Raw genomic sequence first — 55,845 nt, 5'->3', positions numbered from 1 at the left:
GCTCATCAGCCAGGCGCAGGTCGAGACCGTCACCAAGCACGTCGACGACGCCGTCGCCAACGGCGCCACCGTCCTCACCGGCGGTCGCGCCCGACCCGACCTCGGCCCGTTCTTCTACGAGCCGACGGTGCTGGAGGGGGTCACCGAGGCCGCCGAGTGCTTCGCCGAGGAGACCTTCGGCCCCCTCGTCTCCCTGTACCGCTACGGCACCGTCGAGGAGGCCGTCGCCCTCGCCAACGGCGGCGACTACGGCCTGAACGCCTCGATCTTCGGTCCGGTCGCCGAGGCCCGTCGCATCGCCCCGCGCATCAAGGCCGGCACGGTCAACATCAACGAGGGCTTCTCGGCCACGTTCGGCAGCGTCGACGCCCCCATGGGCGGCATGCGCTCCTCCGGCGTCGGCCGCCGCCAGGGCCACGAGGGCCTGCTGCGCTACACCGAGCCGCAGTCGGTCGCCGTGCAGCGGGCGCTGCCCGTCGGTGGCCCGTCGTTCGTCAGCGCCAAGCTGTACTCCCGTCTCATGACCGTCGGCCTCAAGGCCCTGCGACGCACCCCCCGTGCCTGAGGAGATCACGATGACCCAGTTCGACCACGACGTCATCATCATCGGCTCCGGCTTCGGCGGGAGCGTCTCCGCACTGCGCCTGGTGGAGAAGGGCTACGACGTCGCCGTCCTCGAGGCAGGCAAGCGCTTCCGCGACGAGGACTTCGCCAAGACCTCCTGGCGCCTGCGCACGTTCCTGTGGCTGCCGCAGCTCGGCTGCTACGGCATCCAGCGCATCGACAAGCTCAAGGACGTCCTCATCCTGTCCGGCGCGGGCGTCGGCGGTGGCTCCCTGGTGTACGCCAACACCCTCTACGAGCCCCTCGACCCGTTCTACAAGGACCCCTCCTGGGGTCACATCACGGACTGGAAGTCCGAGCTCGCGCCCTACTACGACCAGGCCAAGCGGATGCTCGGGGTCACCACCTACCCGATGGAGACGCCCGCGGACCGCATCATGAAGCAGGTGGCCACGGACATGGGCGTCGAGGGGACGTTCCACCACACGCCGGTCGGTGTGCTGTTCGGCGACCCGGGCGAGAAGGTCGCCGACCCGTTCTTCGGCGGCGCCGGCCCCGACCGCAACGCCTGCCTCAACTGCGGCGAGTGCATGACTGGGTGCCGCCACAACGCCAAGAACACCCTCGTCAAGAACTACCTCTACCTCGCCGAGAACAACGGTGCCGTGGTGCACCCGCTCACCACCGCCACGGCGGTGCGACCGCTGCCGGGCGGAGGCTACGAGGTCGAGTACCGCCGCACCAACAAGCGGTTCCGTCGTCGACGCACCCTCACCGCCGAGCAGGTCGTCTTCTCTGCCAGCACGATGGGCACGCAGAAGCTGCTGCACAAGATGAAGGACGCCGGCGTGCTGCCGGAGGTCTCCGACCGCCTCGGCGTCCTCACCCGCACCAACTCCGAGGCCCTGCTCGGGGCGATCGCCGACGGCAAGGACGTCGACTACTCCGAGGGCGTCGCGATCACGTCGAGCTTCCACCCTGACGAGCACACGCACATCGAGCCGTGCCGCTACGGCAGGGGCTCCAACGCGATGTCGCTGCTGCAGACCGTCCTCACCGACGGCAGCCAGCCGACGCCGCGGTGGCGGCTGTGGCTCCAGGAGATCTGGAAGCAGAAGCTCAACGTCTTCAAGTTGTACGACCTGCGGCACTGGTCCGAGCGCACCATCATAGCGCTCGTCATGCAGACGCACGACAACTCGATCACCACCTACACCAAGCGCGGTCTGTTCGGTCGTCGCCTGACGTCCAAGCAGGGCCACGGGGCACCCAACCCGGCGTTCATCGAGCCCGGGCACCGTGCCGTCCAGCACATGGCCGAGCACATGGGGGGCACACCGGGCGGTTCCATCGGCGAGCCGTTCAACGTCCCGCTGACCGCGCACTTCATGGGCGGCGCGGCCATCGGCGACTCGCCCCAGACCGGCGTGATCGACCCGTACCAGCGCCTCTACGGCTACGAGGGGCTGCACGTCGTCGACGGCTCGTCCATCAGCGCGAACCTCGGCGTGAACCCGTCGCTGACCATCACGGCGCAGGCCGAGCGTGCGATGGCGCTGTGGCCCAACAAGGGCGAGACCGACGTGCGGCCGTCCCTCGGGCAGGAGTACCGCCGACTCGAGCCGATCGCGCCGAAGAACCCGGTCGTCCCCGACGACGCCCCTGGTGCGCTGAGACTGCCGATCGTCGGGATCAGCTGACGGACGTCGTCCAGTCGACGGGGTGCACGGCGTGCTCCCCGGGGATGCCCTTCAGGGCGACCGTCCGAGGTTCGAGGAGGGTGAACTCGTCGTCGTCGAGCCGTTCGGCGACCGCTGAGCTGACGAGGATCTCCCCGCCGTCGGCCTGCGCGGCCACTCGTGCGGCCATGGCGACGTTGCGACCGAAGAGGTCGTTGTCGCGGTGGACGGCCGAGCCACGGTGGGCACCGATGCGCACCCGGACGTCGGACAGGCGCGAGCGCGGCCCGACACCCGCCACCTGCTCCTGGACCTCCACCGCGGCCCGCACCGCCTCGGCCGGACTGCCGAAGGCGACCATGAAGCCGTCACCCTGCGTCTTGACGACGTGACCTCCGTGCCGCTCGACCGCCCGCGTCACGATGCGGTCGTGCTTGGCGAGCAGCTGCACCCAGGCGCGGTCGCCGAGGTCGTGGTTGAGCTGGGTGGAGTCCGCGATGTCGGAGAACATGATGGTCACCGACCCGTCGGCGGCGGCGATGCGCACCAGGTCGGGTCGCTCGACGTCGGCCCAGTTGGCCAGCTCGGCCACCGAGCCTCGCAGCACCTCGCCGAGGCCGTGGTCCTTGACCATGATCGCCGCGCCGACAGCTCCACGGACGGCCTGCGTCGGGGTCGGGACGAGACGCCGCCGCCGGTGCGAACCCTGCAGCTGCCCGATGCGTCTCTGGAGGGCCCGGACCCGCCGCCGGGCCACCAGCCACAGGACGGTCACCGTGACCAGGCCGGCACCGAGCGTGCCGGTGGCGACGATCAGGGCGATCTCGAGGACGGTCATCAGGGGAAACCTAGCGGACAGCACAGGACCCGGCCGGGAGGGAGTTCACGGGCCGGGTCCTGTTGTGTGCCACTGGGAGCGGGCACAGGATCTAACGGGAGGGAGTGGGTTAGATCTGACTGGTTCAACGACGCCGTTCTGAGGGGGTTACGCGCGTCCTGGAAGAATTTTCTCGCCGATACGATGAGTTCCGTGACGCCTGACCATGACCTCGTCCTCGTCGTCGACTTCGGAGCCCAGTACGCCCAGCTGATCGCGCGGCGCGTGCGCGAGGCGAGCGTCTACTCCGAGATCGTCCCGCACTCCATGCCCGTGGAGGAGATGCTCGCCCGCGACCCCAAGGCGATCATCCTCTCCGGTGGTCCGGCGTCGGTCTACACGCCCGACGCGCCGCGTCTCGACCCCTCGCTCGTCGACGGGACCGTGCCGGTCTTCGGCATCTGCTACGGCTTCATGGCGATGGCAGCGGCGCTCGGCGGGGACGTGGCGCGCACGGGCCAGCGCGAGTACGGCCGCACCGGCGTCGAGGTGGTCGAGCCCGGGACGCTGCTGGACGGGCTGCCCGGCTCGCTCGTGTCGTGGATGTCCCACGGCGACGAGGTCGTCGGCGCGCCCGAGGGCTTCACCGTCAACGCCCGCTCGCCCCGCGCCACCGTCGCCGCGTTCGAGGACGTCGAGCGCCGTCTTGCCGGCGTCCAGTGGCACCCCGAGGTGATGCACTCGGAGCACGGACAGGACGTGCTCGAGCGGTTCCTCGTCGACATCGCCGGCTGCCGCCGCACCTGGACGAGCGTGAACATCGTCGAGGAGCAGGTCGAGCGGATCCGCGAGCAGGTCGGCGACGCGCGCGTCATCTCCGCCCTGTCCGGAGGCGTCGACTCCGCGGTGTCCACGGCGCTCGTGCAGCGTGCCGTGGGCGACCGGCTCACCGCCGTGTTCGTCGACCACGGGCTGCTGCGCGAGGGCGAGGCCGAGCAGGTCGAGCGCGACTACGTCGAGGCCACCGGCGTCGACCTGAAGGTCGTCGACGCCGTCGACCAGTTCCTCGGGCACCTCGCCGGGGTCACGGACCCCGAGACCAAGCGCAAGATCATCGGGCGCGAGTTCATCCGAGTCTTCGAGGCCGCCGAGCGCGAGGTGCTCGCCACCCCCGGTCCGCCGGTGAAGTTCCTCGTGCAGGGCACGCTGTACCCCGACGTCGTCGAGTCCGGCGGGGGAGAGGGCGCAGCCAACATCAAGAGCCATCACAACGTCGGCGGACTCCCGGAGGACCTGGAGTTCTCCCTCGTCGAGCCGCTGCGCACCCTGTTCAAGGACGAGGTGCGCGAGGTGGGTCGACAGCTCGCGATCCCCGAGGCGATCGTCGGCCGGCACCCGTTCCCGGGGCCCGGCCTGGCCATCCGGATCATCGGCGAGGTCACGCCGGAACGGCTGGCGATCCTGCGCCGCGCCGACGCCATCGTGCGCGAGGAGACCACCCGCGCCGGCCTCGACACCGAGATCTGGCAGTTCCCCGTCGTGCTGCTCGCCGACGTGCACTCCGTCGGCGTCCAGGGCGACGGCCGCACCTACGGCCACCCGATCGTGCTGCGTCCGGTCTCCAGCGAGGACGCGATGACCGCCGACTGGAGCCGCCTGCCCTACGACGTCCTCGAGCGGATCTCCACCCGCATCACCAACGAGGTCGAGGAGGTCAACCGGGTCGTCCTGGACATCACCAGCAAGCCCCCGGGGACCATCGAGTGGGAGTGAGCCGGCAGCGTGCGGTGCCTCTCGATAGACTCCCACCCGGTGAGCCGGGAAGCCTGGTCGGCGCCGGTCCGTCGACCCCTCGCACTTACCCGTCCGTGAACACTCCTCACCGAGAGGCAGCATGAGTCTCATCGCCCTGGTCGCCGTTGCCGGTGCGCTGGTCGCGCTCACGCCGATCATCGTGCGACTCGCCGGCACCCGCACCGGGTGGGTCATGGCCGTGGCCCTCGCCGGCCTCACCGGCTGGCTGGTCGCGGTCTGGGCGCGGACGCCGAACCTGGAGCAGAGCGTCCCCTGGATCTCGGCGATCGACGTGTCCCTGCGCCTGCGCCTCGACGGCCTGGGCCTGCTGTTCGGCGTCATCGTCCTCGGTATCGGCGCCCTCGTCATGCTCTACAGCGCCGCCTACGTCACCGAGAAGCGCCCCACCAGCTTCTACACGCTGATGATCCTGTTCGCGGCGTCGATGCTCGTGCTCGTGCTCGCCGACGACCTCGTCGTCATGTTCGTGGCGTGGGAGTTCACCACCCTCTGCTCCTACCTGCTCATCCTGCGCTCCGGCCCGAACGCCCGGCCCCCGGCCACGCGCACGCTGCTCGTCACCGCCGGCGGCGGGCTCAGCCTGCTGGCCGCGGTCTCGCTCGTCATCGTCACCACGGGCACCACCCAGCTGTCGGTGGCGCTCACCGACGACGCATGGACCGACCAGCCGGCGTTCGCCACCGCAGTCGCCGTCCTCGTCGCGGTCGCCGCGTTCACGAAGTCGGCGCAGTTCCCCTTCCACGCCTGGCTGCCCGACGCGATGGTCGCCCCGGCGCCGGTCAGCGCGTACCTGCACGCCGCCGCGATGGTCAAGGCCGGCATCTACCTGCTGCTGCGCTTCGCCGACGCCGCCTCCCACGCCGACGTCTGGCCGGTCCTGCTGGTCACCGTGGGCGTCATCACGACGATCATGGGCGGCGTCTTCGCCCTGCAGCGCACCGACGTCAAGGAGCTGATGGCCTACTCGACGGTCAGCCAGCTCGGCCTGCTCGTCGCGATCATCGGCGTCGGCGGCGAGTACGCGATGCTCGCCGCCTGCCTGCACGTCGCGGCGCACGCGCTGTTCAAGTCCGCCGGGTTCATGTACGTCGGCCTCGTCGAGCGGCGGTCCGGGACCCGCGACATCCGCGAGCTCCACGGGCTGGGCAAGGCGATGCCGTGGACCACGGCCGTCGTCGCCGCGGCGATGCTCAGCATGGCCGGCATCCCACCGCTCTTGGGCTTCGTGAGCAAGGAGCTCGTCCTCTCCTCCTCCTTCGACGCGGTCGAGGCCGGCGTCGGCATCGCGCTCCTCGCCATCGTCGGCATCTCGCTCGCCGCCGTGTTCACGGTGGCCTACAGCGCCCGGGTCGTCGTCGACAGCATCGGTGGGGAGCCGATGGAGCTGCGCCCGGTGCGCGGCACCGTCTCGATGGCTGTCGCGATGGGCGCGAGTGCCGCAGCCGGCATCGTCCTCGGTGCCGGCGTCCCGGTGATCGACGCCCTCATCCGGCCCGCCGCGGCCGCCGCCGGCGCGGTGCCGGAGTCGGAGATCAACGACCTCGCGCTCTGGCATGGCGTCAACGTCCCGCTGGTGATCTCCCTCGCGATCATCGCGGTCGGCGTCGTGCTCGTGGTCCAGCGCCGACGCCTGGACCGCGCCCTCGACCGGCCCCTGTTCCCCGGCACCGGCGTCGGCGCCGTGGAGTGGCTCCGCACCTCGGTCATCACCGGCGGCCGCCGCGTCGGCGACCTCACCCGCTACGACGCCCCCGCGGCCCACCTGGCCGTCCCCATCGGGCTCGTCGCCCTGGTCGGTCTGGCGTCGCTCGCCGTGGTGGCGCCGGACTCGCTGCGGCCCGACGTCGACCGTCCGGTCGACAAGGCGCTCCTGCTCGTGATCATCGTGGGCACCATCGTCGCGGTCGCCTCGGCCACGCGCCTCGGTGCGGTGATCGCCGTCGGCATCACAGGCTTCGCCGTCGCGCTCTGGTACTACGTGCTCGGCGCTGCGGACGTGGCCCTCACCCAGCTTCTCGTGGAGATCCTCACCGTCGTCATCATCGTCATGGTCCTGCGCCGACTCCCACGCACCTTCGCCGCGCGACGGACGGGCCACCGCATCGCCTCCGGTGTCGCCGCCATCACCGCAGGCGTGGCCGCCACCATCGCCACCCTCGTGCTCACCGGCGCCGAGGGGATCACCCCCGCGGGCGAGTACTACCTGCGCGAGGCCGAGAACGAGACCGGCGGCAGCAACGTGGTCAACACGATCCTCGTCGACTTCCGTGCGCTCGACACCTTCGGCGAGCTGGTGGTGCTCGCGATCGCCGGTCTCGCCATGGCCGCGCTGCTCTCCGCACGCGGTCGGGTCGGCTCGAAGCCACCGGAGATTAAGCACACCGCCCTCGACGACCCGGTCCTCAACGCCGTCTTCCTCAAGACCCTCGCCAAGGTCGTCGTCCCGCTGATGGTCTTCGGCTCCGCGTTCGCCCTCTACCGCGGCCACGACGCGCCCGGCGGAGGGTTCATCTCCGCGCTGATCGGCGCCGCCGCGGTCTGCCTGATCTACCTCGCCGCGCCGTCGGACCGCTGGACGCAGCGGCGTCTGCCGTACCTGGTCATCGCCGGCGCCGGCGTCCTGCTCTCGGCAGCCGTCGGGCTCATCGGGTTCGTCGAGGGCTCCTACCTGCGGCCCATCGACCTGGACCCGTTCGGCATCAAGCTCTCCAGCGCCCTGATATTCGACCTCGGCGTCTACCTCGCCGTCTTCGGCGTGATCCTCGCGGCCGTCACCCTGATCGGCGGACCCGACGACGACGACCCGGCCGCCGAGGCCGACGCCCAGACCGACCCCGAGGAGGCCGTCCGATGAGCCTCGCCCTGACCATCGGCGTGCTGACCGCCGGCGGCGTCTACCTGCTGCTCGACCGCACCTTCCTGCGCCTCGTGCTCGGCTTCGTCGTGCTGAGCCACGCCGTCAACCTCGTGCTGTTCGCCGCCGGCGGCGCGGACCGCCGGGTCGAGCCACTCGGCAGCAACCTCGACCCGGGCGCCGTCTCCGACGCCCTTCCGCAGGCGTTCGTGCTCACCGCCATCGTGATCGCGTTCTCGATCACCGTCTACATGCTCGTGCTCGCCATCACCGGTGAGGAATCGGAGTCCGAGGAGGAGACGTCATGAACGACGCCGTCCTGCCCCTGCTCGCCGGGGTCCCGCTCGGGGTAGCCGGACTGGTCGCCATGGCCCCGCGCGGCGCCCGATGGGTCCTTCCGCTCACGTTCGCGACGCTGATCGCCTCGCTCGTCGTCGCCGTCGTCCTCGTGGCCGAGACCCGCGACGGCTCGAGCATCGGGCACGGAGTCGCCGGATGGCCCGCGGGCATCTCCATCCCGTTCGTGGCCGACGTGTTCTCCTCCCTGATGCTCGTCGTCACCGGGCTGCTGTCGCTGGTGTGCACGTGGTTCGCCGTGGTGTCGGGCACCGGGCGCATCCATCTCTTCGCGCCGTTCGTGCTGGTTCTGACCGCCGGCGTCAACGGCGTCCTGCTCACGGCCGACCTCTTCAACCTCTTCGTCTTCATCGAGGTCATGCTGCTGCCGTCGTACGGCCTGCTGATCCTGGCCGAGCGACGCCGGGGCACCGACCGGTCCGTGCGGGGCTCGCGCCTGTACGTCACGTTCAACCTGTTCGTCTCCACGCTTTTCCTGGCCGGCGTCGGCCTGACCTACGGCATCGCCCGGACCGTCAACCTCGGCGAGCTCGCCGGCGCGGCGCAGGAGTCCGACGCCGTCGCCGCCGCGGTCGGTGTCTGCCTCGTGGCGCTGTCGATGAAGGCCGCGAGCTTCCCCGCCTACGGCTGGCTCGCACGCGCCTACCCGTCCACCTCGCCGGCCGTCACGGCCTTGTTCTCGGGCCTGCACACGAAGGTCGCCATCTACGCCATCTACCGGATCTACGCCGTCGTCTTCGACGGCGACACCCGGTGGCTGTGGATCGGCCTGGTCGCCTTCAGCCTGACCATGGTGGTGGGCGTGCTCGGCGCGGTCGGCGAGAACACCACCCGCTCGATCCTCGCGTTCCACATGGTCAGCCAGATCGGCTACATCCTGCTCGGCGTCGCGATCTTCACCGCCGCCGGGCTCGCGGCGGGCATCTTCTACCTGCTGCACCACATGATCGTGAAGGCGTCGCTGTTCCTGTCCGCGGGAGCGGTCGAGGTGCGCCACGGCTCGGCCCGGCTCGACGCCGTGGGGGCGGTGGCCCGGCGCGAGCCGTGGCTCGCGGCGGCGTTCGCCATGGCCGCGCTGTCCCTGGCCGGCCTGCCGCCGTTCTCCGGCTTCGTGGCCAAGCTGACCATCATCCTGGCCGCCTTCGACGCCGGTCATGCGGCCGTCGCCGCCACGGCCATCGTGGTCAGCCTGCTGACGCTGCTGTCGATGCTGAAGATCTGGGACGCGGTGTTCGTCTCCGCGCCGCGCGAGGACGCGAGCGCCGAGACGGCCGGCGGAGGTGTCGTCACCGAGCAGCGGGTCGGGATGAAGCTCACGGCGCCGGGGCTGGTGCTGGCCCTCGTCACCCTCGGCCTCGGCCTCGGCGCCGAGGGACTGCTGTCGCTCACGCAGGTTGCCGCGGCCGGTCTGCTGGACACCTCCGGCTACGTGGCGGCCGTCCTGGAAGGAGGCGTCCGATGAGCCGGCTCCCGGCCCTGTGGCACGCCCCGGTCTTCCTGGCCTGGTTCGCCCTGGAGGTCGTGCGCTCCAGCGGTCGCGTGCTGTTCGACATCGTCACGCCCGGCTCGCAGGCCACGCCGCGGGTCGTCCGGATGGAGGCGAGGTCGCGCTCGGACGCCGAGCTGACCCTCATCGCCGCCCTCATCACGCTGACCCCCGGCACCCTCACGGTCGGCACCCGCACCCACGGCGACCAGCGCGTCCTGCTGGTGCACTCGATGTACCACGCGAGCACCAAGGACGCGCTGACCGACCTGCACGACATGGAGGACCGCATGCTCCACGGACTCGGTGTCCAGCGACCGGGAGCCGACCGATGATCGGCGTCGACGTCGCGATCGGTGGCGCCATCATCGCCCTGCTCATCTCGGCCTGGCGGATCCTCGCCGGACCGACACCGGCGGACCGGGTCGTCGCGGGCGACCTGCTGTCGTTCTCGGTGGTCGCGCTGATCGGCCTGCTGGGCGTGCGGGCGGCGAGCACGGCGACGCTCGACCTCGTGCTCGTGGCGACGTTGGTCGCCTTCCTCGCCGCGGTCTCCCTGGCGCGTGCGTTGACGCGAGGGTGGCGATGAGCGTGCTCGACATCATCGGCAACGTCCTCGTCGTCGTCGGGGCCCTGGTCTTCGTCATCGCCGCCATCGGACTCGTCTCGTTGTTCGACCCCTACACGCGGGCGTCGGCCGTCGCGACGGCGGCGGGCGTCGGCGTCTCACTGATCGTGATCGGCATCGTGATGATCGACCCGTCGACGGCCAACGTCGTCAAGGGGGCGGTCGCGATCGTGCTGCAGCTGGCGACGTCGGCGATCGGCGGCATGGCGATCGCCCGCGCGGCGGTCATCTCGGGGCACCGGTTCGAGAACGGCACGGACACCGAGGCGCTCGACGCCCTCGACGACCGCGGGGAGTAGCCTGCCCGCCATGCCCGACGTCGCCATCGCCGCACCCAACGAGGCCGCGGCCGATGCGGGGGAGGCGGTCGCCGGTCTCGGCGGGAACGCGGTCGACGCCGCCGTGGCCGCAGTCCTCGTGACGATGGTCAACGAGGTGGGCATCGTCTCGCTCAGCTCCGGCGGTTTCGTGACCGTGCAGCCGCCGGACGGGTCGGCGCCGGTCACGGTCGACGGGTGGATGGACATGCCGGGCAGAGCCGTCACGACACCACGGTCCGGTCCCCCCTCCACCTGGGACGTGGTGACCGACTACGGCGGCGGGGTGAGGGTGACGATCGGGCCGGGGTCGGTCGCTGCGCACGGCGCGGTGGCGGGGCTGGAGGAGGCGCACCGGCGCTGGGGCTCGGTGCCGTGGTCCGAGCTGGTGGCTCCGGCCATCGGCGTCGCGCGCGGCGGGTTCGCGCTGGGGTCGGCGTCGCGCTACTACCTGCGCTACGTCCACGAGGACATCTTCGGCTGGGACCCGGCCAGCAGCGCCGCCGTGCACGACCCGCGTCCAGGACACGAGTCGGTGGTCACCTCGGGCGTGGTGGTGGTGCCCGACCTGGCGGCGTCGCTGGAGCGCATCGCGGCGGAGGGCGCCTCGGCACTGCACACCGGTGACCTGGCCCGGCTGATCGCCGACGACGTGACGGGCCGCGGCGGCCTGCTCGGTCTCGACGACCTCGCCGCGTACCGTCCGGTGGTCCGTCCGGCGCTGCAGGCTCGGGTCGGGCCGTGGACGCTGGGCACGAACCCGCCACCGGCGGTGGGTGGGGTGTGCGTGGCGGCGATGCTGCGGCTGCTCGACGGTCACCCGCGCTCGGTGGTCGACGGTCGGTGGTCCGACGACGACGTCGAGCACCTCGTGCAGGTGCAGCGGGCGGTCCTCGGGCACCGGCTCGACGTCCTCGACCACAGCGACGACCTGGAGGCGGACGCCGCGGCGCTGCTGCGGCTGGTCTCCGACCGACCCGGAGCGCTGCTCGGGCACTCCTCGGGCTCGACGGCGCACGTGTCCACCACCGACTCCGACGGCGCGGCCTGCGCGGTGACCGTCTCCTCCGGCTACGGGTCCGGCATGATCGCCGCGGGCACCGGCATCTGGCTCAACAACTGCCTGGGTGAGCAGGAGCTCAACCCGGCGGGCCTGCACGGACTGCCGCCGGGGACGCGCCTGCTGTCGAACATGGCACCGACCGTCGGCCACCACGAGGACGGGGCGGCTCTGGCGATCGGGTCGCCCGGCGCGGACCGCATCTCGACGGCGGTGGCCCAGGTGCTCGCCGGCTTCGCTGCCGGTGGCCTGGGCCTGCAGGAGGCCGTCGACCACCCGCGAGTGCACGTGCACCGGGCGGGGCGGACCGACGAGGTGGTCAAGCGCGAGGAGGAGCCGTCGATGTACTTCGGAGGCGTCGGGGCGACGCTCCTGCGGCGGGGGCCCGACGGCTTCGACGTCGAGGCGGCAGCCGACCCCCGTCGCGACGGCGCCGTGCGCGTGGTCAGGGCGTCGTAGGACACGTCCCGGCGTCGGGCACGCCTCCCGCGGTCCGTGGGGTGCGCCTGGTTCACTCGATGCATGGTCGAGCCGGTCGTGATCGCCCATCGGGGTGTCCCTGGCGAGCGCCTGGAGCACACCCGCGACTCCTTCCTGCTCGCGATCGAGCAGGGCGCGGACGTCATCGAGCCGGACGTCGTCGCGACGCGCGACGGCGTTCTCGTGGTCCGCCACGAGAACGAGATCGGCCACACCACCGACGTCGCCCAGCACGCACGGTTCGCGGACCGCCGCACCGTCAAGGTGATCGACGGGGTGGCCTTCGCAGGGTGGTTCACCGAGGACTTCACGCTCGAGGAGCTGCGGACGTTGCGCTGCCGCGAGCGCCTGCCGCAGCTGCGCGAGCACAACCTCCGGCTCGACGGCACGGCCGGGATCCTCACCCTGGAGGAGGTGGTCGAGATCGCCCGGGCCGCGGACCGGACGGTGGGGGTCTACCCCGAGACCAAGCACCCCTCGTACTTCGCGAGCATCGGTCTGGACCTCGACGACCTCCTGCTGGCGACGCTCGAGCGCTGCGGGACCGACGGGGCGGCCGACTCCGACGTCCCGGTGACGATCCAGTCGATGGAGACGGCGAACCTGCGTCACCTGCGGTCACGGACCGCCGCGACCATCGTCCAGCTCCTCGACCGCGCCGGGTCGCCGTGGGACCTGCACGTCGCCGGCGACCCTCGCACCTACGCCGACCTCACCACCGACGCCGCTCTCGCGGACATCGCCACCTACGCCGACGGCATCGGCCCGAACAAGAGTCTCGTCATCGGCCGCGACGACGACCACCGCCTCACCGGCCCGACCGGGCTCGTCGAGCGCGCCCACGAGGCGGGCCTGCTCGTGCACGCATGGACGATCCGCGACGAGAACAACTTCCTGCCGCTGGACCACCGCGTCGGAGACGACCGCGCCGCCCACGGCGACGCCGAGGGCGAGTGTCTCGCGTTCCTCGAGGCCGGCGTGGACGGCGTGTTCGCCGACGTCACACGGACGGCGGTGGCGGCTCGTGCGCGATGGTCTGCGAACCGGGTGGCGTCGCCGTCGGCATGATGATCCACGCCAGCAGGTAGATCACGATGACGGAGCCGACACCGACGAGCGTCAGCACGACCACCGCCAGACGGACGAGGTTGGCGTCGAGACCGGTGTAGTCGGCGATCCCTCCGCAGATGCCGGCGATCCACTTGTCCTCGGTGCTGCGTGCGAGCTTCTTGGCCATGGGTCCTCCTCAGGGGTTCGTGCGGGTGTCGGGCATGACGATCCAGGCGATGACGTAGGCGAGGGCGATGCCGCCGCACACCCCCGCGATCCACCGGGCATCGGCGCTGCGTCGAAGCGTCGTCATCGCTGTCCTTCCTCCAGGTCGGTGGGACGGTCGGTCCGGGTCGGGTGGTCGTCCTCCTCGAGCCTCTCACCCGCAGGCGTCGCAGGCAGCGTGGGCCGCCGGGCGATCACCACGGTGGCGGCGATGCCGACGACGCCGAGCACGATGAGGGCCACGGCGACTGCGACTCCGGCACCGTCGACGTCGGCGAGGTCCAGCTCGAGCACCGCCCACGCAGCGGCGACGGTGAGGAACGTCAGGCCGCAGAGGGCACTGCCCCACCGGGCGGGATGGCGGCTCATCGCCGGACCACCCTGACCTGGCCCATCGACTGGTCGACCTGCAGGGTCAGCACGGGACCCGTGCGGACCGAGCGTCGGTCGACGTCGACGAAGGTGCCGTTCTCCTGCTCGCCGAGGAAGTCGACGTTGCCGGCCAGGAGGTCGGCCTCGAGCGCCACGTCCAGACCCTCGGGAACGACGACGAGCGTCTCGCCGAGTCCGTGGGTGAGCTCGACGGTGCGTCCCTCGAGGGCGGCGGGGTCCTCGACGTCGGTCAGGTCGAGGGTCAGCAGGCCCATCCCGAGCCGGTACTCGTCCTGGACGTCGGCCGCCGTGACGGGGGCCCACGTCGGGTCACCGGCGCGTAGCGACGGCACCAACGAACCGACCACGAGTGCGGCAGCGAGCAGCAGGCCGACGGGGATCAGGGGCCCGGCGTTGCCGACGACGGTACCGATCAGGAGGCCGGCGCCGGCGACCGCGAGGGCCAGGGCGACGTAGGCCGTCCACCGCAGGTCCTCGGTCGGTCCGAGGAGGGACAGCAGCGCGACGGCGATCGCCGCGATCGAGAGCGTCAGCACGGTCAGGGCCCACGAGAAGGGTCGTCGGGGACGCGGGGGAGGGGGCGCATGGGTGGGCGGCGACCACGCGTCGACAGGGGGTGCGGTGGGCATGGCGAGCTCCTGGGTCGTCTCGGGCTGGGTCGTCTCGGTCCAGGTGTTCTCGGGCCGGGTGTTCTCGGGTTGCGCGGTCTCCCGGCGTCGACGCGGTCGCACCACGAGCAGCCAGTAGGCGAGGGCGACCGGGACACCGAGCCAGAAGGCGACGAAGGCGAGCGGCCAGAAGAACCAGCCGAGGCTCGTGTCGCCGACGATCGCCAGAAGGGCGAGGACACCCGCGACGAGCAGGCCGGTGGTCCGCACCTGGCGCTCGTTCTCGCGGAGGTCGAACCAGTCGCCGACGATGCTGCGCTCGGCGTCCTCGGCCGGCAGCAGCAGCCAGGCGGCCGCGTAGAGGATCAGCCCCGCCAGCCCGGCGAGGCACAGCACCGCCAGGACGACCCGCACGATGACGGGGTCGATCCCGAGGTGCCGTCCGATGCCGGTGCCCACGCCGGCGACCAGCCGGTCCTCGCGGGGGCGTCGGACGTCGGCGAGGGTGCGGGCCCGGCCGGGTTCGAACCGGTCGCGTTCCTCGCTCGTGCCAGTGGTGTCGTTCATGGCTCCATCGTCGTCGGGCGATCGACCCCGGACCATCGGGTGTGCCCCTGAACCGACCCCGAGGGGACTCGGGGTCCGGCGAGGGTCGTCTCCGTGGCGGCGGTCGCACCCGACGTGTGACGATCGTGGCGTGAGCCAGACCCGACGTGCGTACCGACCGGCCGAGCACCGGCTCGTCGGCGGCGTCGCCACCGGCGTGGCCGAGCACCTCGGCGTGCCGGTCCTGTGGGTGCGCGCCGCGTTCGTCGTCGGGACGTGGTTCAACGGCGCGGGCGTGGTGGCCTACCTCGCCCTGTGGCGCTTCCTCCCCCTGCGCACCCCCGACCTCAACCCCGGCCTGGACGCGGCGACCCGTCGCGAGGCGCGACCCGGGTCCCGCCCCCGCGCCGTGGAGGTCGTGCAGGCCGCGGCGATGCTGGCGGTCGGGCTCGGCGTCCTGGTGCTGCTCGCCGTCACGGGCCTCGGGCCGTCCGGGACGGTGCTGCTGCCGCTGCTCGTGGGCGTCGTCGGGGTGGCGCTCGTGTGGCGTCAGATCGACGACGCCACGTGGGCGTCGTGGCTGCGCCAGACGCGCGGCTGGGGCTTCGTCGCGCGCGTCACCGGCGGCGTCGTGCTCGTCGGCGTCGCCGGGCTCTACCTGCTGACGCAGGAGCGCGGCCTCGGCGCGATTCGGGACCTCGGCGCCGCGCTGGCCGTCGCGCTAATCGGTCTGCTGCTCATCCTCGGGCCGTGGATCATCTCGCTCGTCACCGACCTCGGCGCGGAGCGGCGCGAGCGGATCCGGTCGCAGGAACGGGCCGACGTCGCCGCCCACCTGCACGACTCGGTCCTGCAGACCCTGGCGATGCTGCAGAAGAACGCCGCCGACCCCGCGGCCGTCGCCACCCTCGCCCGGCGGCAGGAGCGCGAGCTGCGGTCGTGGCTCTACGGCGACGAGACCGATCCGGGGGAGTCGCTCGGTGCCGCCCTGCGCTCGGTCGCCGACGAGGTCGAGCAGCTGCACCGCGTCGTGGTCGAGCTCGTGGTCGTCGGCGACGTCGCGCTCGACCCCGACGTGGCGGCGATCGTTCGTGCCACCCGGGAGGCCGTCGTGAACGCTGCCAACCACGCCCGGGTCGACCGGATCGACGTCTACGCCGAGACCGACGGCCGCGAGGTCGAGGTCTTCGTGCGTGACCGCGGCGTCGGGTTCGACCCCGACCGCGTCGCCGACGACAGGATGGGCCTGCGCGGGTCCATCGTCGCCCGGCTCGAACGTCACGGTGGCCGCGCACGGGTCGTGAGCGCGCCCGGCGAGGGCACTGAGGTGCGGATGTCCGTGCCGGTCCGGCGCGAGCACCCTCACCCAGCCGCCGCCCCTCCGCAGGAGACCCGATGAACGAGCCCCTCGACCGCTCCGGCGCCAGCCTGCGCGTGGTGGTCGTCGACGACCACGCCATGTTCCGCACGGGGGTGCGTGCCGAGATCGAGCGCGCCGGAATCGTCGTCGCGGCCGAGGCCGAGGACGTCGAGTCGGCGGTCTCGGCGATCACCGACGCCGAGCCCGACGTCGTCCTGCTCGACGTGCACATGCCCGGGGGAGGGGGAGCGGAGGTGATGCGTCGCATCGCCCGACGCGGGCCGGCCACCACCTTCCTCGCCCTGTCGGTCAGCGACGCCGCCGAGGACGTCATCGGGATCATCCGCGCCGGCGCTCGCGGGTACGTCACCAAGAGCATCTCCGGGCCCGAGCTCGTCGACGCCGTCGCCCGGGTCGCCGGCGGCGACGCCGTCTTCAGCCCACGGCTCGCGGGGTTCGTCCTCGACGCGTTCGCCGGGACGATCGAGGTGGCCCAGGTCGACGAGGACCTCGACCGGCTCACCGAGCGCGAGCGGGAGGTGATGCGCCTCATCGCCCGCGGCTACGCCTACAAGGAGGTCGCCAAGGAGCTGTTCATCTCGATCAAGACCGTCGAGACGCACGTCTCGAGCGTCCTGCGCAAGCTCCAGCTCTCGAGTCGTCACGAGCTGACGAAGTGGGCGAGCGACCGCCGGCTCATCTGAGGACGTCCTGCTCGGGCAGGTCCGGGTGCGCGGGAGCACGCCGCGGGCCCGCGAACCCCGAGCCGGACTCGACTGGGCCGGCATGGGTGCGCGTCGTCCGTCCGGCCGTCGGTGTGAAGGTGAAGTCGACCCAGCCCGGCGCGTCGGCGAACCATTCCTGCGTGGCGGTCAGCAACTGGCTGATCGGCGGCAGCACGAACGCGAACACGAAGTACCCCACGAGACCCGCGGCCGACTGGCGCATCACCAGGCCGAGCACGAACCCGACCGCTACGGACAGCACCTGCGCGAGGACCGTCGTGGCGAGCATGACCGGGCGTCTCGAAGGTCTGCTCCCAGCTCGGTCAGCAGGACGCCGGCACGGTGGGCGACGGTGGCGTCGAGAGCTCGGTGAAGAGGTGCGGCGTCGCTCGTGCGCGCGATCGTGCCGCTCGCGGTCAGCAGCGACTCGGTCGTGCCGCTCGCGACGACCCGACCCTGTCCGATGACGACGCGCGAGGAGCGCCGCGGCCAGCCTGAGGCGTTGACGCATCCCGAGGGAGTACTGCCGGACGCGGCGGCGGGACTCCGCGGTGCTGAGTCCGACCACCGATGGTCGCGGTGCCGGCGTCGGCGGGGGTGAGGCCGGCGAGGACGCGCAGGGTCGTGGACTTGCCGGCGCCGTTCGGTCCGAGCCCGAGGTCACCTCAGGGTTCACCAGGGCGCGACACGACGGGTCTAGCCTCGGACCATGAGCGAGCCGCATCTCATCGTCCTGTTCGGCGCGACGGGCGATCTCGCACGTCGCAAGCTCCTCCCGGGCATCCTGCACCTGCTGCGCACCAACCTGGTCGCGGACTCGCGCATCATCGGGGTCTCGATGGACGACCTCGACGACGATTCCTTCCGCACCTTCGCCCAGGAGGCCTGCCGCGAGTTCGGACGGCCGGTGCCGGAGGCCGAGTGGGAGGACTTCGCGCCGAAGCTGCACTACGTGAACGTCGGAGCCGGTCCGGACCGGCTCGCCGCGGTGGCCGCCGAGCTCGAGGCTCAGCTCGGTGGCGACGCGCGCCGGCTGCACTACCTGAGCGTCCCGCCGGCGGCCGCGCTGGACGTCGTCTCGACCCTGCGCGACGCCGACCTCGTCGACCGCTCCCGCATCATCATGGAGAAGCCGTTCGGGACCGACCTCGCGTCGTCGATCGCGCTCAACTCCGCGATCCACGAGGTCTTCGACGAGCAGCAGATCTTCCGCATCGACCACTTCCTCGGCAAGGAGGCGGCGCTCAACATCCTCGCCTTCCGCTTCGCCAACGGCTTGTTCGAACCGATCTGGAACCGCACCTTCATCGACCACGTCCAGATCGACGTGCCGGAGACGCTGTCGGTGGAGGGACGTTCGGGGTTCTACGAGGGCACGGGGGCGTTCAAGGACATGGTGGTCACGCACCTGTTCCAGATCCTCGCGTTCATGGCGATGGAGCCGCCCACGTCGCTGGACTCGGAGTCGATCAGCGAGGAGAAGAACAAGGTCTTCCGCTCCATGCTCCCACTCGACCCGGTCGACGTCGTCCGGGGCCAGTACCAGGGCTACCGGGACGAGCCCGGCGTCAGCCCCGAGTCGGAGACGGAGACCTTCGTGGCGCTCGAGGCGCACATCGACAACTGGCGGTGGGCGGGGGTGCCGTTCTACCTGCGCACCGGCAAGCAGATGGCCGAGGGCGCGCGGATCATCTCGATCGCCTTCCGCGAGCCACCGAAGTCGATGTTCCCGAGCGGCTCCGGCGTGGGCCTGTCCGGTCCGGACCACCTGACCTTCGACCTCGCGGACTCCTCGCGGATGTCGTTGTCGTTCTACGGCAAGCGTCCTGGGCCCGGGATGCGCCTGGACAAGCTGTCGATGCAGTTCGCGATGCAGGACACCGACCGGGCGGGACAGGTGCTCGAGGCCTACGAGCGGCTGATCCTCGACGCGATGAAGGGCGAGCGGACGCTGTTCACCACGGCCGAGGGCATCGAGCGGCTGTGGGAGGTCTCGCAGCCGCTGCTCGACGACCCGCCCCCGCTGCGGCCCTACCCGCCGGGCACGTGGGGACCGAACTCCGTGCACCAGCTCATCGCGCCCAAGGCGTGGCGGCTGCCGTTCGAGCGGTCCTGGCGCGCCCCGAACGAGAGCGGGGCCGAGTAGGGCTCAGGTCCGCCGTGGCTCGAGGTGCGCGAGCACGAGGTGCGTCAGCTCGGACACGAACACCTCGCGAGCGATCGACGGCGCGTCCAGCACGTAGCGGACGGTCAGCTGTTCCACGGTCCGCACGAGCAGCCACGCGGCCGTCTCGGGCTCCACGGCTCGCGTCGGACGCTGCGCGGCGAGGTAGGTGGCGACGAGCTGGGTGACCTGGTCGCGCAGTGCGACCAGTCGTTCGCGGTGGTGTGCCAACGGGAGCTGCTCGGTCACGACGCGGAGCATCTCGGCGTCGGCCTCGAGGGCGGCGAGCAAGGCGGCCACGCTGTCGTGGGCGACGGTCTCGCCGCGGGCGCCGAGGTTGGTCGTGAAGGCTGCGGCGACACGGGCTGCGAGGTCGTCGGAGTACCGGGCGACGACGGCGTCGACGATCGCCTCCTTGCCGTCGAAGTACTGGTAGAGAGAACCGGGGCTGATGCCGGCGCGGCGCGCGATCCGGTTCGTCGAGGCGGCGTCGTGCCCCTCGACGAGCAGCACCTCGTGCGCCGCCTCGAGGATCCGCTCGACCATGCGACGCGAGCGTTCCTGCTGCGGATGGCGACGCAACGGCGCGGGGGAGGGCATGACGCGAATGGTATGCGAGCGATCGCTCGTGTCACGATCGGGTCATGTCCGAGATCCCCACCCGGTACCGCGCGGCCGAGGCGCGAGGCGCACGCCTGGGCCGGCCCCTGCGCATCCTGACCGGCCTCCGCGAGGTCGACGAGGACCTGATGGAGCAGCTGGCCCGCGGGTTCATGCGCTGCGACGAGCCGGGCGCCGCGCTCGCTCGAGCGATCCGCGCCGAACCAGGCGACCCCGACCGTGTCTCGATGGCGCAGCTGCGGCGCGCGCTCGCCGACGGCATCGAGTCGGTGCCCGAAGCACCTGACCCGCTCCGGTCCTTCTTCGCCTCGGTCGAGGCGACGCCGGGGTGGGTCGACCACGACCTCGTCGACGAGGGGGCCCGTGTCGTCGGACGGCTCGGCCGCAACGCCGCCGACGTGCTGCTCCAGCTCTCCCTCATCGGGGGCTACCGCTTCGGCGGTCCTCCGGATCTGCTCGTCGCGACCGGTGGACTCGTCGGCGAGACAGCCCTTCGTCGGCTGGGGGAGACCCAGCAGTGGACGATCGCCGTGGCGGAGCCGGGTGCGTTGCGCCCCGGGGGCCCCGGCGTCGCGCTGACCCTGCACGTCCGCGCCATGCACGCACTCGTCAACGAGACGTTCCTCGACGACTCGCGTGGGGAGCGCTGGGACGTCGAGCGGTGGGGCCTGCCGATCAACCAGACCGACCAGGCCGCGACCCTCGGGCTGTTCAGCGGCGTGCTGCTCCTCGGCTGCCGTGCGCTCGGCGTGCGGGTCTCGCGCGCGGACTCGCGCGCCGTGATGCACCTGTGGCGCTACGTCGGATGGTTGCTCGGCATCGAGGACCGCTGGCTGGTCGAGACTGAGTGGGAGCAGCACCGGTTGAACCACCACGTGCTCCTCGCCCAGGACGGTCAGACGCAGGCCGGTGCCGCCCTCGCCCAGGCGATCGTCGCCGCGCAGGACCGCCTCTGGGTCCGTCCACCGGTCGGCCTGCGCCGCCGCTACGCGCGGGAGCGGCTGCTGAGCATGCTCACCATGTTGCTGGGTCGGCGCAGCATGCGCGAGCTCGGCCTCCCGACGCGTCCACCGTGGGCGGTGCCGACGGTGATAGTTCAGAACGTGCTCCGGTACTGGGTGCTCGGGCGGACACGGTGGGGACGGCGCCGCCTCGACGCGTGGGGCGCGAGGGTCCGGCGCGAGGTCATGGCACGCCACTTCGGTCCCGTCGAGGGAGACGTCGGGCAGCTCGGTCCGGACGGTCGGGACTCAGCCGCGCACGAGGTGCACGACGGGGAAGGGCCGCCCGAACGCGTCGTGGGTGTGTGAGCGCAGCCGCCAGAACCCGCGCGAGGCGTAGAAGCCGAGGCCGTGGGAGTTGCCGGCGTACACCTCCACGCTGGTCGGTCGGACGTGGTCGACGAGGGCGGTGCCGATGCCGCGACCGTGGGCGGACGGCTCGACGTACAGCAGCTCGAGGTGCGTGAGCCCGGCCCCCGGATCCGATGCCGGGCGGACGCCGGCGAACCCGAGCGGGCCGGACTCGTCCTCGACCACCCACACGTCCATCGACGGAAGCAGGGCGTCGCGGATGTACGGGGCGGCGTCGGCGAAGTCGTCGTCGGCCATGAACCCGTGGCTCGTCCGGGCGGCGCGCTCCCAGAGGTCGGTGAGGTCGTCGAGGTCGAGCTCCTCGGCCAGCCGCAGGCGCGACCCCGGTACCGGGCCGTTCACCGACCCCACTCCCGCTCGACGAGCCGGAGGGCCTCGTCGCGCGACAGCCCGGTGCGGCGCAGCGTCTCGACGAAGGCTCGCGCCGCTGCCGTCGCGTCCTCGTCATCGACGAGTCGCGACGCGACGAAGGTGCCGCGTCGGCCCTGCGTCTGGATGATCCCGGCCGCCTCGAGCTCGCGGTAGGCGCGCGCGACGGTGCCGGTCGCGAGATCGAGGTCGGCGGCGAGCTGGCGCACGGTGGGCAGCTTGTGGCCGGGCGCGAGGGCACCGCTGGCGGCTCCTGCTGCGACCTGGCGTCGGATCTGCTCGAACGGCGGGTCGCTCGCGGCGGGGTCGACCTCGACGGCAAAGGTCGTCACGCCTGGACCGCCATGAGGGCCTTGCGTCGTTCGCCGGTGGCGACGGTGACCGCGGCGAAGACGGCCACGTAGGCGGCACCCAGGGCCACCAAGCCGACGACTCCGGCCGAGGGGGCGAGCAGGATGCCCGCGTACGCGAGCAGGACGGCGCCGTTCGCGGTGAGGTTCTCGGTCAGGCGGTCGGCCGTCGCGTCGGCGAGCGTGTCCGCCACGACGGCGGACTCGGTGTCCCCGGCGGGTGTGGGGCGGGCGAGCAGCCAGCGGCGGGTGAGCAGGCAGGCGCCGATGGTGGTGAGTGCGGTGAGGGCGCAGGCGGTGGCCACCGCGCCGGAGGTCACTCCGGCGGCCCAGGAGACTCCGCAGGCTGCGGCGACGAGGGCTGCGACGGCGACCAGGGCCTGTTCGGCCCGTCCCTCGCGAACCGTCCGGTGGGGCTCGCGAACCTGCAGGGAGGCGACCCGTGGACCGTCGGGCGGCGGCGGCGTCGTGCGGACGATCTCGACGACCTCCGCGAGCGCCGAGCCGAGGACGGTGGCGGCGAGCACGAGCCCGACGAGGGCGAGGTCGGGCGAGCCGGTGGGCTCGCGGACGACCCCCCAGAGCATCGCGAGCGTGGCGACGATCGCGACGGCGCCTCCGGCGCAGGCCACGCGGGTGCGTCGGTTCAGCGCGCCGAGCAGTGCGGCGGCGCCCTCGTCGGAGAGCGTGGCGCCGCGGGCGGTGAGTCGTCGACGTGCCCAGCGGTCGCTCAGTGACGGCGCCAGGACCGCCTGCGCCCCGACGACTCCCAGCAGCAGGACTCCCACGAACGTCAGTGCGATCATCGTTCCCCCTCGAATCGGTTTGTATCACTCACTGTAGCATCTGTATTGCCACAATCAAGTCCGCTCTCAGGCCCCCGGCGAGTGGCGCAATCTGGGGAAAGTGTGACGGCGAGTCGCCCGATCTTGCGCCACTCGCGGGGCAGTTCGCGCCACTCGGTGTCGGGTGTGCGCCACTCGTCGCCGCCGAGCCCGGGTGCGGCCCGACCTGTCGGGCGCGGCGACTACGCTGGGACGACGATGACCCTGCCGTTCCCCGTCCCTGCCGGCGCCCGTCCCGACCAACCGGGCGAGGAGGCCCGAACCCCGCGTGATCGCACGACGAGCAGGCGCGTTACGCGCTCGGAGACCCTCCTCGAAGGGCTCAACGACGCCCAGCGTGCGGCGGTCTCCCACGAGCCGGGGCCCCTGCTCGTGGTCGCTGGAGCCGGCTCGGGCAAGACCCGCGTGCTGACCCGACGCATCGCCTGGCTGATCGCGGCCCGCGGCGCCCACCCGGGCTCGATCCTCGCCATCACCTTCACGAACAAGGCCGCCGCGGAGATGCGCGAGCGCGTCGCCGAGCTCGTGGGTCCGCGCGCGAGGATGATGTGGGTCAGCACCTTCCACAGCGCCTGCGTGCGGATCCTCCGCCGCGAGGGGCAGCGCTTCGGCTACACGTCGAGCTTCACGATCTACGACGCCGCCGATGCACGCCGCCTCATGACCATGGTGTGCCGCGACCTCGGGTACGACCCCAAGCGGGTCAACCCGCGCGCGGTGCTCAACTGGGTCTCGAACCTCAAGAACGAGCTCGTCGACCACGAGTCCGCCGGGGGCCGGGTCAGCAACGGCACCGAGGAGCTCTACCTGGAGGCCTACCAGCAGTACCAGCGGCGCCTCAAGGCCGCGAACGCGATGGACTTCGACGACCTCATCATGTCGACGGTCCACCTGCTGCAGGCCTTCCCCGACGTCCGCGAGACCTACCGACGCCGCTTCACCCACGTGCTCGTCGACGAGTACCAGGACACCAACCACGCCCAGTACGCGCTCATCCGCGAGCTCTGCGGAGACGAGGACGGACGTCCCCACGACCTCATGGTCGTCGGCGACTCCGACCAGTCCATCTACGCCTTCCGCGGGGCCAACATCCGCAACATCCTGGAGTTCGAGCAGGACTTCCCGGGGGCGGACACCGTGCTGCTCGAGCAGAACTACCGCTCCACCCAGACCATTCTCAACGCCGCCAACGGAGTCATCGGCCGCAACGCCGGCCGCAAGGACAAGCGCCTGTGGTCGGCCGAGGGCGAGGGTGAGCAGATCGTCGGCTACGTCGGCGACGACGAGCGCGACGAGGCGCAGTTCGTCGCCGAGGAGGTCGACCGGCTCACCGACGCCGGCGAGGCCAGGCCCTCGGACGTCGCGGTGTTCTACCGCACGAACGCCCAGTCACGTGTCTTCGAGGAGGTGTTCATGCGCGTCGGCCTGCCCTACCGGGTGGTCGGCGGCGTGCGCTTCTACGAGCGCAAGGAGATCAAGGACGCCCTCGCCTACGTCCGCGTCCTGGTCAACCCGCGCGACGCCGTCTCGCTGCGGCGGATCGTCAACGAGCCCAAGCGTGGCATCGGCGACGGCGCCCAGGCCTCCGTGGAGGCTCTCGCCTCGCGCGAGCGGATCAGCTTCTGGGAAGCGCTCCAGCGCGCCGACGAGGCCGGTCTCGCCACGCGTTCGGCCAAGGCGATCGCCTCCTTCGTGGAGGTCATGACCGGTCTCATGGAGCTCGCAGCCTCCGGTGCGGCCGCCGACGCCGTCCTGGAGGCTGCGCTCACGCGCAGCGGATACCTCGAGACGATCGAGAACAGCAAGGACCCGCAGGACGAGAGCCGTGTCGACAACCTCGCCGAGCTCGTCGCGGCCGCACGGGAGTTCGTCTCGGCCGCCGCCACGGTCGAGGACGACGTCGACGACGCCGACTCCTCCGATGGCGACGACGAGGACGCGGGCCCGGCGCCCGGGTCCCTCGGGGCGTTCCTCGAGCAGGTCGCACTCGTCGCCGACGCCGACTCCCTGCCCGACGAGGGTGACGGCGTCGTCACCCTCATGACGCTGCACACGGCCAAGGGGCTGGAGTTCCCGGTCGTCTTCCTCACCGGCCTGGAGGACGGTGTCTTCCCGCACCTGCGCTCCCTCGGGGAGAACGCCGAGCTGGAGGAGGAGCGACGCCTCGCCTATGTCGGCATCACCCGTGCACGCGAGCGCCTCTACTTCACCCGGGCCTCGAGCCGGTCGGCGTGGGGTGCACCCTCCTACAACCCCGCCTCCAGGTTCCTGGACGAGGTGCCCGAGCACCTCATCACCTGGCGGCGCGAGGCCCAGGCGCCCACCCAGTGGACGCGCGCGGCCTCTGCTCGTCCGGCTCCGTCGTTCCGGTCCTCGGCCGTGGCGGCCCGGTCGCGCAAGGCCGAGCGGACGATCCCCTCGTTGTCGCCGGGCGATCGCGTCACGCACGACTCCTTCGGTCTCGGCACCGTGGTGGCGCTCGAGGGCCAGGGCGCGAGCAGCGTCGCGAGCGTCGACTTCGGGTCGGCAGGCGTCAAGCGGCTGCTGCTGCGCTACGCCCCCGTGGAGAAGCTCTGAGTCAGGGCGTGACGCCGTGCTCGGCGAGCGCGACGAGCGGATCGATCGGGTTGCCGCCGCCGGGACGCACCTCGAGGTGCAGGTGCGGGCCGGTCACGTTGCCGGTCGAGCCGGTGTAGCCGATGACCTGGCCGGGTGCGACCTGCTCGCCGGTGGAGACCGCGATGCGGCTCTGGTGGGCGTACCAGATCTCGGTCCCGTCCTCGAGGGTGATGACGGTCTTGTTGCCGTACGCGCCCTCGTAGCCCGTGGAGGTGACCGTGCCACCGGCGACGGCGACGATCGTCGACCCCGACGGGCCGGCGAAGTCGACGCCGGTGTGCGTGCTGGACCACAGGGAGCTGGACTGGCCGAAGCGCGCGGTGAGGCGGTAGCCCGTCACCGGCAGCACCCACTGCGTGGACTGGAGCTCGTCGGCGGCCTCCTGGGCACGCTGGGTGAGGCCGGCCTGCGCCTGGAGCGTCTGCTGGGCCTGGGCCTCGGTCTGCGCCGCGAGGATCTCGTCGTCGATGGGCTCGGTGATGTCGACGTCAGCACCCTCGCCGGCGTAGCTGGCCGAGATGGTCTGGTAGCCCGCGGCCAGCGAGTCCGAGTCCGTCTGGGTGGAGACGGCGCCGGCACCGATCCCGGCCACCACGAGGACGAACGCGCCGGCCATCGCGGGCGAGGGGCGCATCGTGGAGCGGCGGCGACGAGGCTGCACCGCGGCGCGCTTGCCGGCGGTGCGGGGGGCCTGGCGGACGTCGAGTCGGCGTTTCGGCGCAGACGAAGTCACGCAGGAATACCTCCGGCTCGGTGGGTGGGACCGTCTGAGTCTAGGCGATGGGGGGTCACGGTCCAACCCGTTCCTCCCAGGTCGGTGTCCGGATCGGCCGGGGGTCCGCCGCGAGCGTGACGCCCTTCACGTGGCGTGCCCTAGGGTGGCGAGGTGGCCGGACGGCGTGTGGTGGTGGCGGCCCTGAGCCCTGCCGACCCTGCCGGCGACCCGTCGGTGAGTGCGTCGCGAGCCCTGTGGCGCGAGGGCTGGGAGGTCATCCACCTCGGATCCGGGGTGAGCCCGGCGGCGGTCGTCGCGACGGCGGTGCAGGAGGACGTCCTCGATGTCGTCGTCGTGGGTGGTGCGGCCGACGTCACGTCGGTGCGCGAGGCGTTCGACGCTGCGGGAGAGACGGACATCACGGTCCGCTCGGCGCGCTGAGCGGACCGATCCGTGGCACCGGAGGCTCCGCGGCGGTCTCAGCCGACGACGCGCAGCGGACGTTCCTGCTCCGCGACGAACCCGCGCACGAGGTCGGCGACGAGCTCCGGCTGTGTCCGGGGCGCCCAGTGACCCGCCACGAGCTCCACGCGACTCAGGTTCGGCACGTGACGCTCGAGTCCGTCGTGGAGGTGGGGGAGGACGTAGCGGTCGCGCGTCGGGACGACGAGCTGCACCGGGAGGTCGACCGACGTGGGTCGCTGCAGCACCCGGCCCAGGTTGGCCCGGTAGAGGTTGACGCCGTGGACGGCGTCGCGGACGAAGCCCTCGTCCCACGGCGAGCCTGCCTCGCTCGCGGCGAGTCCCTCGGCGTGGGCGAGGCGGTCCGCGATGACGGGCCCCCACCGGCCCAGCACCAGCTCGGGGAGGACCGGCAGCTGGAAGGCCGCGGCGTACCAGGACCGGACGAGCTGGCGGCCCACGGCGAGCACCCGGCCCCGGCGCAGGCCCGAGCGCACGAACTCCCCGTACGCCTCGAGGCTCGGACCGCTGATCGAGGTGAAGGTGGCGATGCGACCGGACAGCGACGACTCCGGCCGCATCGAGCGCTCGAGGACCGCCCACCCCTGGATCGAGCCCCAGTCGTGGCCGACGAGGTGGACGGGCCGGCCACCGGGCAGCGCGTGCGCCACCACCGCCGCGACGTCGTCCACGAGCCGCTCGATCCGGTAGCCGGAGCGACCTCGCGGCGCCTCGGAGTCGCCCGAGCCGCGGACGTCGACGGTCACGACGTGGTGGTCGTCGCCGAGCCGGTCGGCGACCGGGTCCCACACGCCGCGGTGGTCGGGGAAGCCGTGCAGGAGCAGCACGGCGGGGGCCTCGCTCGGGCCGCGGTGCTCCACCCGGAGGCGGACGTCGTCGGTCTCGATCCAGCTGGTCCTCATGCAGACGACTGTCGCAGAGGGACGGCGAGGATGCTCGCGCACCGACGACCCCGCGCGTCGGGATCGGACACTGGCGACTAGAGTCCGAAGGGATTTTCCGCCCCCGTCGCGGGGCGTCTCACCCAGACTGGACGAGCGAGAACAGGCTTCATCGTGGATCTGATGGAATACCAGGCGAAGGAGCTCTTCGCCAAGCACGACGTCGCGACCACCGTCGGCACCGTGGTCACCACGGCCGACGAGGCGCGCGCAGCCGCCGAGCAGTACGGCGGGGTCACCGTCGTCAAGGCCCAGGTCAAGGCGGGCGGCCGCGGCAAGGCCGGCGGCGTCAAGATCGCCAAGACCCCGGACGAGGCGCACGAGCACGCGTCGAACATCCTCGGCATGGAGATCAAGGGCCTCACGGTCAACCGTGTCCTGATCACCCCGGCCACCCCGCCGGAGGAGGAGTACTACTTCTCCTTCCTGCTGGACCGTTCCAACCGCAGCTACCTGTGCATCGCGAGCGTGGAGGGCGGCGTCGAGATCGAGGAGGTCGCCAAGACCAACCCCGACGCGGTCAAGAAGATCGCCATCGACCCCGGCCAGGGCGTCGACGAGGCGAAGGCCCGCGAGATCGCCACCGAGGCCGCATTCCCCGAGGCCGTCTTCGAGCAGGCCGTGGAGATGATCCAGGCGCTCTACACCGTCTTCACCGAGGAGGACGCGACCCTCGTCGAGGTCAACCCGCTCGCGCGTCTGGAGGGCGACAAGCTCGAGGCCCTCGACGGCAAGGTCTCCCTCGACGAGAACGCCTCCGAGGTCCGCCACCCGCACCACGAGGAGTTCTCGATCCGCGAGGAGGAGGACCCGCTGGAGTCCAAGGCCAAGGACAAGGGCCTCAACTACGTCAAGCTCGACGGCCAGGTCGGCATCATCGGCAACGGCGCCGGCCTCGTCATGAGCACCCTCGACGTCGTCGCGTACGCCGGCGAGGCGCACGGCGGCGTCAAGCCCGCCAACTTCCTCGACATCGGCGGCGGCGCCTCGGCGCAGGTCATGGCCGACGGTCTCGACGTCATCCTGGGCGATCCGCAGGTCAAGAGCGTGTTCGTCAACGTCTTCGGTGGCATCACCTCCTGCGACGCCGTGGCCAACGGCATCAAGGGCGCCCTGGAGCTGCTCGGCGACGACGCCACCAAGCCCCTCGTGGTCCGCCTCGACGGCAACAACGTCGAGGAGGGTCGCGCGATCCTGGACGAGCTGAACCACCCGCTCGTCACCCAGGTCGACACCATGGACGGCGCGGCCGACAAGGCCGCCGAGCTGGCGAACGCCTGAGAGGACGGGACTGACATGTCGATCTACCTGAACAAGGACAGCAAGGTCATCGTCCAGGGCATCACCGGCGGCGAGGGCTCCAAGCACACCGCCCGCATGCTCGCCGCGGGGACGAACATCGTGGGCGGCGTCAACGCCCGCAAGGCCGGCACCACCGTCACCCACACCGACGCCTCCGGCGCCGAGGTGGAGCTGCCGGTCTTCGGATCGGTCGCCGAGGCGATCTCGACGACCGGCGCCGACGTCTCCGTCGCCTTCGTGCCGCCGGCGTTCACCAAGGACGCCGTCGTCGAGGCCATCGACGCCGAGATCGGTCTGCTCGTCATCATCACCGAGGGCGTGCCCGTCCAGGACTCCGCGGAGTTCTGGGCTTATGCCCAGGGCAAGAAGACGCGCATCATCGGCCCCAACTGCCCGGGCATCATCACCCCGGGCGAGGCGCTCGCCGGCATCACGCCGGCGAACATCGCCGGCAAGGGTCCGGTCGGCCTGGTCTCCAAGTCGGGCACGCTGACCTACCAGATGATGTTCGAGCTGCGCGACTTCGGCTTCTCCACGGCCATCGGCATCGGTGGCGACCCGATCATCGGCACCACGCACATCGACGCCCTCGAGGCCTTCGAGAACGACCCGGAGACGAAGGCGATCGTGATGATCGGCGAGATCGGCGGCGACGCCGAGGAGCGTGCGGCCGAGTTCATCAAGGCCAACGTCACCAAGCCGGTCGTGGGCTACGTGGCCGGGTTCACCGCACCCGAGGGCAAGACCATGGGCCACGCGGGCGCCATCGTGTCCGGCTCCTCCGGCACGGCCGCCGCCAAGCAGGAGGCCCTCGAGGCCGCCGGCGTCAAGGTCGGCAAGACGCCGTCGGAGACGGCCAACCTCATGCGGGAGATCCTGCAGGGCCTCTGAGCCCCGAGCACCTGAGACGCCCCCGGTCCGCGAGGACCGGGGGCGTCGTGCTGTGGTTACTCGGACTGGGCGTAGACGAGCCGCTCGCCCGCCCGCTGCACCAGGCGGTCGAAGGTCTCGGCGGCGATGTCGACGTCGCCGGAGGGCGTGAAGAGCACCTGGGCGACGACGTTGCCGCGTCGGACGATCCCGGTGCGGAAGACGACGTCGTCGCCGTCCTCGACCTCGAACCGGACGGTCCACGTCGTGCCGCTCGTCTCGCGGGTGCCGATGTCGGAGCCCTCGCTGACCCTGGCGGAGAGGTTCTCGTCCTCGCAGGCCTCCAGCTTGCGGCGCGTGGAGCGGATGAGGTCGCTCGCGGCCTCCTCCGACGACATGGTGAGCACCGTCTCGGCGACCCCGAACTCCGGGGCGAGGCCCTCCTCCTGCGGGATCACGAAGATCCTCGCGTTCGCGTTCTCGACGCGCCGGCCCTCGGTCCCCGTGGCGTCGCAGAGGGTCGCCGCGGGGTTGCGGTCCGCCTCGGGGACGAACGGCTTCGTGCCCGACCACACGCGGTCGATGTCGGCGACCGGAGGGAGGTCGACGACCCCGAGGAAGGCAGGTGCCTCGCTCGTGCGCGGCGGTGCCGCGGGGGTCACCTCGAGCTCGTCGCTGCACTGGCCGCCACTGTCGCGACAGATCTTGGCCACGGACGTGTTGAGCATTCGGGCGAAGTCGTCGATCGGCGGGCCCTGGTCGCCCTCCTGCTCGTGGACGACCGTGCTGCTCACCGAACCGGACTGCGTCACGCCGACCGTGAAGACCCGCTCGGGGTCGCGGTACGAGCGCATCTGGAGGATCCGGAAGTCACCGAAGGGACGCTTCACGACGTAGGAGCCGATCAGCTGGGTCCGTGGGTGCGCGCAGTCGGCGAACCACCCCACGGTCGTGCGGTACGCGCGCTGGGCCTCCCGCTCGGACGAGGAGACCTCGATGGCCTGTGCGGCGCGGGTGTTGGCGTCGCCCTCGGCCTCGAAGGTCCGCAGGAAGACGCGGGCGGGGGACTCGTCGGCGAAGCGCCGGGGCGGACAGGTCGCGTAGGGGGTGTCGTTCTCGGGGTCCTCGTCGGTGGCCGTCGTGCGCCAGGGGGAGTCGGGGTCGAGCTCGGCCACCTGGTTGCTGCTGAGCAGGTTGTCGGCGGAGAGCTTGCTGGCCTCGAGCACGACGTCCGGGCGTTCGGCGCCGAGCTTCTCGCGGTAGGGCATCGACGCCTGGGTCGTCAGGGAGGAGCCGTCGGTCACGACGAAGCCACCGCCCAGCACGAGTGCGACGGCTGCGGCGACCAGGAGCACGGTGTTGCGACGGCCGTCGCGGCGGGCGCCGGTGCGGATCTTCTCGACCGGCGGCATCGACAGGGACTCGGTGACCGCCCCCAGCCCCAGGAGCCGCTGCTCGAGGACCGCGAGGTCGTGGCCGAGTGCCTCCTCGAGGGCGGCGAGGGCCACGCCGACGCGCTCGATGCCCTCCTCCTCGCCGATCCCGACCTCGCGGGAGGCCTCGGCGAGGTCGGAGCCCCCGAGGGTGAGGAGCACCACGAGTCGTCGGTCGTCCGCCGCGAGGTCGTGCAGCGCGGCGAGGAGGTCGGTGTCGGCGTCCTCCTCGTGGCGGCGCCGCAGCGGGTGGACGCCCCGGTGGAGCGCGACGGCCCGCCACGCCTCCGTGCGGATGTGGACGAGGGGACGCTTGTCGCGGATGCGGCTCCACTCGCGCCACCCGCGCCGGTAGGCGTCGACGGTGGCCTCGAGGGCGACCTGACGGTCCCCGCACAGGGCATAGGTGACCCGCAGCGTCTCTGCGGCGGTCGCCGCGTAGAAGCTGCTGAACTCATCCATGCGGGTCACGGGTGGCGCTCTCCTCGGGTGCTCGGCGTGGCTCGTCGCAACGGCCCGACTTTACAGGTTGGATGGATGGGTGCCGTCCCCTGTCGCGTCGTCCCCGCAGGAGGCCCCGGCCCTGCGGACCGGCGTCGTGACCGCCGTCACGACCAGCGTACTGGGCGTCGTCCTGACGTGCCTCGCCGTCCTGGTGGCGACCTCCGGCGACGTCTCCACCGCCGCGGTGCTGCGCTCCGGCGTCCGGCTCTGGGTGGTCTCGCTCGGCTCCGGACTCATGGTCGACGACGTCGCGATCGACCTCGTCCCGATCGGCGGGACCCTCCTCGCAGGTCTGCTCCTGATGGCCGTCGCGATGCGGGTCCAGCGCGGTGCACCCGTCGACGACGTCGCCCAGTTCGCTGCGACGGTCGCCGGCACGACCGGCCTCCTCGCCGCCGTCCTCTCCCAGGTCAGCGGGACCCAGACGACGCAGACCTCGGAGGTCCGCGCCGCGGTCGGGGGCTTCGTCGTGGGCGGGCTCGCGGCCGCCTGGAGTGCCGCACGGCGCCGACGCGAACCCCTGCTCGGGCCCGGGCGGGAGGAGGCGACCGCGGTGCTGCGCGCTGCGGGCACGGCGCTCGGGCTGCTCCTCGGCTCCTGCGCGGTCGTCGTCGCGATCCTCCTCGTCGGCTCGCTCGGCCAGGCGGCGGACCTCTGGGCAGCGCTCGACCCGGGCGCCGGCGAGGGCGTCGCGCTGGGACTCGCCTGCGTCCTGGCCGTGCCGACGCTGGTCGTGTGGGTCGCCGCCGTCGCGCTCGGGCCCGGGGTCAGCGTCGGCACCGACACCTCGCTCGACCTCTACGGCGCCTACCTCGGTGACGTGCCAGGACTCCCGGTCCTCGCCGTGCTCCCCGACCCCGGCGCCTTCGGGGGCGCGGTGGTCCTGCTCGCTCTCGTCCCCGTGGTCTCCGGCCTGCTCGCCGGGTGGCGCCTCGACGTCCCTGCCGAGCTCGGCCCGGGCCGACGGGCCGCACTCGGCGCCGCCGCCGGTGGACTGGCCGGAGGGGTGCTCGGTGTGCTGCTGCTCGTCTCGGGCGGTTCGGTCGGCCCCGGCCGGATGAGCGAGGTCGGTCCGCTCGGACCGGTACCGGCCCTCCTCGCCCTCGGGGTGCTGGGCGCGGCCGGTGCGATCGGGGCAGCGCTGGCGCACTATCGTGAGGCCCGTGCCCGATAGCCGACCGTCCGCGCGCGTCGTGGTCCTCGTCTCCGGGTCCGGCACCAACCTCCAGGCGCTGATCGACGCCGCCGCGGCGGACCCGCAGGGCTACGGCGCCCGGATCGTGGCCGTCGGTGCCGACCGGCCCGGCATCGAGGGACTGGCGCGGGCGGAGCGGGCGGGGATCGACACCTTCGTCGTCGGTCTCGGGGACCACCCCGACCGGGCTGCCTGGGACGCTGCTCTCACCGACGCCGTCGCCGAGCACCGCCCCGACCTCGTCGTCCTGGCGGGCTTCATGAAGCTGACCGGACCGACCTTCCTCTCCCGGTTCGGTGGACGCACCCTCAACACCCATCCCGCCCTGTCGCCGGCGTTCCCCGGGATGCACGGCCCGCGCGACGCGCTCGCCTACGGCGTGAAGGTCACCGGGTGCACCCTCTTCGTCGTCGACGAGGGCGTCGACACCGGTCCGATCGTCGCGCAGGAGGCGGTCCCGGTCCGGCCCGACGACGACGTCGAGAGCCTGCACGAACGCATCAAGACCAAGGAGCGGGCGATGCTCGTGGAGTGGGTGGGCCGGCTGGCCCGCCACGGGTTCCGCGTCCGCGGCCGCACCATCGAGCTGCAAGGAAGCCCATGAGCACCAGCCCCTCGTCCCCCCGTCCGCTGCCCCGTCCGCTACGCAGGGCGCTCGTCTCGGTCTACGACAAGACCGGGCTCGAGGACCTCGCCCGCGACCTGCACGGCGCCGGAGTCGCGATCGTCTCCACGGGTTCGACGGCGAAGGTGATCGAGTCCGCCGGGGTGCCGGTCACGCCGGTCGAGGACGTCACCGGGTTCCCCGAGTGCCTGGACGGACGGGTCAAGACCCTGCACCCGCGGGTCCACGCCGGCATCCTCGCCGACTCCCGGCTCGACGACCACGTGCGCCAGCTCGAGGAGCTCGAGGTCGAGCCGTTCGACCTCGTCGTCGTCAACCTCTACCCCTTCAGCGCCACCGTCACCTCGGGCGCGACGGACGACGAGTGCGTCGAGCAGATCGACATCGGGGGTCCGTCGATGGTGCGGGCGGCCGCCAAGAACCACCCGAGCGTGGCGGTCGTCGTCTCGCCGCAGGCCTACGACGACGTCCGCGCCGCGCTCGCCGGGGGCGGGTTCACCCTCGAGCAGCGCAAGGCGCTCGCGGCGTCGGCGTTCGCGCACACCGCGGCCTACGACGTCGCCGTGGCCCGGTGGTTCGCGGGGGAGTACACCGGCGAGCAGGAGTGGCCGCGGTTCGACGGGTCGGCGCTGGAGCGCTCCTCGGTGCTGCGCTACGGCGAGAACCCCCATCAGTCCGCTGCGCTCTACGTCGACGGCACCGGCGGGCTGGCCGGCGCCGAGCAGCTGCACGGCAAGGAGATGAGCTACAACAACTACGTCGACACCGACGCCGCCATCCGCGCTGCGCACGACCACGACGCTCCGTCGGTGGCGATCATCAAGCACGCCAACCCGTGTGGGATCGCCGTCGGCGACTCGATCGCCGAGGCGCACGCCCGCGCCCACGCCTGTGACCCCGTCTCCGCCTTCGGCGGGGTCATCGCGGCCAATCGCCCGGTCAGCCGGACGATGGCCGAGCAGGTCGCGGACGTGTTCACCGAGGTGATCGTCGCCCCGGACTACGAGTCCGGCGCCGTCGAGGTCCTGCAGGCGAAGAAGAACATCCGGATCCTGCGCTGCCCCGACCTCGCCCAGGCGCCGCTGGAGCGACGCGCCGTGTCCGGCGGTCTGCTCGTGCAGCGCCGCGACCTCGTCGACGCTCCAGGCGACGCGCCGCAGGGTTGGACCCTCGTCAGCGGCGAGCCTGCCGATGGCGACACCCTCGCCGACCTGGCGTTCGCGTGGCGCGCGGTCCGGGCCGTGAAGTCCAACGCCATCCTCCTGGCCTCCGCCGGGGCCTCGGTCGGCATCGGGATGGGACAGGTCAACCGGGTCGACTCGTGCCGCCTCGCCGTCGAGCGCGCCGGCACCGAGCGGGCCCGGGGAGCCGTGGCGGCCTCCGACGCCTTCTTCCCCTTCGCCGACGGTCCGCAGATCCTCATCGACGCCGGGGTGCGCGCCATCGTCCAGCCGGGCGGCTCGATGCGCGACGAGGAGACGATCGCTGCGGCCGAGGCCGCCGGCGTCACGATGTACACGACCGGCACCCGTCACTTCGCGCACTGAGGCCTCGGCCCGAGGCATCGACCCGTGGCGCGGACGTGCGTGGAAGACTGTGCAGCGTGACGGCGCAGATCCTCGACGGCAAGGCCACCGCGGCGACGATCAAGACCGACCTCGCGACCCGCGTGGCGCGCCTGCGTGAGCAGGGCGTGGTGCCCGGGCTCGGCACCATCCTGGTCGGCGACGACCCCGGCAGCCACTGGTACGTCGGCGCCAAGCACAAGGACTGCGCCGAGGTCGGCATGGAGTCGATCCGCATCGACCTGCCGGCCACGGCGACGCAGTCGGAGGTCGAGGCGGCGGTCGACCAGCTGAACGCCGATCCGGCCTGCACCCTGTACATCGTCCAGTTGCCCCTGCCCGACGGGCTGGACGAGAACGCGGTCATCGGCCGGATCGACCCTGCGAAGGACGCCGACGGACTCCACCCCACCAACCTGGGCTGGCTCGTCCTCGGTCGCGAGGCGCCCCTGCCCTGCACGCCGCGCGGCATCGTCGAGCTGCTGCGGCGCCACGACGTCCAGATCGCCGGGGCGAACGTCGCCGTCGTCGGCCGTGGCGTCACCGTCGGTCGACCGCTCGGCCTGCTGCTCACGCGTCGCAGCGAGAACGCCACCGTCACCCTGTGCCACACCGGCACCCGCGACCTCGCGGCCGAGGTGCGCCGCGCCGACATCGTCGTCGCTGCGGCGGGGGTGCCGGGCATCATCACCGCCGACATGGTCAAGCCCGGTGCCGCACTGCTCGACGTCGGCGTGAGCCGTGACGACGCCGGCAGGATCGTCGGTGACCTCGCTCCCGACGTCCACGAGGTGGCGGGCTGGGTCGCACCCAACCCCGGCGGCGTCGGCCCCATGACGCGGGCGATGCTGCTGAGCAACGTCGTCGACGAGGCCGAGAAGCGTCTGCCGTCGTGAGCCCGCTGGTGCCGCGCAGTCGCGGGTCGCAGATCTACCTGGCGATCCTGGTCGGCGTGGTCGTCGGACTCGGTTTCGTCGCCGTCGGGTCGTGGCGCGCGGGCATCCTGATGGTGGGGGTCTCCTTCGTGGTGGCGGCTCTCGCCCGGGTGCTGGTCCCGCAGGCGCACGTCGGCATGCTGCGCGTCCGAGGCAAGGTCTTCGACGTGGCGTGGACGGCCACGTTGGGCGGCGCGCTCGTCGTGCTGAGCTTCGTGGTGCCGCCCGGCCCCGTCTGAGACCGACGCGCCAGGGCGCCATGCCTCCGGGGCGGGCGTACGCTCCGGCCATGAGACGGACGGTGCTGGCCATCACCGTGGCGATCGCGATGTCGTCCACGGCGGTGTCGTCGGCCGTGGGCGCGGCCGGTGCGGACGAGGCACCGACACCTTCCCAGAGCGTCGCACCGGTCCCGACGGCCGAGAGGACCGACCCGTCGCCGGAGACCACGGCGCCGTCGGAGACCACCGCGCCCCCCGCCGGTCCGCGGGTCGTCAAGCGGATGATCTCCTCGGTCCCGGTCGCCAAGGGCCAGGGCGTGTGGTTCGTCCCCACGATGAATCCGGACCGCGGGCGCAGAGCGAGCGCGAGACGCGGGCGATGCTGCGCTTCCTCAAGGCCTAGAAGCCCGACTACGTCGCCTCCCTGCACCAGCCGTACGGCGTCATCGCGCGTACCGGCATCGACAGGGCATGGGAGAAGCGGCTCTCCAAGGAGCTGGCGATGCCGATCGAGACGGTGGGCGTCGGCACCCCCAGCTCGAAGGTGAGCCCGACGCTCACCGGCTGGTACAACCGCTTCTACCGCCGCCACGGCACCGCGACGACGATCGAGCTCCGACCGAGCGTCTCCTCGGCCTACGTCAAGAAGCGAGCGGCCCCGGGCATCCTGAGGGCCGCGAAGGCTCTCTGAACACCCGGGGCCGCATCGGCTCGGGGAGGTCGGCTCAGATCAGGCCGAGCTCCTTGACGGCGTCGCGCTCCTCGACGAGCTCCGCGGCCGTCGCGTCCATCTTGGCGCGGCTGAAGTCGTCGATCTCCAGGCCCTGGACGATCTCCCAGTCGCCACCGGACGTGGTGACGGGGTAGGAGTAGATGAGGCCCTCGGGGATCCCGTAGGAACCGTCGGAGGCGACGGCCATGGACGCCCAGTCGCCCTCGGGCGTGCCCTGCAGCCAGTCGCGGGCGGCGTCGATCGTGGCCGACGCGGCGGAGGCGGCCGACGAGGCGCCGCGGGCCTCGATGATGGCGGCGCCACGCTTGGCGACGGTCGGGATGAAGTCGTTCTCGATCCAGGCCTGGTCGTCGACGACCTCGGCGGCGTTGCGGCCACCGATCTCGGCGTGGAAGACGTCCGGGTACTGGGTCGCGGAGTGGTTGCCCCAGATGGTCATCTTGGTGATGTCGCCGACCTTGGCGCCGGTCTTGGCCGCCAGCTGGCTCAGCGCGCGGTTGTGGTCGAGACGGGTCAGCGCGCTGAAGCGCTCGCGCGGGATGTCGGGCGCGTTGCTCATCGCGATGAGGGCGTTGGTGTTGGCCGGGTTGCCGGTGACGCCGATGCGGACGTCGTCGGCCGCCACCTCGTTGAGGGCCTTGCCCTGGGTGGTGAAGATGGCGCCGTTGGCCTCGAGCAGGTCGCCGCGCTCCATGCCCTTGGTGCGCGGGCGCGCGCCGACGAGCAGGGCGAGGTTGGCGCCGTCGAAGATGTGAGTGGCGTCGTCACCGATCTCGACGGAGTCGAGCGTGGTGAAGGCGCAGTCGTCGAGCTCCATGACGACGCCCTCGAGCGCCTTGAGCGCCGGGGTGATCTCGAGCAGACGCAGCTGGACGGGGGTGTCGGGGCCGAGGAGGGCACCGCTGGCGATGCGGAAGAGCAGGCTGTAGCCGATCTGGCCGGCGGCGCCGGTCACGGCAACCTTGACGGGAGTGGTCACGACGAGGCTCCTTGGGGTCGGGATTGGACTCGAACGTAACGCAGACCGCCCCGGACCGTCGGTCCGGGGCGGCTGGCGTGGTCCTGCATCGATCGGGGCGTCAGCGCGCGTGCGTGCGCTCCTCGACGAGGGGGTCGGACGCGAGCCCCTTGGCCTGGCCGTCCTCGCCGCCGGGGTTGTCGCCTCCCCGGCCCGCCCGGGTGAGCTCCTCGATCTTCTTCCCGCAGTCGGTGTCGACGCGCTTCCAGTAGTCGAAGGCACGCTCGAGAACGTCGCCCTGGACGCCGCCGAGCAGGTGCCCGGCGACCGTCTCGACGAACCGTTCGCGCTGGGCGTCGTCCCAGACGTCGCGCACGAGCGTGCCGGCCTGGGAGAAGTCGTCGTCGTCGGGGCGCAGGGTGTAGGCCTCGCGCAGCATGGGCCCGTCGGTCTCCCACCCGTCCTCGACCGGACCGGTCTCGTCGCTGTAGCCGCGGCCCTCGGAGTTGGGCGCGTAGACCGGCTCGTCGCCACGGTGGTCGTAGGCCATGGGCCCGTCGAAGGTGTAGGTGTTGTGCGCCTCGACGTTCTTGGGCCGGTTGACCGGCAGCTGGTGGTAGTTCGGCCCGATGCGGTATCGCTGGGTGTCGGAGTAGGAGAAGACCCGTCCGAGGAGCATCTTGTCGGGGCTGAAGCCGATGCCGGGGACGACGGCTGACGGCTCGAAGGCCGCCTGCTCGATCTCGGCGAAGAAGTTCTCGGGGTTGCGGTCGAGCGTCATGGTGCCGACCTTCACGAGCGGGTAGTCCTCGTGCGGCCACACCTTGGTCAGGTCGAAGGGGTTGATCCGGTAGGTCTTCGCGTCCTCGTAGGGCATCAGCTGCACCGACAGCGTCCAGGACGGGAAGTCGCCCTCGGCGATGGACTCGTACAGGTCCCGGCGGTGGAAGTCGGCGTCGTGGCCGGCGATCCGGTCCGCCTCCTCGCCGGTCAGGCCCTGGACCCCCTGGTCGGTGTGGAAGTGGTACTTCACCCAGTGCATCTCGCCGGCGGCGTTGATCCAGGAGAACGTGTGCGAGCCGTAGCCGTTCATGTGCCGCCACGACCGGGGGATGCCGCGGTCACCCATGAGGTACGTGACCTGGTGCGCCGACTCGGGGTTCAGGCCCCAGAAGTCCCACTGCATGTGGTTGTCGCGCAGGCCGCTGCCGCCGCGTCGCTTCTGGCTGCGGATGAAGTGCTGGAACTTCATCGGGTCGCGCACGAAGAAGACCGGGGTGTTGTTGCCGACGAGGCTGTAGTTGCCCTCGGTCGTGTAGAACTTCAGCGCGAAGCCCCGGGGGTCGCGCCAGGTGTCGGGGGAGCCGTGCTCGCCGGCGACGGTGGAGAACCGGGCGAGCATCTCGGTCTCGACCCCGGGCTGGAACAGAGCGGCCTTGGTGTAGGCGGACACGTCCTCGGTGGTGCGGAAGGTGCCGAACGCACCGGCGCCCTTCGCGTGGACGTTGCGCTCGGGGACCCGCTCGCGGTTGAAGTGCGCCATCTGCTCGACCAGGTGGCGGTCGTGCAGCAGGATCGGCCCGTCGGTGCCGATGGTGAGGCTGTTGCGGTCGGACCCGGCCGGGGAGCCGGTCATGGTGGTCGAGCCCTGGGACGCCTCGTCGGTGGGCTTGGCGGCCACGGACGTCCGGTCGTCGTGGTCGGGGACCTGGTGGGACATGGGGCTCCTTCGAGGTGGGGTGGGTGCCTGGCCCCCACCGTCACCCCACGAGGCCGTACCCGCATCCCGGGAGCCTCGGACGGCAGTGGTTGCCACCCCCGAGGCGGGCGATATCTTGAGGTCGAGAGACTTTCCGGCCGACGACGAGGAGTGGCCGCATGGCCAAGATCATCTACACCCACACCGACGAGGCGCCGGCGCTGGCGACGTACTCCTTCCTCCCCGTGATCGAGGCCTACGCCTCGACCGCCGGGGTGGAGGTCGAGACGCGCGACATCTCCCTGGCGGGACGCATCATCGCCCAGTTCCCGGACCGGCTGACCGCCGAGCAGCGCATCGACGACGCCCTGGCCGAGCTCGGGGAGATGGCCGACCAGCCCGAGGCGAACATCATCAAGCTGCCGAACATCAGCGCCTCGGTGCCTCAGCTGAAGGCTGCGATCACGGAGCTGCAGGAGCAGGGCTACGACCTGCCGGCCTACCCCGAGAACCCGAGCACCGACGAGGAGCGCGACGCTCGCGCCCGCTACGACGCCGTCAAGGGCAGCGCGGTCAACCCTGTCCTTCGGCAGGGCAACTCCGATCGCCGCGCCCCCGCAGCGGTCAAGAACTACGCCCGCACCAACCCGCACTCCATGGGCGAGTGGAGCGCCGACTCCAGGACCAACGTCGCCACCATGGGTGCCGACGACTTCTTCAGCAACGAGCAGTCCGTCGTCATCGAGGGCGACACCGAGATCTCGATCCGTCACGTCGCCGCCGACGGCACCACCACCGAGCTCAAGAAGGCCTTCGCCGTGCTCGACGGCGAGGTCGTGGACTCCTCGGTGATGCGCGCCGCGGCGCTCGACCGCTTCCTCGCCGCGCAGGTCCAGCGCGCGAAGGACGAGGGCATCCTGTTCTCGGTGCACCTGAAGGCCACGATGATGAAGGTCTCGGACCCGATCATCTTCGGCCACGTCGTGAAGGTCTTCTTCGCCGACGTCTTCGATCGCTTCGGCGACGACCTCGCCACCGCGGGCCTGAGCCCGAGCGACGGCCTGGCCTCCATCTACACCGGTCTGGAGAGCCTCGACAACGGCGCGGAGATCAAGGCCGCCTTCGAGCAGGCCATCGCCGACGGCCCCGAGCTCGCCATGGTCGACTCCGACCGCGGCGTCACCAACCTTCACGTGCCGAGCGACGTCATCATCGACGCCTCCATGCCGGCCATGATCCGCACCTCGGGCCAGATGTGGGACACCGCCGGCGAGCAGGCCGACGCCCTCGCGGTCATCCCCGACTCCAGCTACGCCGGTGTCTACCAGGCGGTCATCGAGGACTGCCGCGCGAACGGTGCCTACGACCCCACGACGATGGGTTCGGTGCCGAACGTGGGCCTCATGGCGCAGAAGGCCGAGGAGTACGGCAGCCACGACAAGACCTTCGAGATCGAGTCCGCCGGCACCGTCCAGGTGGTCGCGGCCGACGGCACCGTGCTGATGGAGCACTCCGTCGAGCCCGGTGACGTCTGGCGCGCCTGCCAGACCAAGGACGTCCCGATCCGCGACTGGGTCAAGCTCGCCGTCATCCGCGCCCGCGCCAGCGAGACCCCCGCGGTCTTCTGGCTCGACGAGAACCGTGCGCACGACGCGAACCTCATCGCCAAGGTGAAGGAGTACCTCGCCGAGCACGACACCGACGGTCTGACGATCGAGATCATGGCTCCGGCCGAGGCGACGCAGTACTCGATCGAGCGCATCCGCAAGGGTGAGGACACGATCAGCGTCACCGGCAACGTGCTGCGTGACTACAACACCGACCTCTTCCCGATCCTCGAGCTCGGCACGAGCGCCAAGATGCTCTCGATCGTCCCGCTGATCAACGGCGGTGGACTGTTCGAGACCGGTGCCGGCGGCTCGGCGCCCAAGCACGTCCAGCAGCTCGTCAAGGAGAACTACCTGCGCTGGGACAGCCTGGGCGAGTTCTTCGCGCTGGCCGCGAGCTTCGAGCACCTGGCGGCGACGACGGACAACGCACGGGCCCAGGTCCTCGCCGACACGCTGGACCGCGCCACTGGCACGTTCCTCGCCGAGAACCGGTCACCCGGGCGCAAGCTCGGCACGACCGACAACCGCGGCAGCCACTTCTACCTCGCGCTGTACTGGGCCGAGGAGCTGGCGAAGCAGACCGAGGACGCCGAGCTGGCCTCGGCGTTCGCCGAGGTGGCCGGGTCGCTGCGCAGCGAGGAGCAGACGATCGTCGACGAGCTGCTCGCCGTCCAGGGGTCCCCGGCCGACATCGGTGGCTACTTCCACCCGTCGGACGAGAAGGCTGCCGCCGTCATGCGTCCTTCGGCGACGTTCACGCGCGTGCTGGACTCGCTCAGCGTCTGAGCACACCGACGCGGAGCCCCGTCGTGGTCGACCGTGAGGTCGGCCACGGCGGGAACACGTTCGGGGCTCAACAACTTGAGGCCTAGGTGAGCACCACGACCCGCACCCCCGCCGCCGAGGCGCGGGCGACGCACCCCGCCCTCGTCATCGTGGCCCTGGCCCTCGGCGGCTTCTCCATCGGCACGACCGAGTTCGTCACGATGGGCCTGCTGCAGGAGATCGCCGACGGCATCGGCGAGACCATCCCGCGCACGGGCCACATCATCAGCGCGTACGCCTTCGGTGTCGTGGTGGGCGCGCCGCTCATCGTCGCGGCGTGCGCCCGCCTGCCGCGCAAGGCGCTCGCCGTCGGTCTCGTCGTCGCGATCGCCGTCGGCAACGCCGCCACCGCCCTCGCCGACGGCTACCCCCAGCTCATGGGCGCGCGCTTCCTGGCCGGGCTGCCGCACGGCGCGTACTTCGGGGTCGCGTCCCTGCTCGCGGCGTCGGTGGTCGGCCCCGAGCGGCGCGGACGTGCCGTGGCGGGAGTGATGCTGGGACTGTCGGTCGCCACCGTCGCCGGGGTGCCCGCGAGCACGTGGCTCGGGCAGAACCTCGGGTGGCGTGCCGCCTACTGGCTCGTGGTCGTGCTCGCCGTCCTCACCGTCGCGCTCGTGCTCGCGGTCGTGCCCTCCCGCCCGGGCAACCCCGACGCCACTGTCCGCGCAGAGCTCGGTGCGCTCGCCCGTCCCCAGGTCCTGTTCGCGGTCGCGGCGGGGATGATCGGCTTCGGCGGCGTCTTCGCGCTGTACAGCTACGTGAGCCCGCTCGCCACGAACGTCACGGGCGTCGCCCTGTCGTCGGTGCCGTGGTTCCTGCTGGCCTTCGGCGTCGGCTCGGTGGTCGGGTCCTGGCTGGCCGGGATGCTCTCGGACTGGGACGTCGAGCGGACCGTGCTGGGCGGCTTCGCGGTGCTCGTCGCCGTCCTCGTGGCGTCGTGGTGGCTGACCCCGACGATCGTCGGTGCGCTCGTGACGGTCTTCGTGGTGGGCGTGCTCGGCTCCGTGCTTGCCATCGGGCTGCAGATCCGGCTCATGAACGAGGCCGGTGACGCCGAGATGCTCGGCGCGGCGCTCAACCACTCCTCACTCAACGTGGCCAACGGCCTCGGTGCGGCCGTCGGCTCGGTGGTCATCGCCGGTGGCCTCGGCTACCGGGCACCGGGTGTCGTCGGAGCCGGCCTCGCCGGGCTGGGGCTGGGCATCTTCGCGGTCGCCCTCGTCGTGCAGCGTCGAGGCGCCTCCCGCACGCCCGACGTCGAGGATCAGACGCTGACGGTGTCCGCCCCCACCTGAGGTCGCAGCCAGACGCGGTCGCCCTCGTGCAGGTCCAGCGCGCGGGCCTCCGCCCGGGTGACGACCACCTGGACGGGGCCGGGCGCGTGCGGCGGCTCGGGCGTGACCTCGAGGCGCACCTCGAAGCCGATGCGCGTCCAGCGCGTGATGGTGCCGACGGCCGTCGCCGCCTGCTCGTAGCGGGAGATGTCGATGTCGTGCGGTCGGACGAGCTTGGTCCCGAGCGTCGTCACGGGCCCGAGGAACCCGAGCACGAAGTCGTTCGCGGGCTTGTCGTAGAGGTCGTCGGGGGTCCCGACCTGCTCGATGCGGCCCTCGTTGATGACCACGATCGAGTTGGCGACCTCGAGGGCCTCCTCCTGGTCATGGGTGACGAAGACGGTCGTCACGTGCATCTCGTCGTGCAGGCGTCGCAGCCAGTCGCGCAGCTCCTTGCGGACCTTGGCGTCGAGGGCGCCGAACGGCTCGTCCAGCAGCAGCACGGACGGCTCGATCGCCAGCGCGCGGGCCAGCGCCATGCGCTGGCGCTGCCCGCCGGAGAGCTGCGACGGGAGCCGGTGAGCGAACTGCTTCAGGTGCACCAGCTGCAAGAGCTCATCGACCTTCGCGTCGATCTCGTCCTTCGGGCGCTTGCGGATCTCGAGGCCGAACGCGATGTTGCGTGCCACGTTCAGGTGTTTGAACGCGGCGTAGTGCTGGAACACGAACCCGACGTTGCGTCGCTGCACCGGGAGGGCGGTCGCGTCGTTGCCCTCGATCACGATCGACCCGGCATCGGCCTGCTCGAGCCCGGCGATGATGCGCAGCAGCGTGGTCTTGCCGCCGCCGGACGGGCCCAGGAGTGCGGTGAGCTGGCCGGTCGGGATGGTCAGGTCGATGTCCTGGAGGGCGACGAAGTCGCCGAAGTTCTTGGAGACGCCGGAGATCTCGATGCTCATGAGTCGGCCTTTCGGGGTCGGGCGGCGCGGGAGCGCAGGACGGAGACGACGATGATGCAGGCGACGGAGACGCTCGCCAGCAGGAAGGCGATCGCGTAGGCACCCTCGGTGTCGAAGTTGAGATACTTCTCCTCGACGGCGAGGGTCGCGGTCCTGGTCTGACCGAGGATGTTGCCCGAGACGACCTTCACGGCACCGAACTCGCCGAGGGACCGGGCCAGCGTCAGGACCACGCCGTACACGACCGCCCACCGGATGCTCGGCAAGGTGATCCGCCAGAACGTCTGCCAACCGTTCGCGCCGAGGCTGTAGGCGGCCTGCTCCTGCTCGGTGCCGATCTCCTTCAGGACGGGGACGACCTCACGGATCACGAGCGGAAGGGCGACGAAGGCAGTGGCCATGATGATGCCGGGGGTGGAGAAGATGACGCGGAAGCCGGCGCTCTCCAGCGTCGGCCCGAACCAGCCACCGCGTCCGCCGTAGACCAGCACGAGCGCGAGGCCCACGACGATGGGGGAGATCGCCAGTGGCAGGTCGAGCAGGGCGCTGAGCAGGCGCTTGCCAGGGAACTCCGTGCGGACGAGGAGCAGGGAGACGCTCACGCCGAAGACGGTGTTGATGGCCGTGGCGACCAGCGCGGCGAACGCCGTCAGCCCGAGGGCATGCCGCATGTCAGGGTCCTCGAAGATCCCGGCCAGCGCGTCGAAGCCGTTCGCGAACGTGTTGGTCGCCACGAGGGAGACCGGCCATGCGACGAGCATGAACAGGTAGACGATGACCAGGCCCCGGAGCACGTAGGTGAAGGGGGTGGCCCGCTGCCGGATGTGCACGTCAGCCACGGGCGGCCACCCGCCTCTGGATGACGTCGATCACGAGGATGACGAGCAGCGAGATCACGAGCAGCAACGCCGCGATGGACGTCGCGGCGGCCGGGTTGTCGTTCTCGATGGCGCTCAGGATGCGTACCGACGCGACCTCCGAGCGCATCGGCAGGTTGCCCGAGAGCAGGACGAGCGACCCGTACTCGCCGACGGCCCGCGCGAAGGACAGCGCCGCCCCTGCCGCGATCGCCGGGGCGAGGCTGGGCAGGACGATGCGGCGGAAGATCGTCGCGCGGCTCGCGCCGAGCGACGCGGCTGCTTCCTCGACCTCGCCGTCGAGCTCCTCGAGCACCGGTTGCACCATCCGCACGACGAAAGGCAACGTCACGAAGAGGAAGGCCAGGTAGATCGATCCCTGGGTGTTGTTGATGCTCAGTCCGAGGACGCCACCGTCGCCGTAGAGGGACAGCAGGACGAGTCCGGCGACGATCGTCGGCAGGGCGAACGGGATGTCGATGACCAGCTCCAAGAGCGCCTTGCCGCGGAACTCGTCGCGTACGAGCACCCAGGCGATGGCCGTGCCGGTCACGACGTTCGCCGCGGTGACGACGGCCGCCGCAGTCAGGGTGATCCGGATCGCTGCGAACGACTGCGGGTTGGTGACGGCTTGCCAGAAGCCCCCCCACCCGCCTTCGGCCGCGGTGATCATGACCGCGGTGAGGGGGATCAGCACCAGAAGGCTGAACCAGAGCATGGTGATGCCGAGTCCGATGCTGGACGTGGTGGTCAGGGACGACGACAGGAGCGGACGGGGTGCACCCGTCCGGCCTGTCGTGGTGACGGCCTCGCTCACGCGGGGTCTCCTCCTGGGATCACTGGGTGGCCTTGCCGGACTTCTCGATGGCCTGGGTGACGACGCCTGCTTCGCCCTCGGACCCGTCGGCGAAGAGCTGGTCGACGATGCCTCCCCAGCCGGGCCCGCCGAAGTTGTCCTCCAGCGTCAACAGGTTGGTCACCGCCGGGAACGGGTCGTCCGCGTCGGCCGCGCCCTCGATGTCGGACGCCTCGAGGCCGACCTCGGACAGATCGACGACGCCGGGGTCGTCGAGGTTGAGCGGGCGGAAGCCGTTGAGCGCGAACTGTCGCTGCCCGCCCTCGGGGCTGAGGACGAACTCCAGCCAGTCGTCCGTGATGGGAGCGGCCTCGGTCAGCACGGCGCCCGGGTTCTCGATGAGGAGCGTGGTCTCGGGGATGACGTACTCGAAGCCGTTGCCGTTCTGGGCGGCCAGGATCGCCTCGTTCTCGTAGGCGAGCAACACGTCGCCGGTCCCGCCGAGGAAGCTCTGCGTGGCGTCGCGGCCGCTGTTGGTCAGGGAGACCACGTTGGCGAAGAGGTCGTCGAGGAACTGCGCTGCCTCTTCCTCGCTGCCGCCGTTCTCGGTGACGTGACCCCAGGCCGCGAGGGCGTTCCAGCGGGCGGCGCCGGACGAGGCGGGGTTCGGCGTGACGATCTCGACGTCATCGCGGATGAGGTCGTCCCAGCCCTGGATGTTCTTCGGGTTCCCGTCGCGGACGCCCAGGACCACGATCGACGTGGAGACGATGCCCTTGTTCTCCGCGTCGTCCCACGTCTCCTCGACGAGGCCGGCGTCGACGAGACGCTCGACGTCGGTGGCGACCGACAGGTGGACGTAGTCGGCGTCGAGGCCGTCGACCACCGCGCGGCTCTGGTCGCCGGAGGCTCCGTAGGAGGTGCGGAACCCCACACCTGCCCCGGATTCGGTATCGCTGAACTCGTCGGCGATCGCTGCGTTGGCGGCCTCGGGCACGGCGAACCCGACGATGCTGATGGTGTCGTCGCCGCTGGCGCCGCCACCGCCGCAGGCAGCGAGGAGCGCGGTGGCGGCGGCGAGTGCCGCGGCTGTCCTCATGCGGCGGGTGGTCGTCGTGCTCATGGAGTCGTCCTTCGGTCGGGCACGAGCGGAACGCCGTGCGTCGAGACCGACCGTAGGTCTCCAGGAAGGTTGCGCTGACCGATCTCAAGTCATGAGATCAAGTCTCACGTGCTGAGCGGGTGCGCTAGGTACGCCCCGATTCCTCAGCCGAAGACGACGGTCCGCGGACCGTTGCGCAGGACGCGGGACTGAGCGTGCAGGCGCACGGCGCGCGAGAGCGTCTGGGCCTCGACGTCGCGGCCGACGCGGGCGAGGTCGGCGGGCAGCATCCGGTGGTCCACCCGGTGGACGCCCTGCTCGATGATCGGGCCTTCATCGAGGTCGGCGGTCACGTAGTGCGCCGTGGCGCCGATCAGCTTGACGCCCCGGTCGTGCGCCTGGTGGTACGGACGGGCGCCCTTGAAGCTCGGCAGGAAGGAGTGGTGGATGTTGATGGCGCGCCCGTCGAGGGCACGGCAGAGGTCGTCGCTCAGGATCTGCATGTAGCGGGCCAGGACCACGAGCTCGACGTCGAGCTCCTCGACGAGCCCGAGCACCCGCGCCTCGGCCTCGGCCTTGGTGTCCGCGGTGACCGGGACGTGGTGGAAGGGCACGTCGTGGTTGGCGGCGAGCCGCTCGAGGTCGCGGTGGTTGCCGACGACGGCCGGGATCTCGATGGGCAGCGAGCCGGTGCTCTGCCGGTAGAGCAGGTCGTTGAGGCAGTGACCCTCGCGGCTGACCATGACCAGCGTGCGCACGGGTCGCTCGGCGCACGTGATGGTGAAGGCCATCGCATGCTCCTGGGCGACGGGTGAGAAGTCGCTCGTCAACATCTCGACCGAACGCTCCTCGCCGAAGTCGACATGCACCCGCAGGAAGAACTCGCCGCCGGCGACGACGTCGTCGCTGGGATCGGTGTACTGCTGGCTGTCCAGGATGTTCCCGCCGGCCTCGGCGATCCAGCGCGTGACGGCGTAGACCAGCCCCGGGCGGTCGGGACAGGACAGGGTCAGGACGTAGGTCGGGCTCACGTCGCGATCCTAGGAGCCTGCGCGCTCGAGGAGAGGATCGGTGGCCAGCAGGTCGTGGACGACGAGGTCGTCGACGCTGCCGTCGCCGAGGAGCTCGGCCTCCCGCTCGACGCCCACCTCCCGGAACCCGGCGGAGGTGGCGACGCGCCTGCTGGCGGTGTTGCCGGCCGCCGCGAGCAGGCTCAGACGGTGCAGGCCGAGCGACTCGGAGTCCAGCGCATGGCGTGTGACGAGACGCACCGCGTCGGTCATCAGCCCTCGCCCGCGTGCGGCCGGGTGCATCCAGTAGCCCACCTCCGCGGTGGTGGGGTTGAGTCCGCGCAGGTCCATGAGGGCGATGTTCCCGACGAAGGAGTCGTCGGCGGGATCGGCGACCGCCCACGACGTCTTCAGACCGGCCGCGGCCCGCCAGGTGCAGTCGTGCAGGTAGTCACGGGCCGCGGCAGCGGTGTAGGGGCGGGGCAGGCCGACCAGCCAGTGCTGGGTCTCGGGGTCGCTGCACGCCTCGACGATGCGGGGGACGTCGTCCTCGCGCATCGGCCTGAGCCGCACGGTCGGCGACTCGAGGGGCACGGCTTCGGCCCATGGCGTGCTCGGAAAGGGAGTGTCGCCGAAGCGGAAGGTCCCGGTCCAGGCGTCGTGGACGCCGCGCGGTGACTCCAGCAGGCCGCGCGTCGTCCCCTCGAGGCTGAACCCGCAGCGGTGGGCGATCCGCAACGACGCCTCGTGCCCGACCATCGTGCGCCAGTGGACGACCTCGACGCCGCCCTCGGCGAGCACGTGGCCCACGGCCAGGCGCACCGCGCGGGCCATCAGGCCTCGGCCGCGGGCCCAGGGGTGCAGCGCGAACCCGATGTCGTTGACGGCACCCTCGCCGCGCACGTCGACGTTGCCGGCGAAGCGCGGCCGGCCGTCGGCGTCCTCGGCCTCGACCGCCCAGCCGCGCATCCGCCCCTCGTCCCACCCGCGCGGGATGATCTCGAGCGCGAACTCACGGATCGTCTCGGGCGTGGACGGCGACGGCACCGACGTCCACCACTGGGTGAGCGGGTCGTTGGCCATCTCGAGCATGGCGTCGAGGTCGCCCGGGGTGTGGGCGCGCAGCGTCACGACGCCGTCGGAGATCACGGGCACCGACAGCGGCCAGGGCAGGGTGGTCACGCCGACCACCCTAGGCGCGGCTCAGGACGCGTTCTCCTGCCGGAACGGGTCGGCCGGGTACACGCCCATCACCGTGACGTCAGTGGTGAAGAAGCTCAGCTCCTCCAGTGCGCGGGCCAACCCGGGCTCGTCGGGGTGGCCGTCGACCTCGGCCAGGAACTGGGTGCCCGTGAACGACCCGCCCACCATGTAGCTCTCCAGCTTCGTCATGTTGACGCCGTTGGTGGCGAAGCCGCCGAGCGCCTTGTAGAGCGCGGCCGGCAGGTTGCGGACGTTGAAGACGAACGTCGTGACGCTCGGCTGACCTGGCGCCGGCCATCGGGGCTCGCGGGCCAGCTCGACGAACCTGGTCGTGTTGTGGTCCTCGTCCTCGATGTCGCGGCGCAGGATCTCCAGACCGTAGATCTCCGCGGCCAACGGTGGGGCGATGGCGGCCTGCGTGGGGTCCTCGGCCTCCGCGATCTCCCGGGCGGCGCCGGCGGTGTCTCCGGAGATCATCGGGGTCCAGCCGTGCTCCTTGATGATCTTGCGGCACTGACCGAGGGCGTGGACGTGACTGTGCACGGTCTTCACCGTCTCGATCGACGTGCCGGGGACGGCCATGAGCATGAACTGGATGCGCAGGAAGTGCTCGCCCACCACGTGCAGCCCCGAGGTGGGGAGGAAGTGGTGGATGTCGGCGACGCGTCCGGCGATGGAGTTGTCGATGGGGATCATCGCGAGGTCCGCACTGCCGCCCGTGACCGCCGCGAACACGTCCTCGAACGACGCGCAGGCCACGGCCTCGGCGTTCGGGTGGTGCTGCTTGCACACGGTGTGGGAGTTCGCGCCGGGCTCGCCCTGGTAGGCGACGCGACGCACGGTCCCGGTGGGATCGGCGGGCTGGTTCACGCCAACAGTGTGGCACCGTCGCTAGGCCGCACCGTGAAGACGGTGGGAGGAGCCCAGCGCGCGGCGTCGAAGCGAGCGGTCACGAGCGCGGTGGCGGCCTCGACACGGTCGTTCGGCACGAGCGCGATCGCGGACCCTCCGAACCCGCCGCCGGTCATCCGGGCCCCGAGCGCGCCGGACTCGAGCGCGGCCTCGACGGCGAGGTCGAGCTCGGCGCAGCTGACCTCGAAGTCGTCGCGGAGCGAGGCGTGGGAGGCGGTGAGGACCGTGCCGAGCTGGGGCCAGTCGCCGTCGCGCAACGCCCGCACCCCGGCCTTCACGCGGGCGATCTCGGTGAAGACGTGCCGAGCCCGCGCCGCGAGCGTGGGGTCCTCCAGCCCGACGAGCTGGTCGAGGCGCACGTCCGCCAGGTGGTCGACGCCGATCGCGGCGGCGGCCGATGCGCACTCCTCGCGGCGCACGGCGTAGCCGCCCACGGCGTGGGAGTGGTCGACGCGGGTGTCGACGACGAGCAACGACAGGCCGGCCGCCCCGGGGTCGAAGCCGACGTGCTCGACCGTGGGGGGATCGGTCATGGGGTGGACGAGCAGTGCGTGCCCGGCCCGGCCGTGCGTCACCGCGAGCTGGTCCATGAGGCCCGTCGGGGTGCCCACGAAGTCGTTCTCGGCCCGCTGGGCGAGCATCGAGACGGTCACCGGGTCGAGGGCGAGCCCCCCGACGTCGGCGAGGGCGGCGACCACGCCCGTCGTGACCGCCGCCGACGACGCGAGGCCGGCGCCGGCGGGCAGTCCGTCGGGGCCTCGCTCGACGACGAGGTCGATCCCGCTCGTGGGGTGGCCCGCGGCGACGTAGGCGCCCACCGCCCCGGCCGCGTACGCCGCCCAGTCGTCCACGTCGCCGGGCCCCACCGAGGTGGGGAAGGAGGCGCGTCGTCCGTCGCTCCACACGTTGACGACGTGGTCGTCGCGGCCGCGGGCCTTGATCGAGAGGAACCGGTCGATCGCCATCGGCAGGCTGGGTCCGCCGTTGTGGTCGAGGTGCTCGCCGACGAGGTTGACCCGGCCCGGAACCCGCCACCGTCGCACGTCCGCCTGAGCCGTCATCGCGCCGAGCCTAGGGCACGGCACGAGGACGGTCACTGGCAGAATGCACAGCATGTCCAGCAGCAGTCGCCCCCGCTCGCTGTCCGGCATCCAGCCGACCGCCGAGTCGTTCCACCTCGGGAACTACTTCGGGGCGATCCGCCAGTGGGTGAGGCTGCAGGACGACCACGACGCGTTCTACTTCATCGCCGACCTGCACGCGCTGACGGTCCAGCCGGAGCCCGCCACGTTGCGCACGCGCATCCACCGCTCGGCCGCGCAGCTGCTCGCTGCGGGCGTCGACCCGGAACGCTCTGCGCTGTTCTGCCAGAGCCACGTGCCCGAGCACACTCAGCTCGCGTGGGTCTTCAACTGCCTCACGGGGTTCGGCGAGGCCGGTCGCATGACGCAGTTCAAGGACAAGAGCGCCAAGGCCGGTGCCGACAAGGCGAGCGTCGGCCTGTTCACCTACCCGATCCTGCAGGCCGCCGACATCCTGCTGTACGACCCGCACCACGTGCCGGTGGGCGAGGACCAGCGCCAGCACCTGGAGCTCTCGCGCAACCTGGCCCAGCGCTTCAACCACCACTACGGCGAGACGTTCCGCCAGCCGGAGGCGTACATCCTCGAGGGCACGGCGAAGATCGTCGACCTGCAGGAGCCGACGGCCAAGATGAGCAAGTCGGCCTCCGCGCCCAACGGCATCGTCGACCTGCTCGACGACCCGAAGCGAGCGGCCAAGAAGATCCGTTCGGCCGTCACCGACTCCGGTGACGAGATCCGCTACGACCCCGAGACCAAGCCGGGCATCTCCGGGCTGCTGAGCCTCTACGCCACGATCGAGCAGACGTCGGTCGACGCCGTCGTCGCCCAGTTCGAGGGTCAGCAGTACGGCCACCTCAAGGTGGCGCTCGCCGACCTCGTCGCCGACCTCGTCGGCAGCTTCGGGGAGCGGACGCGCAGCTACCTCGACGACCCCGCCGAGCTCGACCGCATCCTCGCCCGCGGGGCGGCCCGCGCCCGGGAGGTCGCCGGCCCGGTGGTCGCCGACGTCTACGACAAGGTCGGACTCGTCCGCGGTGCGTGACGACGTGACCCGGCCCGACGACGTCAGGTTCGGCGTCGCGATCGCCGTGCCCGACCCGCACGGCGAGCAGCTGCGTGCCCGGCGGGCGGCGTTCGGCGACCCGCTCGCCGCCCAGGTGCCCAGCCACGTGACCCTGCTGCCACCGGACGCGGTACCCGGCGATGACCTCGGGTGCCTCACCGGTCGCCTGCGCGACGTCGCGGCGAGCACGGCCCCGTTCGAGATCACGCTCCAGGGGACGGGCACGTTCCGGCCGGTGTCGCCGGTGGTGTTCGTGGCGGTGAGCCGGGGCATTGCGGAGACGGAGATCCTCGCCGCGCGACTGCGCGAGGCCGTGGACCCACCACCGGCGGACTTCCCGTTCCACCCGCACGTCACCGTCGCCCAGCACCTCGACGACGCCGCGCTCGACCGCGCGTACGACGACCTCGCCGGCTTCTCCTGCACGTTCGCCGTGCGCGAGTTCGCCCTCTACCTGCACGACGACCGTGCCGGGTGGTCGCCGCAGGACCGCTTCGCGCTCTCCGGTTGACGGCAGCGCCGCTCAGCGGGCGAGCTGCTCGAGCAGCGCGTCGCGGAAGGCGAGCGCCGCCAGCTGCAGCGAGCCGGGGCGATGGGCCAGGGCGATCTCCCGGTCCAGCGCCGGACGCCTCAGCTGCACCGACCGCAGGGCGGGCCGCGAGGCCATCACCATCTCCGGGACGACCGCGTGACCGAGCCCGGCCTCGACGAAGCGCAGGACGGCGCTCATCTCCCCGCCCTCCACCGCCAGACGTGGGGTGAAGCCGGCGCGTCGGCACGCGCGCATCGTGACCTCCCGCAGGTCGTAGCCCTCCCTGAACATGACGAGGGGGATGTCGCGCAGGTCCGCCACGTCGACGGCCTCCGGCAGCGGTGAGCCCGGAGGAGCGGCCAGCACGAGCCGCTCGTGCATGACCGGGGTGGTCTCGAGCTCACCGGCGTCGGGACGCAGCGGGACGATCACGAGGGCGAGGTCGAGCCGGCCGCGCACGAGGTCACGGGTGAGCAGGGGCGAACCCGCCTCCCGCACCTCGAGCTCGAGGTCGGGGTACGTCGCGTGGAAGCGGGTCAGGACGTCCGGCAGCACGCCGTCGCACAGGGACGGCGTGGCGCCCAGTCGGACGCGGCCGCGCCGCAGGCCCGTGACCTCGTGCACGGCACGCTGCGCCGTCTCGACGTCAATGACGATGCGCTCGGCGTGGGGCAGCAGCGCCTCCCCTGCGCTGGTCAGGGTGACGCCGGAGCGGTCGCGGACGAACAGCGAGGTGCCGAGGGAGTTCTCCAGCGCCCGGATCTGCTTGGACAACGTCGGTTGGGTCACGCCGAGTCGGTCCGCGGCCTGGGTGAAGTGTCGGGTCCGGGCGACGGTCACGAAGGACTCCAGCTGAGGGAACTGCATGGGTCGATCATGCCTCACTCGCATGAAGGTCGCCCTCAGCATGACTTAGCGCGCATGGCCGATGAGGTCTACCGTGGTGTCGTGACCACCATTCAGACCAGGCGTACGTCGGCGAAGCGCTCGACGGTCGCCCTCAAGTACTCGATGGCGGTGTCGGGCCTCGTCATGCTCGGCTACCTGCTCGTCCACATGTACGGCAACCTGAAGTTCTTCCAGGGGCAGGAGTACTTCGACGAGTACCTCGCCGGCCTCGAGGAGCTCTTCACGCCGTACCTGCCCGAGGGCGGACTGCTCTGGATCATGCGCGTCGCGCTCATCACCGCGCTCGTGGTCCACGTCTACGCCGCCATGACGCTGTGGCGGCGCAACAAGGCCGCCGCCGGCTACGTCGGCGCCACGCGCTACCACAGCAAGAAGGGCCGCACCGGCATCCAGCGCTCCTACGCCTCGTTCACGATGCGGTGGGGCGGCATCATCCTGCTGCTGTTCATCATCGGCCACGTCGCCCAGATGCTGCCGAACTGGCTCGCCCCCGGCGGTGCGTCCGACAGCACGTACGAGCGTGTCGTCAACGGCTTCGAGCTGTGGTGGGTCGTGCTGCTCTACACGATCGGCCTCGTGGCCGTCGGCTTCCACCTCTGGCACGGCTTCTGGAGCGCCCTGACGACGCTCGGCCAGAACCGCTCCGCGACGCGCAACGAGTCGACCATCACGTGGGTCTCGACGTTCATCGCGGCGCTCATCTGCTTCGGCTTCCTCATCGTCCCGTTCGCGGTCTTCTTCTTCGGAGTTGGTACGTCATGACCTCACCGACCGATCAGCACAACGTCTCCGAGCAGTTCCACGGCCTCGGCGACGACATCGCCGACACCCGCGCCCCGAGCGGCCCGATCGACCGTCGCTGGGAGCAGCGCAAGTTCGACGCCAAGCTCGTCAACGCCGCCAACCGACGCAAGATCAGCGTCATCATCGTCGGCACCGGCCTCGCCGGCGCCTCGGCGGCCGCCACCCTCGGCGAGGCCGGCTACCAGGTCACCAGCTTCTGCTACCAGGACAGCCCGCGTCGCGCGCACTCCATCGCCGCTCAGGGCGGCATCAACGCCGCCAAGAACTACCGCAACGACGGCGACTCGGTGTACCGGCTCTTCTACGACACGGTCAAGGGCGGCGACTTCCGCGCCCGGGAGTCGAACGTCTACCGGCTCGCCGAGGTCTCGGTCAACATCATCGACCAGTGCGTGGCCCAGGGCGTGCCCTTCGCCCGCGAGTACGGCGGACTGCTCGACAACCGCTCCTTCGGCGGCGTGCAGGTCTCCCGCACGTTCTACGCACGCGGCCAGACCGGGCAGCAGCTGCTCATCGGCGCCTACCAGGCCCTGGAGCGCCAGGTCGCGGCCGGAACCGTCACGATGCACACGCGTCACGAGATGCTCGAGATCGTCATGGTCCCGGACGCCGACGGCACCGAGCGCGCCCGCGGCGTGATCGTCCGTGACCTCGTCACCGGCGAGGTGGAGACGCACACCGCCGACGCCGTCGTGCTCGCCACGGGCGGCTACGGCAACGTCTTCTTCCTGTCCACGAACGCGATGGGCTCCAACGTCACGGCCACGTGGCGTGCTCACCGCAAGGGCGCGTACTTCGCCAACCCGTGCTTCACGCAGATCCACCCCACGTGCATCCCGGTCTCGGGCGACTACCAGTCCAAGCTGACGCTCATGAGCGAGTCGCTGCGCAACGACGGCCGCATCTGGGTGCCCAAGAACAAGGACGACGTCGAGAAGGACCCGCGCGACATCCCCGAGGAGGACCGCGACTACTACCTGGAGCGGATCTACCCGGCATTCGGCAACCTGGTCCCTCGTGACATCGCCTCGCGCGCCGCCAAGTACCAGTGCGACGACGGCAAGGGCGTCGGCCCCGGCGGCCTCGGCGTCTACCTCGACTTCGCGGACGCGATCGAGCGGATGGGTCGCGACACCGTCGAGGCCAAGTACGGCAACCTCTTCGACATGTACGCCCAGATCACGGGTGAGAACCCGTACGAGGTGCCCATGCGCATCTACCCGGCGGTGCACTACACGATGGGCGGCCTGTGGGTCGACTACGACCTGCAGAGCAACCTGACCGGCCTGTTCGTCGCCGGGGAGGCCAACTTCTCCGAGCACGGCGCCAACCGCTTGGGCGCCTCCGCCCTCATGCAGGGTCTGGCCGACGGCTACTTCGTACTGCCGAACACCATCGCCAACTACCTGGCGGACGGCCC

General features: G+C 71.4%; 56 protein-coding genes (2 of these 56 cut by a window edge). 31 read left to right on the top strand and 25 right to left on the bottom strand.

Annotated features, from left to right (window positions below):
• Positions 1-565: the final stretch of a succinic semialdehyde dehydrogenase gene (locus ABD213_RS08920; RefSeq protein ID WP_344327103.1), read on the top strand. It extends 986 nt beyond the left edge of the window; the window shows 565 of its 1,551 coding nt (coding positions 987-1,551); the start codon falls outside the window, past its left edge; the stop codon is at positions 563-565.
• Positions 566-575: 10 nt separating this feature from the next.
• Positions 576-2,264 carry a GMC oxidoreductase gene (locus ABD213_RS08915; protein ID WP_425546042.1) on the top strand — a complete coding sequence of 563 codons (1,689 nt, stop codon included), beginning with the start codon at positions 576-578 and terminating at the stop codon, positions 2,262-2,264.
• Here ABD213_RS08915 and ABD213_RS08910 read toward each other — a convergent pair.
• Positions 2,257-3,081 (bottom strand): adenylate/guanylate cyclase domain-containing protein, encoded by an 825-nt coding sequence (locus ABD213_RS08910; protein ID WP_344327101.1) that lies wholly within the window; start codon positions 3,079-3,081, stop codon positions 2,257-2,259. The two genes, ABD213_RS08915 and ABD213_RS08910, sit on opposite strands and share 8 nt — an antisense overlap.
• A 183-nt stretch (positions 3,082-3,264) precedes the next feature.
• On the opposite strand from ABD213_RS08910, the gene guaA reads away from it, so the two are divergent.
• From guaA to ABD213_RS08865, 9 genes are all read left to right on the top strand, one after another.
• Positions 3,265-4,833, top strand: coding sequence for a glutamine-hydrolyzing GMP synthase (guaA, locus tag ABD213_RS08905; RefSeq protein ID WP_425546041.1), 1,569 nt, complete (start codon positions 3,265-3,267; stop codon positions 4,831-4,833).
• Positions 4,834-4,954: 121 nt separating this feature from the next.
• Complete coding sequence (locus ABD213_RS08900; RefSeq protein WP_344327096.1) at positions 4,955-7,729, top strand: DUF4040 family protein; 2,775 nt, start codon at positions 4,955-4,957, stop codon at positions 7,727-7,729.
• Positions 7,726-8,037: a sodium:proton antiporter gene (locus ABD213_RS08895; protein WP_344327093.1), complete on the top strand. Its 312-nt coding sequence runs from the start codon at positions 7,726-7,728 to the stop codon at positions 8,035-8,037. The genes ABD213_RS08900 and ABD213_RS08895 overlap by 4 nt, the downstream gene beginning before the upstream one ends.
• A complete protein-coding gene (locus ABD213_RS08890; RefSeq protein ID WP_344327091.1) occupies positions 8,034-9,548 on the top strand; it encodes a monovalent cation/H+ antiporter subunit D family protein in 1,515 nt (504 codons plus the stop codon). Before ABD213_RS08895 ends, ABD213_RS08890 begins: the two co-directional genes overlap by 4 nt.
• Positions 9,545-9,907, top strand: a complete 363-nt coding sequence (locus ABD213_RS08885; RefSeq protein ID WP_344327088.1) for a Na+/H+ antiporter subunit E — start codon at positions 9,545-9,547, stop codon at positions 9,905-9,907. Before ABD213_RS08890 ends, ABD213_RS08885 begins: the two co-directional genes overlap by 4 nt.
• On the top strand, positions 9,904-10,161 hold the full coding sequence (locus tag ABD213_RS08880) for an MrpF/PhaF family protein (protein ID WP_344327086.1): 258 nt from the start codon (positions 9,904-9,906) through the stop codon (positions 10,159-10,161). The genes ABD213_RS08885 and ABD213_RS08880 overlap by 4 nt, the downstream gene beginning before the upstream one ends.
• Entirely contained in the window at positions 10,158-10,499 is a 342-nt protein-coding gene (locus ABD213_RS08875; protein ID WP_344327084.1) for a cation:proton antiporter, read from the top strand. Before ABD213_RS08880 ends, ABD213_RS08875 begins: the two co-directional genes overlap by 4 nt.
• 10 nt (positions 10,500-10,509) lie before the next feature.
• A complete protein-coding gene (locus ABD213_RS08870; protein ID WP_344327082.1) occupies positions 10,510-12,036 on the top strand; it encodes a gamma-glutamyltransferase in 1,527 nt (508 codons plus the stop codon).
• Positions 12,037-12,099: 63 nt separating this feature from the next.
• Positions 12,100-13,125: a glycerophosphodiester phosphodiesterase family protein gene (locus ABD213_RS08865; protein ID WP_344327079.1), complete on the top strand. Its 1,026-nt coding sequence runs from the start codon at positions 12,100-12,102 to the stop codon at positions 13,123-13,125.
• On the opposite strand, the gene ABD213_RS08860 is transcribed toward ABD213_RS08865, so the two are convergent.
• The 4 genes from ABD213_RS08860 to ABD213_RS08845 are packed head-to-tail and all read right to left on the bottom strand — an operon-like array spanning position 13,058 to position 14,900.
• A complete protein-coding gene (locus ABD213_RS08860; protein WP_344327077.1) occupies positions 13,058-13,294 on the bottom strand; it encodes a PspC domain-containing protein in 237 nt (78 codons plus the stop codon). The two genes, ABD213_RS08865 and ABD213_RS08860, sit on opposite strands and share 68 nt — an antisense overlap.
• A 9-nt stretch (positions 13,295-13,303) precedes the next feature.
• Positions 13,304-13,420, bottom strand: coding sequence for a PspC domain-containing protein (locus ABD213_RS08855; RefSeq protein WP_344327075.1), 117 nt, complete (start codon positions 13,418-13,420; stop codon positions 13,304-13,306).
• Positions 13,417-13,701, bottom strand: coding sequence for a hypothetical protein (locus ABD213_RS08850; RefSeq protein ID WP_344327073.1), 285 nt, complete (start codon positions 13,699-13,701; stop codon positions 13,417-13,419). Before ABD213_RS08850 ends, ABD213_RS08855 begins: the two co-directional genes overlap by 4 nt.
• Positions 13,698-14,900, bottom strand: coding sequence for a PspC domain-containing protein (locus tag ABD213_RS08845; RefSeq protein ID WP_344327071.1), 1,203 nt, complete (start codon positions 14,898-14,900; stop codon positions 13,698-13,700). The genes ABD213_RS08850 and ABD213_RS08845 overlap by 4 nt, the downstream gene beginning before the upstream one ends.
• A 130-nt stretch (positions 14,901-15,030) precedes the next feature.
• Here ABD213_RS08845 and ABD213_RS08840 point away from each other — a divergent pair, with 130 nt between their 5' ends.
• Both ABD213_RS08840 and ABD213_RS08835 read left to right on the top strand, forming a co-directional pair.
• Complete coding sequence (locus ABD213_RS08840) at positions 15,031-16,278, top strand: ATP-binding protein (protein WP_344327069.1); 1,248 nt, start codon at positions 15,031-15,033, stop codon at positions 16,276-16,278.
• Positions 16,275-16,943: a response regulator gene (locus ABD213_RS08835; RefSeq protein ID WP_344327067.1), complete on the top strand. Its 669-nt coding sequence runs from the start codon at positions 16,275-16,277 to the stop codon at positions 16,941-16,943. The genes ABD213_RS08840 and ABD213_RS08835 overlap by 4 nt, the downstream gene beginning before the upstream one ends.
• Here ABD213_RS08835 and ABD213_RS08830 read toward each other — a convergent pair.
• Complete coding sequence (locus ABD213_RS08830) at positions 16,936-17,253, bottom strand: hypothetical protein (protein ID WP_344327065.1); 318 nt, start codon at positions 17,251-17,253, stop codon at positions 16,936-16,938. The genes ABD213_RS08835 and ABD213_RS08830 overlap by 8 nt on opposite strands.
• A gap of 127 nt (positions 17,254-17,380) precedes the next feature.
• Positions 17,381-17,584 (bottom strand): hypothetical protein, encoded by a 204-nt coding sequence (locus tag ABD213_RS08825; RefSeq protein ID WP_344327311.1) that lies wholly within the window; start codon positions 17,582-17,584, stop codon positions 17,381-17,383.
• A gap of 89 nt (positions 17,585-17,673) precedes the next feature.
• Between ABD213_RS08825 and zwf the strand changes: the two genes are divergently transcribed.
• A complete protein-coding gene (zwf, locus tag ABD213_RS08820) occupies positions 17,674-19,110 on the top strand; it encodes a glucose-6-phosphate dehydrogenase (protein ID WP_344327063.1) in 1,437 nt (478 codons plus the stop codon).
• Positions 19,111-19,113: 3 nt separating this feature from the next.
• On the opposite strand, the gene ABD213_RS08815 is transcribed toward zwf, so the two are convergent.
• Entirely contained in the window at positions 19,114-19,728 is a 615-nt protein-coding gene (locus ABD213_RS08815; protein ID WP_344327061.1) for a TetR/AcrR family transcriptional regulator, read from the bottom strand.
• 44 nt (positions 19,729-19,772) lie between these two features.
• On the opposite strand from ABD213_RS08815, the gene ABD213_RS08810 reads away from it, so the two are divergent.
• A complete protein-coding gene (locus tag ABD213_RS08810) occupies positions 19,773-21,059 on the top strand; it encodes an oxygenase MpaB family protein (RefSeq protein ID WP_344327059.1) in 1,287 nt (428 codons plus the stop codon).
• On the opposite strand, the gene ABD213_RS08805 is transcribed toward ABD213_RS08810, so the two are convergent.
• Genes ABD213_RS08805 through ABD213_RS08795 form a run of 3 tightly spaced genes read right to left on the bottom strand, consistent with a single transcriptional unit; the run spans position 21,000 to position 22,647 of the window.
• Positions 21,000-21,464 (bottom strand): GNAT family N-acetyltransferase, encoded by a 465-nt coding sequence (locus ABD213_RS08805; RefSeq protein WP_344327057.1) that lies wholly within the window; start codon positions 21,462-21,464, stop codon positions 21,000-21,002. The genes ABD213_RS08810 and ABD213_RS08805 overlap by 60 nt on opposite strands.
• The gene (locus ABD213_RS08800) at positions 21,461-21,823 is read right to left on the bottom strand and encodes a GntR family transcriptional regulator (protein WP_344327055.1); all 363 of its coding nucleotides are present in this window, start codon (positions 21,821-21,823) and stop codon (positions 21,461-21,463) included. Before ABD213_RS08800 ends, ABD213_RS08805 begins: the two co-directional genes overlap by 4 nt.
• A complete protein-coding gene (locus ABD213_RS08795) occupies positions 21,820-22,647 on the bottom strand; it encodes a hypothetical protein (RefSeq protein WP_344327052.1) in 828 nt (275 codons plus the stop codon). The genes ABD213_RS08800 and ABD213_RS08795 overlap by 4 nt, the downstream gene beginning before the upstream one ends.
• 237 nt (positions 22,648-22,884) lie before the next feature.
• On the opposite strand from ABD213_RS08795, the gene pcrA reads away from it, so the two are divergent.
• Positions 22,885-25,263 carry a DNA helicase PcrA gene (pcrA, locus tag ABD213_RS08790; RefSeq protein ID WP_344327049.1) on the top strand — a complete coding sequence of 793 codons (2,379 nt, stop codon included), beginning with the start codon at positions 22,885-22,887 and terminating at the stop codon, positions 25,261-25,263.
• 1 nt (position 25,264) lies between these two features.
• Here the strand turns inward: pcrA and ABD213_RS08785 are convergent, their stop codons facing one another.
• A complete protein-coding gene (locus ABD213_RS08785) occupies positions 25,265-26,038 on the bottom strand; it encodes a M23 family metallopeptidase (protein WP_344327047.1) in 774 nt (257 codons plus the stop codon).
• A 153-nt stretch (positions 26,039-26,191) separates the two neighbouring features.
• Here ABD213_RS08785 and ABD213_RS08780 point away from each other — a divergent pair, with 153 nt between their 5' ends.
• On the top strand, positions 26,192-26,461 hold the full coding sequence (locus ABD213_RS08780) for a hypothetical protein (protein ID WP_344327045.1): 270 nt from the start codon (positions 26,192-26,194) through the stop codon (positions 26,459-26,461).
• Positions 26,462-26,499: 38 nt separating this feature from the next.
• On the opposite strand, the gene ABD213_RS08775 is transcribed toward ABD213_RS08780, so the two are convergent.
• Positions 26,500-27,405 (bottom strand): alpha/beta fold hydrolase, encoded by a 906-nt coding sequence (locus ABD213_RS08775; protein ID WP_344327043.1) that lies wholly within the window; start codon positions 27,403-27,405, stop codon positions 26,500-26,502.
• Between the two features lie 153 nt (positions 27,406-27,558).
• Between ABD213_RS08775 and sucC the strand changes: the two genes are divergently transcribed.
• Positions 27,559-28,725, top strand: a complete 1,167-nt coding sequence (gene sucC / locus ABD213_RS08770; RefSeq protein ID WP_344327041.1) for an ADP-forming succinate--CoA ligase subunit beta — start codon at positions 27,559-27,561, stop codon at positions 28,723-28,725.
• Positions 28,726-28,740: 15 nt separating this feature from the next.
• A complete protein-coding gene (gene sucD, locus ABD213_RS08765; protein WP_344327039.1) occupies positions 28,741-29,637 on the top strand; it encodes a succinate--CoA ligase subunit alpha in 897 nt (298 codons plus the stop codon).
• Between the two features lie 56 nt (positions 29,638-29,693).
• Here sucD and ABD213_RS08760 read toward each other — a convergent pair whose 3' ends face one another.
• A complete protein-coding gene (locus ABD213_RS08760) occupies positions 29,694-31,520 on the bottom strand; it encodes a hypothetical protein (RefSeq protein ID WP_344327037.1) in 1,827 nt (608 codons plus the stop codon).
• Positions 31,521-31,590: 70 nt separating this feature from the next.
• Between ABD213_RS08760 and ABD213_RS08755 the strand changes: the two genes are divergently transcribed.
• The 6 genes from ABD213_RS08755 (at position 31,591) to ABD213_RS08730 (ending at position 36,785) form a co-directional block, all read left to right on the top strand.
• Positions 31,591-32,727 carry a cell division protein PerM gene (locus ABD213_RS08755; RefSeq protein ID WP_344327035.1) on the top strand — a complete coding sequence of 379 codons (1,137 nt, stop codon included), beginning with the start codon at positions 31,591-31,593 and terminating at the stop codon, positions 32,725-32,727.
• Positions 32,708-33,352, top strand: coding sequence for a phosphoribosylglycinamide formyltransferase (purN, locus tag ABD213_RS08750; protein WP_425546040.1), 645 nt, complete (start codon positions 32,708-32,710; stop codon positions 33,350-33,352). The genes ABD213_RS08755 and purN overlap by 20 nt, the downstream gene beginning before the upstream one ends.
• Complete coding sequence (gene purH, locus ABD213_RS08745; RefSeq protein WP_344327031.1) at positions 33,349-34,920, top strand: bifunctional phosphoribosylaminoimidazolecarboxamide formyltransferase/IMP cyclohydrolase; 1,572 nt, start codon at positions 33,349-33,351, stop codon at positions 34,918-34,920. Before purN ends, purH begins: the two co-directional genes overlap by 4 nt.
• 56 nt (positions 34,921-34,976) lie before the next feature.
• Positions 34,977-35,834 (top strand): bifunctional methylenetetrahydrofolate dehydrogenase/methenyltetrahydrofolate cyclohydrolase, encoded by an 858-nt coding sequence (locus ABD213_RS08740; RefSeq protein WP_344327029.1) that lies wholly within the window; start codon positions 34,977-34,979, stop codon positions 35,832-35,834.
• On the top strand, positions 35,831-36,112 hold the full coding sequence (locus ABD213_RS08735) for a DUF3017 domain-containing protein (protein WP_344327027.1): 282 nt from the start codon (positions 35,831-35,833) through the stop codon (positions 36,110-36,112). Before ABD213_RS08740 ends, ABD213_RS08735 begins: the two co-directional genes overlap by 4 nt.
• A gap of 484 nt (positions 36,113-36,596) precedes the next feature.
• Positions 36,597-36,785 (top strand): hypothetical protein, encoded by a 189-nt coding sequence (locus tag ABD213_RS08730; protein ID WP_344327025.1) that lies wholly within the window; start codon positions 36,597-36,599, stop codon positions 36,783-36,785.
• Positions 36,786-36,819: 34 nt separating this feature from the next.
• Here ABD213_RS08730 and ABD213_RS08725 read toward each other — a convergent pair whose 3' ends face one another.
• Together ABD213_RS08725 and ABD213_RS08720 are read right to left on the bottom strand one after the other, a co-directional pair.
• The gene (locus tag ABD213_RS08725) at positions 36,820-37,806 is read right to left on the bottom strand and encodes a malate dehydrogenase (RefSeq protein ID WP_425546039.1); all 987 of its coding nucleotides are present in this window, start codon (positions 37,804-37,806) and stop codon (positions 36,820-36,822) included.
• Positions 37,807-37,906: 100 nt separating this feature from the next.
• The gene (locus ABD213_RS08720) at positions 37,907-39,505 is read right to left on the bottom strand and encodes a catalase (RefSeq protein WP_425546038.1); all 1,599 of its coding nucleotides are present in this window, start codon (positions 39,503-39,505) and stop codon (positions 37,907-37,909) included.
• A gap of 158 nt (positions 39,506-39,663) precedes the next feature.
• On the opposite strand from ABD213_RS08720, the gene ABD213_RS08715 reads away from it, so the two are divergent.
• Together ABD213_RS08715 and ABD213_RS08710 are read left to right on the top strand one after the other, a co-directional pair.
• Positions 39,664-41,880 (top strand): NADP-dependent isocitrate dehydrogenase, encoded by a 2,217-nt coding sequence (locus ABD213_RS08715; RefSeq protein WP_344327023.1) that lies wholly within the window; start codon positions 39,664-39,666, stop codon positions 41,878-41,880.
• Positions 41,881-41,966: 86 nt separating this feature from the next.
• Entirely contained in the window at positions 41,967-43,214 is a 1,248-nt protein-coding gene (locus tag ABD213_RS08710; protein WP_344327021.1) for an MFS transporter, read from the top strand.
• Here the strand turns inward: ABD213_RS08710 and ABD213_RS08705 are convergent.
• From ABD213_RS08705 to ABD213_RS08670, 8 genes are all read right to left on the bottom strand, one after another.
• Positions 43,184-44,152, bottom strand: coding sequence for a sulfate/molybdate ABC transporter ATP-binding protein (locus ABD213_RS08705; protein ID WP_344327019.1), 969 nt, complete (start codon positions 44,150-44,152; stop codon positions 43,184-43,186). The genes ABD213_RS08710 and ABD213_RS08705 overlap by 31 nt on opposite strands.
• Positions 44,149-44,991, bottom strand: coding sequence for a sulfate ABC transporter permease (locus ABD213_RS08700; RefSeq protein WP_344327017.1), 843 nt, complete (start codon positions 44,989-44,991; stop codon positions 44,149-44,151). The genes ABD213_RS08705 and ABD213_RS08700 overlap by 4 nt, the downstream gene beginning before the upstream one ends.
• Entirely contained in the window at positions 44,984-45,826 is an 843-nt protein-coding gene (gene cysT / locus ABD213_RS08695) for a sulfate ABC transporter permease subunit CysT (protein ID WP_344327014.1), read from the bottom strand. Before cysT ends, ABD213_RS08700 begins: the two co-directional genes overlap by 8 nt.
• 19 nt (positions 45,827-45,845) lie before the next feature.
• Positions 45,846-46,928, bottom strand: a complete 1,083-nt coding sequence (locus ABD213_RS08690; protein WP_344327012.1) for a sulfate ABC transporter substrate-binding protein — start codon at positions 46,926-46,928, stop codon at positions 45,846-45,848.
• Positions 46,929-47,071: 143 nt separating this feature from the next.
• A complete protein-coding gene (purU, locus tag ABD213_RS08685; protein WP_344327010.1) occupies positions 47,072-47,938 on the bottom strand; it encodes a formyltetrahydrofolate deformylase in 867 nt (288 codons plus the stop codon).
• Positions 47,939-47,947: 9 nt separating this feature from the next.
• Positions 47,948-49,099, bottom strand: a complete 1,152-nt coding sequence (locus tag ABD213_RS08680; RefSeq protein WP_344327008.1) for a GNAT family N-acetyltransferase — start codon at positions 49,097-49,099, stop codon at positions 47,948-47,950.
• Between the two features lie 21 nt (positions 49,100-49,120).
• Entirely contained in the window at positions 49,121-49,990 is an 870-nt protein-coding gene (locus ABD213_RS08675; RefSeq protein ID WP_344327006.1) for a prephenate dehydratase, read from the bottom strand.
• Positions 49,987-51,093 (bottom strand): galactokinase, encoded by a 1,107-nt coding sequence (locus ABD213_RS08670; RefSeq protein WP_344327003.1) that lies wholly within the window; start codon positions 51,091-51,093, stop codon positions 49,987-49,989. The genes ABD213_RS08675 and ABD213_RS08670 overlap by 4 nt, the downstream gene beginning before the upstream one ends.
• Positions 51,094-51,145: 52 nt before the next feature.
• On the opposite strand from ABD213_RS08670, the gene trpS reads away from it, so the two are divergent.
• Together trpS and ABD213_RS08660 are read left to right on the top strand one after the other, a co-directional pair.
• Positions 51,146-52,159, top strand: coding sequence for a tryptophan--tRNA ligase (trpS, locus tag ABD213_RS08665; RefSeq protein ID WP_425546037.1), 1,014 nt, complete (start codon positions 51,146-51,148; stop codon positions 52,157-52,159).
• Positions 52,152-52,691, top strand: coding sequence for a 2'-5' RNA ligase family protein (locus ABD213_RS08660; RefSeq protein ID WP_344326999.1), 540 nt, complete (start codon positions 52,152-52,154; stop codon positions 52,689-52,691). The genes trpS and ABD213_RS08660 overlap by 8 nt, the downstream gene beginning before the upstream one ends.
• A gap of 12 nt (positions 52,692-52,703) precedes the next feature.
• Here the strand turns inward: ABD213_RS08660 and ABD213_RS08655 are convergent, their stop codons facing one another.
• Entirely contained in the window at positions 52,704-53,579 is an 876-nt protein-coding gene (locus tag ABD213_RS08655; RefSeq protein WP_344326997.1) for a LysR family transcriptional regulator, read from the bottom strand.
• A gap of 81 nt (positions 53,580-53,660) precedes the next feature.
• Between ABD213_RS08655 and ABD213_RS08650 the strand changes: the two genes are divergently transcribed.
• Both ABD213_RS08650 and ABD213_RS08645 read left to right on the top strand, forming a co-directional pair.
• Entirely contained in the window at positions 53,661-54,383 is a 723-nt protein-coding gene (locus ABD213_RS08650) for a succinate dehydrogenase cytochrome b subunit (protein WP_344326996.1), read from the top strand.
• On the top strand, positions 54,380-55,845 hold the 5' portion of the coding sequence (locus ABD213_RS08645; RefSeq protein ID WP_344326994.1) for a fumarate reductase/succinate dehydrogenase flavoprotein subunit. It continues 517 nt past the right edge of the window; 1,466 of the gene's 1,983 nt are visible here — the first part of the coding sequence; the start codon lies at positions 54,380-54,382; its stop codon lies off the right edge, out of view. Before ABD213_RS08650 ends, ABD213_RS08645 begins: the two co-directional genes overlap by 4 nt.

It is taken from the genome of Aeromicrobium halocynthiae, from assembly GCF_039531385.1.
Classification (GTDB): Bacteria; Actinomycetota; Actinomycetes; order Propionibacteriales; family Nocardioidaceae; genus Aeromicrobium; species Aeromicrobium halocynthiae.
This window is presented reverse-complemented; position numbering and strand designations above follow the sequence as displayed.

Coding starts and splice junctions, on each gene's coding strand:
- ABD213_RS08915 (WP_425546042.1), top strand. CDS start 576: ATGACCCAGTTCGACCACGACGTCATCATCATCGGCTCCGGCTTCGGC.
- ABD213_RS08910 (WP_344327101.1), bottom strand. CDS start 3,081: ATGACCGTCCTCGAGATCGCCCTGATCGTCGCCACCGGCACGCTCGGT.
- guaA (WP_425546041.1), top strand. CDS start 3,265: ATGAGTTCCGTGACGCCTGACCATGACCTCGTCCTCGTCGTCGACTTC.
- ABD213_RS08900 (WP_344327096.1), top strand. CDS start 4,955: ATGAGTCTCATCGCCCTGGTCGCCGTTGCCGGTGCGCTGGTCGCGCTC.
- ABD213_RS08895 (WP_344327093.1), top strand. CDS start 7,726: ATGAGCCTCGCCCTGACCATCGGCGTGCTGACCGCCGGCGGCGTCTAC.
- ABD213_RS08890 (WP_344327091.1), top strand. CDS start 8,034: ATGAACGACGCCGTCCTGCCCCTGCTCGCCGGGGTCCCGCTCGGGGTA.
- ABD213_RS08885 (WP_344327088.1), top strand. CDS start 9,545: ATGAGCCGGCTCCCGGCCCTGTGGCACGCCCCGGTCTTCCTGGCCTGG.
- ABD213_RS08880 (WP_344327086.1), top strand. CDS start 9,904: ATGATCGGCGTCGACGTCGCGATCGGTGGCGCCATCATCGCCCTGCTC.
- ABD213_RS08875 (WP_344327084.1), top strand. CDS start 10,158: ATGAGCGTGCTCGACATCATCGGCAACGTCCTCGTCGTCGTCGGGGCC.
- ABD213_RS08870 (WP_344327082.1), top strand. CDS start 10,510: ATGCCCGACGTCGCCATCGCCGCACCCAACGAGGCCGCGGCCGATGCG.
- ABD213_RS08865 (WP_344327079.1), top strand. CDS start 12,100: ATGGTCGAGCCGGTCGTGATCGCCCATCGGGGTGTCCCTGGCGAGCGC.
- ABD213_RS08860 (WP_344327077.1), bottom strand. CDS start 13,294: ATGGCCAAGAAGCTCGCACGCAGCACCGAGGACAAGTGGATCGCCGGC.
- ABD213_RS08855 (WP_344327075.1), bottom strand. CDS start 13,420: ATGACGACGCTTCGACGCAGCGCCGATGCCCGGTGGATCGCGGGGGTG.
- ABD213_RS08850 (WP_344327073.1), bottom strand. CDS start 13,701: ATGAGCCGCCATCCCGCCCGGTGGGGCAGTGCCCTCTGCGGCCTGACG.
- ABD213_RS08845 (WP_344327071.1), bottom strand. CDS start 14,900: ATGAACGACACCACTGGCACGAGCGAGGAACGCGACCGGTTCGAACCC.
- ABD213_RS08835 (WP_344327067.1), top strand. CDS start 16,275: ATGAACGAGCCCCTCGACCGCTCCGGCGCCAGCCTGCGCGTGGTGGTC.
- ABD213_RS08830 (WP_344327065.1), bottom strand. CDS start 17,253: ATGCTCGCCACGACGGTCCTCGCGCAGGTGCTGTCCGTAGCGGTCGGG.
- zwf (WP_344327063.1), top strand. CDS start 17,674: ATGAGCGAGCCGCATCTCATCGTCCTGTTCGGCGCGACGGGCGATCTC.
- ABD213_RS08815 (WP_344327061.1), bottom strand. CDS start 19,728: ATGCCCTCCCCCGCGCCGTTGCGTCGCCATCCGCAGCAGGAACGCTCG.
- ABD213_RS08810 (WP_344327059.1), top strand. CDS start 19,773: ATGTCCGAGATCCCCACCCGGTACCGCGCGGCCGAGGCGCGAGGCGCA.
- ABD213_RS08795 (WP_344327052.1), bottom strand. CDS start 22,647: ATGATCGCACTGACGTTCGTGGGAGTCCTGCTGCTGGGAGTCGTCGGG.
- pcrA (WP_344327049.1), top strand. CDS start 22,885: ATGACCCTGCCGTTCCCCGTCCCTGCCGGCGCCCGTCCCGACCAACCG.
- ABD213_RS08775 (WP_344327043.1), bottom strand. CDS start 27,405: ATGAGGACCAGCTGGATCGAGACCGACGACGTCCGCCTCCGGGTGGAG.
- sucD (WP_344327039.1), top strand. CDS start 28,741: ATGTCGATCTACCTGAACAAGGACAGCAAGGTCATCGTCCAGGGCATC.
- purH (WP_344327031.1), top strand. CDS start 33,349: ATGAGCACCAGCCCCTCGTCCCCCCGTCCGCTGCCCCGTCCGCTACGC.
- ABD213_RS08730 (WP_344327025.1), top strand. CDS start 36,597: ATGCCGATCGAGACGGTGGGCGTCGGCACCCCCAGCTCGAAGGTGAGC.
- ABD213_RS08720 (WP_425546038.1), bottom strand. CDS start 39,505: ATGTCCCACCAGGTCCCCGACCACGACGACCGGACGTCCGTGGCCGCC.
- ABD213_RS08715 (WP_344327023.1), top strand. CDS start 39,664: ATGGCCAAGATCATCTACACCCACACCGACGAGGCGCCGGCGCTGGCG.
- ABD213_RS08705 (WP_344327019.1), bottom strand. CDS start 44,152: ATGAGCATCGAGATCTCCGGCGTCTCCAAGAACTTCGGCGACTTCGTC.
- ABD213_RS08690 (WP_344327012.1), bottom strand. CDS start 46,928: ATGAGCACGACGACCACCCGCCGCATGAGGACAGCCGCGGCACTCGCC.
- ABD213_RS08670 (WP_344327003.1), bottom strand. CDS start 51,093: ATGACGGCTCAGGCGGACGTGCGACGGTGGCGGGTTCCGGGCCGGGTC.
- trpS (WP_425546037.1), top strand. CDS start 51,146: ATGTCCAGCAGCAGTCGCCCCCGCTCGCTGTCCGGCATCCAGCCGACC.
- ABD213_RS08655 (WP_344326997.1), bottom strand. CDS start 53,579: ATGCAGTTCCCTCAGCTGGAGTCCTTCGTGACCGTCGCCCGGACCCGA.